Source organism: Actinosynnema sp. NPDC004786 (assembly GCF_053601135.1).
In genome coordinates, this window is the sequence record NZ_JBSGBG010000046.1 from 1 (window position 1) to 55,793 (window position 55,793).

The following is a 55,793-nucleotide window of genomic DNA, read 5'->3' on the forward strand; positions in this document are numbered from 1 at the left end:
GACACGCCAGCTCATTTTGAACTGATCACTTAGGCTGGACGAAGCCGGCAGGCCCGGCGGGACGCTTTACCCCGCTGGGCCTGCCGGCTTTGGCCTGCCCAGGGGTACCCGTAAGGGCCCCATGTCAAATCGAGCCGGACCCGAGCGCTGAACTCACCGTCCCCAACATCCGGCCCCGACTCACAGCAAGACGCTCCCACCAGCCCTCGGCTCCGCCGCCACCGCCGAGTACGCCGCCGCGATCAACGCCGGATCCGGGCCCTCCAGCCGCCCCGGCTTGGCCAACCCGTCGAGCACCACGAACCGCAGCACGCCCGACCGGGTCTTCTTGTCCGTGCGCATGCCCTCCAGGAGCTGGCCGAGCGCGTCCGGGTCGTAACCCGTCGGCAGGCCGAGCGAGGACAGGATCGTCCGGTGGCGGTCGGCGGTCGCGTCGTCCAGCCGGCCGGCGAGGCGGGCCAGCTCGGCGGCGAACACCAGCCCCACGCTGACCGCCGCGCCGTGCCGCCAGCGGTAGCGCTCGCGGCGTTCGATGGCGTGGGCCAGGGTGTGGCCGTAGTTCAGGATCTCCCGCAGGTCCGACTCGCGCAGGTCGGTCGAGACCACGTCGGCCTTGACCTGGATCTTGCGCCGGACCAGCTCCTCGATCACGTCGCCGGACGGGTCCAGCGCCGCCTCCGGGTCGGCCTCGATCAGGTCGAGGATGACCGGGTCGGCGATGAAACCGCCCTTGACCACCTCGGCCATGCCCGCGACCAGCTCGTTGCGCGGCAGCGTCTCCAGCGTGGCCAGGTCGACCAGCACGGCGGTCGGCTCGTAGAACGTGCCGACCAGGTTCTTGCCCGCGTCGGTGTTGATGCCGGTCTTGCCGCCGACCGCGGCGTCCACCATGCCGAGCAGCGTGGTGGGCACGTGCACCAGCTTGACGCCGCGCATCCAGGTGGACGCGACGAACCCGGCCAGGTCGGTCACCGCGCCGCCGCCGAGGCCGACGACCGCGTCCGTGCGGCCCAGGCCGATGCGGCCGAACACGTCCCAGCAGTACCCGGCGACCCGCAGGTCCTTGCCGTCCTCGGCGTCGGGCACCTCGACGCGGTGCGCGTCGATCCCGGCCGCCTCCAGCTCGCCGCGGACCGCCTCGGCGGTCTCGGCCAGCGTGGGCGTGTGGACGATCGCCGCCTTGGCCGTGCCCCTCAGGGTCTCGACCAGGTCGCCCAGCAGGCCCCGGCCCACCACCACGTCGTACGGTCGTTCCGCGGCCACGCGGATCCGCACCGGCTCGCCCATCACCACTCCCCTCGTCCGGTCACCATTCGACCACGTCCGACCCGAGCGCCGCGCCGCCCCACACCCCGGCGAGCACCTCCGCCTGGCGGGCGATCGCGCGCCGCGCCTCGCCCCTCACCTTCGACCAGCCCGTGACCCGGAACGTCACCATCCGGCCGCGGAACTCGTGCCGCCACGCCCCCGTCACCCGACCGTGCAGCACGAGCGCGCCGGGGCCGCCGACGGGCCGCCACACCCGCTTGGCCACGTCGGGGTCGGCGACCAGGTGGCGCGGGCCGAGCAGGTAGGGGTCGCGCGGGAACAGCAGCAGCCCGGCGGGCGGCTCGGGCGCGTCGGCCACGTCCTCGTGCGCCAGCAGCCGCCTGCCGTCGACCCGGACCGGGCGCAGGTCCGGCCAGGAATCCTGCGGGCCCGCGCCGAGCCACTTCTCCGCGTCGGCCTTGGCGAACGGCCCGACGAGCCGCGCGTAGTCGCGCAGGAGGGTCGGCTCGCCGGGGTCCTCGACGTCGGGCCTGGCGGTCGGGCGGCGGAAGACGAGCTGCCTGCCGTGCTGCTCCAGCTCGATGCCGGCGAGCAGGGTGGCGAGGCGGAACACGTTCTCGATGACGTGGTCGACGCCGCAGGTCGGGCAGTGCGGCGTGACGGCGGCGGGCAGCAGCGGGCTGATCGCCGCCGACAGCTCGCCCTTGGTGGCCGTCTCGCCGGGGAACTCGCGGTGCAGGAGGTCGACGACCAGGTCGAGGTGGGCGAGGTCGGGCACGGGGTGCGCGCCGCACCACGCGGCCAGTTGCCGGGGCGTGCGCGGTCGGAGCTGGCGGCGCAGCGCGGGCAGGTCGGCGCGGCGGTGCAGGTGCGGCGCGCCGCGCAGGCTGAGCACGCGGACCAGGTCCTCGGCGCCCTCCCGGCGGCCGCGCACGCCCAGCGCCGCCGCGCCCGTCCCGGGCGGGCTGTCCACCACGCCCAGGGGCAGCACCGCGCCGGGGTCGTCGCCGTGCAGGCCCTGCACCGCGGCGCGGTGCGCCAGGACGCGGGCCACGGTGAGGTCCACGGGCGGTCAGGTCCCCCGCGCCTGCTCCGTCGGGCGGAGCACCGCGTCGACCACCTGCTCCGGGGTGAGGTCGTCGGTGGTCACCTCGATCGTGGCCACCTCCCGGTAGAGCGGCAGCCGGGCGTCCAGCAGGACCTTGAACGTGGCGCGCGGGTTCACGCCGGCCAGCAGCGGCCGTGCGCTGGACATGCCGGTTCGCCGCACGCCCTCCGCCATGCCGACGTTGAGGAAGACCACGGGGTGACCGGCCAGGCGGCCCCGGGTGGCCGCGGAGAGCACCGCGCCGCCGCCCAGCGCCAGCACGCCGTCGTGGGTGGCCAGGGCGTCGGCGACGGCCTGCTCCTCCATCGCGCGGAACGCGGGCTCGCCGTCGTCGGTGAAGATGTCGGAGATCGGCTTGCCCGCCTTGGCCACCACGTCGTCGTCGGTGTCCCGGAAGGGGACGCCGAGCCGTTCGGCGAGCAGCGTGCCGACCGTCGTCTTGCCCGCCCCGGGCGGGCCGAGCACGACGTACCGCGGGCTCACAGACCCTCCCAGCGGGCTTCCAACGCCTCCAGGTAGGCCGCGACGTTGCGCTTGGTCTCGGCGATCGAGTCGCCGCCGAACTTCTCCAGCGCCGCCTCGGCCAGCACCAGCGCCACCACCGACTCCAGCACCACGCCCGCGCGCGGCACCGCGCACACGTCCGAGCGCTGGTGGATCGCGACCGCGGGCTCCCCGGTCCGGACGTCCACGGTCGACAGGGCGCGCGGCACGGTCGAGATCGGCTTCATGGCGACGCGCACGCGCAGCGGCTCGCCGTTGGTGATGCCGCCCTCCAGCCCGCCCGCCCGGTTGGAGCGCCGGGTGACGCCCTTCGGCCCCGAGCCGCGGTCGATCTCGTCGTGCGCCTGGCTGCCCCACCGCTCGGCGGTGGTGAAGCCGTCGCCGATCTCCACGCCCTTCATCGCCTGCACGCCCATCAGCGCGCCGGCCAGCCGCGCGTCGAGCCGGCGGTCCCAGTGGACGTGCGAGCCGAGGCCCGGCGGCAGGCCGTAGGCGATGACCTCGATCACGCCGCCGACCGTGTCACCGGCCTCCTTGACCGCCTCGACCTCGGCCACCATCGCCTCGGTGCCGCGCGGGTCGAAGGCCCGGACCGGGCTCGCGTCGACGGTCGCCAGGTCGTCCGGGCCGGGCACGGGCGCGTCGGCCGGGGTCTTGGCCTTGCCGATGGACACGACGTGGCTGACCACGTCCACGTCGAAGACCTGCTTGAGGAAGTGCCGGGCGACCGTGCCGAGCGCGGTGCGGGCCGCGGTCTCCCGGGCGCTGGCGCGTTCGAGCACGGGGCGGGCCTCGTCGAAGCCGAACTTCTGCATGCCGGGCAGGTCGGCGTGGCCGGGGCGCGGCCTGGTCAGCGCCTCGTTGCGGCCGGTGGGCTTCAGCTCGGACGGGTCGACCGGGTCCGCGGACATCACCTTCTGCCACTTGGGCCACTCGGTGTTGCCGATCCGGACCGCGATCGGGCCGCCCTGGGTGAGCCCGTGGCGGACGCCGCCGAGGATCTCCACCTCGTCGGCCTCGAACCCCATGCGGGGGCTCCGGCCGAACCCGAGGCGGCGGCGCTCCAGTTGAGCGGTCAGGTCGGCAGTGGTGACCTCGACCCCGGCGACCATGCCTTCCAGCACGGCGACGAGGGCCGGTCCATGGGACTCCCCAGCGGTGATCCAGCGCAGCACGCGGCGATCCTTTCACAGTGTGAACCGGGGGCGGAGGCCCAGGTGAGGCCGGGTGGGCGTGTCCCGCCCCGGAGCGACGCGCCCTACCCGGGGTGGGTGACGCCGGTGAGCCGTTCGGACGCCTCGCTCGGTGCGGGGTTGTCCCGCGTGCCGTGAGCGGCGGGCTTGCCGCGCGGTCCGCCGCGAACGGCGGGCTCACCGCGCGGCTCACCGCGAACGGCGGGCTTACCGCGCGGCTCGCCGTGAGCGGCGGGCGTATCGCGCGGCTCGCCGTGAGCGAGGCGGCGTCACGGCGGTTCAGGAACGAATGCCGGTGGCGCTCCGATCGCGGCTTGTTCACCTGCGTGGTCCGCGATCGAATGCGAGGGTCGTTGGGGTGGAGTCGGTCGGTTTGGCGCGCGTACACCGGGAACCGGATCCCGCCATGCCTCCGGGACAAAATCTCAGGACACCGTCCCCACCGCCCGGCGGCGCTGTATCGTCGCGCCATGAGTGACGAGGTCCCGTTACCCGGGCAGGCGCACAACAGCGGTGTCCGCAATAGCCTGTCGGACGTCACCGGTGCCGTTGTCCGGGCCGGGCGCACCGGTCCGGTGACGATCAATGTGCGGCCTGCGGGCGTTGACCAAGCGGGAACGGCCGGTCCGGGCACGCGTCACCCCTCCTTCGGACTCGCGGTCGCCGCGCCGGCGATCACGCCGTCGCCGGCCGCTGTGGTCGGGTTCGACCACAGCGGGTCGGGAATGGCCGTCGCCGGGTCGGCGCGGTCGGAGGCACCCACCCTCCGACCGCGGCCGACTTCGGGCACCGCGAGCGCACCATCGCCGGGCACCGACCGGCTCACGGTCGAGGTGGCGACGCGCAACGACCGGTTCCCGGACCTCGACCGCGTCGAGGACGACGGTCCGGACTGGACGGAGGACTCCGGCGCCGGCGACCTGTCGCCCATCGACAACGGCATTTTCGACCTCTACGCCACCGGTGGCGCGGCGTTGTCGGCCGATCGGGAAAAGGAGCCGCCGCGAATGCGCCGGTCGACTCGGCGCAAACGCCCTCCAGGATGTGAACGCGATTTCCGACGAGCGCGGGTGATTCTGCCTCCGCACCTCGGGAGGTCGGATCTCGGCGGCCGAATTCGAATCGCTCGACCACCGCGGCGGACAACTGCCGGCGTCACGCGTGACGTTGACCGTCGCCGTGTGGAGTGAGTGACGATTTACGGGTTATTCGACCTCCGAAGGGAACTCGTCCGGCGAATCGCCCGGCCGGGTTGTACGGTGCACCGATCATTCATTTTCAGCGTCGGGAAGGCGGGTCCGTCGTGACCGGACGGGGCAGGCAGCGCGCGGACGCGACGCGCAACCGGGCGGCGATCCTGGACGCCGCGCGGACGCTCATCGCGGCGCACGGCCCGGACGTGGGCATGGACCGTATCGCGACCGCGGCCGGGGTCGCGGTCGGCACGCTGTACCGGCACTTCCCCACCAAGCAGGACCTGGTCGGCGCGATCGTGGCCGACCTGGCGGCGACCATCGCCGGAGCCCTGGACTCGGCGTCGGGCAGGGTGCGGGCCGGGCAGAGCACCGCCGTGGCGGAGATCGTCGGGCTGCTGCACCGGGTCGTGGTGACCCTGGGGCAGGAGCGGGTGCTGCGCGACGCCGTGGCGGAGGTGGACGGCGGGGTGTTGCGGCCCGTCCAGGAGCGGGCGGTGCGGTCGCTGGCCGACCTGGTGGCCGCCGCCCACGCCGACCACGCGTTGCGGGAGGACGTGACGGTGGACGACATCTCGCTCCTGTTGGCCACCTCGCCGGGTGTCGAGGTGCCGGAGGACGTCCGGCTGCGGTGGGTGGAGTTGGCCCGGCGGTCGCTCACCCGGTGATCCGGTCAACCCGGACGGAGCGACATCAGCCAGGTCGCGGCGAGCAGGCCCGGTCCGTGCGGGACGGTGCGGCCCGGACGGCGGAGGGCCAGCAGGAGCGTGATCACGCTCGCCAGGACCGCGGCGACGGGTAACGCCTGCCACGACACGGCGGCCAGGACCGCGCCCAGCGACCCGGCGAGCTTCACGTCTCCCCCGCCCATCGAGGACGGGGCGAGCAGGTGGATCAGCAGGTGGAAGCCGCCGAAGAGCAGGCAACCGGCCAGTGCGCGCCCCGGGTCGGCGCCGCACAGCCACAGGGCGAGGCCGATCGCCGGGTACGCGGGCAGGGTGAGCGCGTCGGGCAGGCGGTGGTGGCGCAGGTCGGTCGCCGTCAGCAGCACGCCCAGCCAGGCCAGGAGCAGCGGCACGGGCAGCCACGCGGGTGGGGCCAGCGCCCAGGCGACGAACCACAGGGCGGCGGTCGGCGCGGCGCACCGGAACCAGTGCACGTCCGCGCCGCGGGGGAGGCGGCGGAGCAACCCGGCGCCCAGGGCGCCGGCGAGGAAACCGGAGATGACCATGGGACCAGCGTCGGGCGAAAAGCGTTGGGGCGCAACGACTTGTGCGGGTGAATGGACCATTCACCCGGGATCGCCGAGGGGAGATCGACCGGGCGGGTGACGGAGGTGGGCGGCTCCGGGTCCGGCGGTCGACGGCCCGAGGCGGGAAAGCGACTCGCAGACGGCGACGGCGGGCGGATCGCGGCGTGGCGATCGACGGGCCGGAGGCGGGTGCGGAGGTGGACCGGCCGGGCGCAAGGGCGGGGTACCGCGCGACCGGAGACGGAGCGGGGAACCGCGCGACCGGAAGTGGGACGGACCGCACGGCCGGAGGTGGTGGGCGGGGAGTGCCGGGGGGCGGTGAGGGGCTGACGCCGGCGAAGCGGCGTCAGCCCGACCCGTCACCGTCGCCAGGAGAACAGCGCGTCACCCGAGGCGACCGGGCCGGCCGCCTCGTCCAGCAGCACCTCCGGCGTGGCGTCCAGCGCGATCACCGGGCAGATCGGCGCGAACCCCGCCGCCTCGACCTCCGCCGGGTCCCACGTCACCACGGGCTGACCCGCCCGCACCTCCTCCCCCTTGACCACGTGCAGCGTGAACCCCTCGCCCTTGCGCTTCACCGTGTCGATCCCGAGGTGGACCAACACCGCCGCACCGTCCGCCGTGGCCACGACGAACGCGTGCGGGTGCAGGGTGACCACGGTCCCGTCCACCGGCGACACCACGTCCGCCCGCCCGCGGTCCGGTTCGACCGCGACGCCCGGACCCACCATGGCCTGCGCGAACACCGGGTCCGGCACGTCGGTCAGCGGCACCACGCGGCCGCTCACCGGGCTCGCCACGCGCAGCGTCACAGCAGGTCCTCGATGTCGCTGGCGATCGTGTCGGCCTCGGGCCCCACGACCACCTGCACCACGTTGCCCGACCGCATCACGCCGTGCGCGCCCAGCCCCTTCAACGCCTTCTCGTCCACCAGGGAACCGTCTTCCAGCTCACAGCGCAGGCGCGTGATGCACGGCTCGATCTCCACGATGTTGTCCGCACCGCCGAGCGCGGCGAGGATCCGCTCCGCCTTGTCGTCCGCCACTTCAAGTCCTCTCTCGACACCTGGCCCGAGGGTGCCACCGCTCGGGCACGGTCCCGTAACGGCGGTTGACACCCGGTTGGCGCGCGGAGCATCCTCCCCGCACCAACTGGTCTAGACCGGAAAGTACCAATCCCGGTGTGGACGTGCGAGTGCCGGGGAGGTGTCATGAACCGCGACGAGATCGTCGAGGGGCCGAAGCCGAAGCACGCCCAGCTCCGCGACATCCTGCGGCGCATGGCCGAGCAGGAGCTGCCCCCCGGCTCGCCGATCCCGTCCGAGCGCGACCTCGCCCAGCGGTACGGGGTGTCGCGCATCACGGTCCGCGCGGCCGTCGGGCAGCTCGTCACCGAAGGGCTCCTCACCAGGGCCAAGGGCCGCGGCACGTTCACCGCCCGCCGGCGCATGGACGTGCAGCTCTACCTGGAGTCGTTCACCGACGACATGCGCCGCCGCGGCCTGACGCCCGCCACCGAGGTGCTGACCCGCGCCGTGCAGGCGCCACCGCCGGAGGCCGCCGCCGCGCTGGGCCTGCCGCCCGGCGAACCCGCGTGCCGGCTCGTCCGGCTGCGCCTGGCCGACGGCGTGCCGCTGGCCGTCGAACGGGGCTGGTACAGCCCGCGGGTCGTACCCGGGCTCGAACGGCACGACCTCGACACCTCGCTGTACACGCTCATCGCCGACACCTACGGGGTCCAGCTCGACCACGCGCGCCAGACCGTGTGGGCCGAGGGCGCGGACCCCGCCACGGCGAAGCTGCTGGGCATCCGGCCCGGCGGCTCGCTGCTCGTCTTCCGCCGGGTCTCCAGCTCACAAGGCAGGCCCGTCGAGGACATGACCTCCTGGTACCGGGGCGATCTCTACCAGGTGACCATGCAACTGGACCGGACCGACCCGGGATCCGGACCGCACCACTCCGCCAAGGGAGGTACCCCATGAGCGCCAGCGCCCCACAGGCGACCGGCGGTCGTGAGATCAAGGGCCTGGCCGGGCTCCAGCGCTTCGGTCGCAGCCTCATGCTGCCGATCGCCGTGCTGCCGGCCGCCGCCCTTCTGCTGCGACTCGGCCAACCCGACATGCTGGGCGAGGAGGGCCTGGGCTGGAACAAGGTCGCCGCGGTCATCGGCAACGCGGGTGACGCGCTGTTCGCCAACCTGCCGCTGCTGTTCGCGGTGGGCATCGCGGTCGGCTTCGCCCGCCGCGGCGACGGTTCCACGGGGCTGGCCGCGGTCGTCGGCTACGTCGTGCTGCAGGGCGTGTTCAAGGCGATGTCGCCGCTGGTCCTGGACCAGCCGGAGGACCCGGCGGCCAAGGCCAACCTGATCGACTACCGGGTGCTCGGCGGCATCGTGGTGGGCCTCATCACGGCGGTGCTGTGGCAGCGGTACCACCGCATCAAGCTGCCCCCGTACCTGGCGTTCTTCGGCGGGCGGCGGTTCGTGCCGATCCTGGTGGCGGGCGTCATCACGATCGTCGGCGTGCTGATGGGCCTGGTGTACCCGGTCTTCGCCGCGGGCCTGAACAACGTCGGCGAGGCCATCACCGGCAGCACGATCCTCGGCGCGGGCATCTACGGCGTGGTGAACCGGCTGCTGATCCCGCTCGGCCTGCACCACATCGTCAACAACGTGCTGTGGTTCCAGTTCGGCGAGTTCGAGGGCAAGACCGGCGACATCCCGCGCTTCCTCGCGGGCGACCCGACCGCCGGCACGTTCCAGACCGGCTTCTTCCCGATCTTCATGTTCGCCCTCCCGGCGGCGGCGCTGGCCATCGTGCACACCGCCCGGCCGGGGCAGCGCAAGATCATCGCCGGCATCATGGGCTCGGCGGCGCTGACCGCGTTCATCACGGGCGTGACCGAGCCGCTGGAGTTCGCGTTCATGTTCGTGGCGTGGCCGCTGTACGTGATCCACGCGGTCCTGACCGGCACGTCGCTGGCCATCAGCAACGCGCTGGGCATCCACGACGGGTTCGGGTTCTCCGCCGGTGTCATCGACTACCTGCTCAACTTCAACATCGCGACCAAGCCGCTGCTGATCCTGGTGCTGGGCGTGATCTACGCGGCCGTCTACTACTTCCTGTTCCGCTTCGTGATCACGAAGTGGAACCTGAAGACGCCCGGCCGCGACGCGGACGAGGACCCGGAGGCCGACCAGAGCGTGGTGGACGGCAACGGCAAGCGGGACCGGGCCGCGAAGCGCGACGGGGAAGGCCGGTCGGACGCCACCGCGTCCTGACGGCGAGCCGAGAGCAACGAGAGGACGGGTCATGCCTGAGCGACGGGTCACCGTGGCGAGCAAGGTCGGACTGCACGCACGCCCTGCCGCGCTGCTGGCGAAGGCGGCGGCCGGGCAACCGGTCAAGGTCACCATCCGCAAGGACGACGGCCAACCGGTCGAGGCGGCGAGCGTGCTCGGCCTGATGACGCTCGGCGCGATGCACGGCGACGAGGTCGTCCTGGCCGCCGACGGCGAGGGCGCGGACGCCGCGCTGGAGGCGCTCGCGGAGATCATCGCCACCGACCTCGACGAGGGCTGATCCCTCGCACGCGCTCCACGGCGCGGGCAACTGCGAACAGCAGTGGTCGAGCGCGACCGCCGGGCCCCGTCCGCACCCCAAGGTGCGGGCGGGGCCCGGCGGCGTGTCCGGGTCGGTGTCAGCCCAGCTCGTCCAACGACCGCTCGACCTCCGCGGCCTCCACCGAGCGCCGCTGCCTGCGCAACGCGACCAGCGCCGCCTCCCACGCCCGCCGCGCCTCGCGCCGCGCGCCGCGGGCGAGGTGCAGCGACCCCATCCGGACCAGCGTGTCGGTCTCCTGGTAGTCGCTGCCCAGGTCCTGGAACAGGCTCAGCGCCCGCTGGTAGTGCTCCAGGGCGAGGTCGTGCCGGCCGGCGGCCTGCGCGATGAACCCCAGGCTCTCCAACGCGTTCGCCTGGCCGTTGCGGTCGTCCAGCTCCCGGTACAGCGCCAACGCGCGCTCGCAGTGCCCGGCGGCCTCGTCGAGGCGACCCAGCCGCGACTGGTACCAGCCGATGGCGTTCAACGCGTCCGCCTCGCCCGGCACGAACCCGCCGTCGCGGTACAGCGGCAGCGCCGCCAGGGCGTGCTCCAACGCCTCGGCGTCGTCGCCGCGGCGTTCCAGCACCCAGGCGAACGCGAGGTGGGTGCGCGCCTGCTCGACCCCGTCGCCCAGGTCCTCCAGCAGCCGCAGGGCCTCGCGCAGGTGCTCGACCGCGCGCGGCCCGTAGTCGTGCCGGGCGGCGATGTGCCCGAGGAACCGGTGGCACTTCGCGTCGAGCTTGAGGTCGCCGAGCCGTCGGGCGGCCGCCAGCGCCAGCTCCCAGGTGGCCCGGCTGTCGTCCGGGTCCGGCACGCGCAGCAGCTGGTAGGTCCGCAGCGCCTCGGCGAACCCGCCCACCTCGCGGTCCCAGCCCTGCCGCGCGCCGAGCCGCTGGGCGTCCAGCACCGCCGAGTGCTCCGCGTCGCACCAGGCCAGGGCCGCCTTCTCGGAGTCGAACGACAGCGGCTCGCAGTCCGACGGCGGCGGCCCGAGGCCGTCGAGCGGACGGGCGGGGTCCAGCACCGCCTGCGCGGCCGCGGTCGTGTGCAGGTAGAAGTCGACCATCCGGCGCACGGCGGACACCACCGACCCGGCCGGCTCGTCGTGCCGCGCCCGTTCCTCGGCGTAGAGCCGGACGAGGTCGTGCATCCGGAACCGGTCCGCCTCCTGCTCGTGCAGCAGGTTCCCCTGGCACAGCTCGGCCAGCTCGGCCCGCGCGACCGGCACGGACCGGCCCAGCAGCGCGGCCGCCGCCTCCACGCTGATCTCCGGGGTGCCCGCCGACAGCAGCCGGAACGCCCGCGCGGCCCCGTCCGGCAACGACCGGTAAGAGGACGCGAACACGGCGCGCACGCTGGCCGTGATCTCACCGGCCTCGAACGCGTCCAGCGGCGCCAGGTCGAGTTCCCGGGCCAGCTCGCCGAGCGGCAGGTCGGGCCGCACGGTGGCCCGCGCGCCCAGCACGCTGATCGCCAGCGGCAGCCCGGCCGACCGCTCGGCCAGCGCCCGCACCGCCTCGCGCTCGCGGTCGGCCCGCTCCGCGCCAATGTGGCGCACCAGCAGGTCGCGCGCCTCCGGCGGCGGCAGCACGTCCAGCGGCAGCGGCCGCGCGCCGTGGGTGGTGACCAGGCCGGGCAGGTGCCTGCGGCTGGTCACGACCACCGTGCACGCCGGTCCGCCGGGCACCAGGTCGGTCACCTGCTCGGAGTCGTAAGCGTTGTCCAGCAGCACCAGCAGTCGCCGGTCCGCGGTCAGGCTCCGGTACAGCCCCACCTGCGCCTCGTCGTCGCACGGGATCGCGTCCGGGTCGACCCCGAGCGCCTGGAGGAACGCCCGGATCACCGCGTGGGGCGACAACGGGGTGCCGGACGGGGTGAAACCGCGCAGGTTCGCGTAGAGCTGACCGTCCGGGAACCGGTCCGCGGCGCGGTGCGCCCAGTGCAACGCCAACGACGTCTTGCCGACGCCGCCGGGACCGATGATCGCCACCACGGTCGACCGGTCGCGCCCGGCCGCCGCCCGGTCGAGCCGGTCCAGCTCCGCGGCGCGACCGGTGAACAGCGGCGGTGGCGGCGGCAGTTGCCGCGGCACCGGAGGGCGGACCGCGGCCGGCGGCCCCGCCGGGACGTGCGCGGCCAGCGCCGGGTCGGAGGTCAGGATCCTCTGGTGCAGCCGCCGCAGCGGCGGGCTCGGGTCGGCGCCCAGCTCCTCCGAGAGCTGCCGCTGGACCCGGCGGTAGGCGTCGAGCGCCTCGCCCTGCCGGCCCGACCGGTACAGGGCGAGCATCAGCTGGCCGGCCAGCCGCTCGTCCAGGGGCCGCGCGGCGGCCTGCGCCGTGATGCCCGCCAACGCGGCCGAGTGCTCGCCGCGGCGCAGCATCGCGTCGTTGCGGTCCAGCTCGGCGCGCAGCCGCTCCTCGTCCGCCCGCGCCCGCACGCCCTCGACCCACGAGCCATCCATCCCGGCCGCCACCGGACCGCGCCACAACCCCAGGGCCTCGTCGAACAACGCGAGCGCGCGCTCGTCGTCCGCCGCACGGGCCCGTTCGACCAGCCGGTGGAACCGGTGCAGGTCGGCCGCGTCCTCGTCGGCCTGGAGCACGTACCCGCCGCCCTGCCGGACCAGGTCCACGTCCGGCACGTCGGCCAGCACCGCGCGCAACCGGGACAGGTAGCTGTACAGCGAGTCACGGGCCGTGCGCGGCGGCACGTCCCACAGCCGGCCCACGAGCCGGTCCAGCGACACGGCCCGGTTCAGGTCCACCAGCAGCGCGGCCAGGACGTGCCGCTGCCGCGCGTGGCCGAGGTCGAGCCGACGACCTCCCACGTGCGCTTCGACCGGCCCGAGCAGCCGGAACCACACCCCCATCACGCCCCCGCCCGGCGCACCCGATTCGCCACAAGATAGCCACAAGATCGCCTGCCTAGCATCGAACCACGGCCACGGCACGCGCGCCCACACGGGCGGCGACGGCGGCCGGCCGGCCCGCCCCGGGGGGTGCGGGCCGGGTGCCGCGCCCGACGGCGGCGCGGGCCGGGCACGGCGCGGAACCGATCACAGGAGGGCAGTGGTGATGGCTGTTCACGTGCGCAGGAGCAGACCGGGGCCGGGCACGGCGCCGATGCGGTGCAACACCTCGCGGTGGCCCGCCCCCGCTAGCACGGCAGGGGCAGGATGTCGCCCGTCGCGGCGCGCAACGCCCGGCGCATCGCCTCGCGCGGCGCGGGCAGGCCGGTGAACTGCTCGGCCTGGCCGAACGCCTGGTGCAGGAGCATGTCGAGCCCCGTCGCGGGGGTGCGGCCCCGCCGCAGCACCGCCGACGCCAACGGCGTCGGCCACGGGTGGTAGATCACGTCCAGGACGCACGGCGCCTCCGCCAGCGCCGGCGCGATCGGCTCCGTCGCGTCCGGCGGCACCGTGCTCACCAGCACGTCGCAGGAGTCGGCGAGCGCGGCGAAGTCCGCGGTGTCCCAGGTCACCACGTCCAGCGCCAGCCCCAGGCGGGACGCGCACGACTCCGCCTCGGCGGCCCGGCCCGCCGACCGCACCACCAGGGACACCGCGCGGACGCCGACCGACGCCAACGCCACCAGCGCCGCCGTGGCCGTGCCGCCCGCGCCCAGCAGCACCGCGCGGCTGCCGGACGTGAACCCGCACGACGCCCGCAACGCGCCCAGCACGCCGTCCACGTCGGTGTTGTCGGCCCGCCACCCGCCGTCCGCGGGCACCAGCGTGTTGGCCGCGCCCACCTGGACGGCCCGCGGGGTCGCCGCGCCGGCCACCGCCAGCGCCGCCCGCTTGTTCGGCATGGTCACCGACAGGCCCGCCCACGACGGGTCCAGGCCCCCGACCAGCGCCGCCACCTCGTCGGCGACGCACTCGACCCGGGTGTACGACCAGTCCGACAGCCCCAGCGCCGCGAACGCGGCGTTGTGCAGCACGGGGGACAACGAGTGGGCCACCGGCGAACCGATGACCGCCGCACGGCGCGCCACGGTCAGAAGACGCCTTCCGCACGGGCCTTGTCCGACACCGCCCGGTGCTCGTCGTAGGTGTTCGTGAAGCACGACTTGCCGTCCTTCTGGCACTTCACGAAGTACATCCACGGCCCCTCTTCGGGGCTGATCGCGGCCATGACCGCCTCGCGGCCGGGCGAGCCGATCGGCGTCGGCGGCAGGCCCTGCACCTGGTAGGTGTTGTACGGCCCGGACGCGGCCCGGTCCTCGTCGCTGGTGGTCAGGATCGGCCGGTCGAGCTTGTAGTTGACGGTGGAGTCCAGCTCCAGGCGCTGCGGCTTCGCGAGCCGGCTGTAGATCACCCGCGAGATCTTGCCGAAGTCGTCGGTGATGCCCTCCTTCTCGATGAGGGAGGCGACGACCAGCACCTCGTACGGGCGGAAACCCGTCTTGCCCGTGCCGGAGGGGATGCCGTAGCCCTGCAACCGGCCCAGGGACGTGGCGATCACGCTCTTGAGCAGCTCGACCGCGCTCGCGCCCGGCTTGAGGTGGTACAGGCCCGGCACGATGAGGCCCTCGATCCGGTTCTCCTTCGGCGCGTTCGCCACGTCGGGCGCCGCCCACTCCGGGATGCCCAGGGCGGCCGGGTCCGCGTTCTCCGCCGCGTCCCGCAGCTGCTCGGGCGTCACGCACTGCCGCGCGCCGTCCAGCTCGACGCACGACGCGTCGGACAGCAGCGACAGGATGCCCTTGGTGATCTTGCCGTCGAGGCCCGTGATGTCGTGCAGCACGAAGCCGCCCTTGACCTCCAGCGGCACGACCTTCGCCGCCGGGTCCACCATCCGGGCCACCGCGGCCGCGCCGGACATCTTGGTCTTCATCAGGTAGAACCCGGGCTGGATCGCGGTGACCCGCGCGTCCTCCGCGCCCGCCTCGGTGAACGCCCGCGCGCTGGCCACCACGCCCTGCTCCTTGAGCGTGGTCGCGATGGTGGTGACCAGGTCGCCGTCCTTGACCTCGACCACCACGTCCGCCTCGCCCGCGCCCGCGAAGTCGTCGTACGAGCCGATGCCGCTCAGCGTGCGGTACCCGTAGTACGCGCCGACGCCGCCGCCGGTCAGCACCAGGGCCACGACGACCCACAGGATCGTCCGCTTCCGCCTGCGCTTGGCCCGGCGGGCCGCGGCGTCGGCCTTGCCACGCGCCGCCCGCTCGTCGTGGCGCGTGTCGGGATCGGTGAACAACCCGAGGTCGTCGTTCACGAGCCGTCCTTAGCTCCGGGGGCCCGCTCCGCAGCGGATCGGGCCACTTGTCGCGCCCGCGCGTCCAGCCACGACTGCAGGATCTCGACCGCGGCAGCCTGGTCGACGACGGCGCGTTGCTTCTTGCCTCGCACCCCCCGCTCGGCGAGCACCCGGCTCGCCGTGACGGTGGTCAGCCGCTCGTCGGTGAGCCGCACCGGCACGGGTGCGACGCGCTCGGCCAACGCCGCAGCGTACGCCGCGGCCGTCTCCGCCGCCGGCCCGTGCCGGCCCGCCAGCGTGCGCGGCAGGCCGACCACGACCTCGACGACGTCGTGCTCCGCGACCAGACCGACCAGGTCCGCGAGGTCCCGGTCGGTCTTCACGTCGCGTGCCAGGGTAACGAGCGGCGTGGCGAGGACCGCGCCCGGATCGCTCAACGCCACGCCCACGCGCACCGCGCCGACGTCGACGCCCAGCCTCCGGCCGAGGCCGGGGTCGTCGACGCCGGGTCGGTCAGCGCTGCTCAAGGGCGCGGTCCACCTCGGCGCGCAGGGTGGTGACGGCGTCCTCGATGCCGGCCGGGTTCGTGCCGCCGCCCTGGGCGAGGTCCGGCTTGCCGCCGCCGCGACCGCCCACGGCCGGGGCGAAGGCGGGCACCAGCTTGCCGGCGGCCAGGCCGAGGTCGCGGGCGGCGGCCGTGGTGGCCACCACGAAGCTGACCTTGTCGCCGTCCGGGGCGAACAGCCCGACCACGCCCGGCCGGTCGCCGAGCCGGTTGCGCACCTCGCCCGCGATGGTCCGCACGTCGGCGCCCGACGTGCCCTCCGGCAGCCGCAGCGCCACCAGGGCCACCCCGCGCACGTCCAGGGCCTGCTCGGCCAGCGAACCGGCGTTGGCCACGAGCTGCGCGGCCTTGACCTTCTCCAGCTCCTTCTCGGCCGCCCGCAGCCGCTCGACCAGGGCCTCGACCCGGGCGGGCACCTCGGCGTCCGGCACCTTGAGCAGGGTGGCGACGTTCTGCACCAGGGCCCGCTCCTGGGCCAGGTACTTGAAGGCCTCGATGCCGACGTAGGCCTCGAGCCGGCGCACGCCGGAGCCCACGGACGACTCGCCGATCACCGTGATGGGGCCGATCTGGGACGAGTGCTCGACGTGCGTGCCACCGCACAGCTCCCGCGACCACGGGCCGCCGATCTCGACCACGCGCACGGTCTCGTCGTAGGTCTCGCCGAACAGGGCGACCGCGCCCATCTCCTGGGCGCCGCCCATGTCGGTGTAGACCACGCGCACCGGCAGGTCCTTGCGGACGGCCAGGTTGGAGACCTCCTCGATCTCGCTGCGCGTCTCCTCGGACAGGCCGCCGGTCCAGGCGAAGTCCAGCCGCAGGTAGCCCGGCTTGTTGTACGAGCCGCTCTGCAGGGCCGACGGGCCGAGCACCTGGCGCAGGGCGGCGTGCACGACGTGCGTGCCGGAGTGGCCCTGGCGGGCGCCGACGCGCCACTCCGGGTCCACCCGGGCCTCGACCTGCTCGCCCTCGACGACCTCGCCGCTGACCACGCGCACCTGGTGCACCCACAGCTTGCGGGCCACCTTCTGGACGTCCACGACCTCCAGCTCGGCGTTGGCGGTGACGATCGTGCCGGCGTCGCTCTCCTGGCCGCCGGACTCGGCGTACAGCGGGGTCCGGTCGAGCACGACCTCCACGATGTCGCCCTCGCGGGCCGACCTGACCCGCTTGCCGCCGCTGACGATGCCGCGCAGCGTGGCCTCGCTGGCCAGCTCGGTGTAGCCGGTGAACTCGGTGGCCCCCAGCTCCAGCAGCTCCCGGTACACGGTCTGGTCGCCGTGGCCGGTCTTCTTGCCGGCGGCGTCGGCCTTGGCGCGGGCGCGCTGCTCGGCCATCAGCTTGCGGAACCCGTCCTCGTCCACGGTGAGGCCGGCCTCGGCGGCCATCTCCAGGGTGAGGTCGAGCGGGAAGCCGTAGGTGTCGTGCAGCTGGAACGCCTTGTCGCCGGGCAGGGTGGCGCGGCCGTCGGCCTTGACCTGCTGGGCGGCCGTCTCGAAGATCCGCGACCCGGCGTCCAGGGTGCGCAGGAACGTGTCCTCCTCGGCCTTGAGCACCTGCTCGATCCGGGCGAAGCCGGAGACCAGCTCGGGGTAGGACGGGCCCATGGCGTCGCGCACGACCTCGGCGAACCGGACGAGCACCGGCTCGGTCACGCCGAGCAGGCGGGCGGAGCGCACGATGCGGCGCAGCAGGCGGCGCAGCACGTAGCCGCGGGCCTCGTTGCCGGGCGTCACGCCGTCACCGACCAGCAGCACACCCGAGCGGGCGTGGTCGGCGATGACGCGGAACCGCACGTCGTCGGTCTCGTTCGCGCCGTACCGGCGGCCGGAGAGCTGCTCGGCCTTGGTGATCACGGTGCGGACGAGGTCGGTCTCGTAGACGTTGTCGACGTCCTGGAGCAGCATGGCGACGCGCTCGACGCCCATGCCGGTGTCGATGTTCTTGTCCGGCAGCTCGCCGAGGATCGGGTAGTCCTTCTTGGCGCCGCCCTCGCCGCGGACGTTCTGCATGAAGACGAGGTTCCAGATCTCCAGGTACCGGTCCTCGTCGACGACCGGGCCGCCCTCCCGGCCGTAGGCGGGGCCGCGGTCGTAGTAGATCTCCGAGCACGGGCCGCACGGGCCGGGCACGCCCATCGACCAGTAGTTGTCCTCGATGTCGCGGCGCTGGATGCGCTCGGGCGGCAGCCCGGCGACCTTCTGCCACAGGTCGGCGGCCTCGTCGTCGTCCAGGTAGACGGTCACCCAGATGCGGTCGGGGTCCAGGCCGTAGCCGCCGTCGTCGGTCGACTTGGTGACCAGGTCCCAGGCCAGCCGGATGGCGTCTTCCTTGAAGTAGTCGCCGAACGAGAAGTTGCCGGCCATCTGGAAGAACGTGTTGTGCCGGGTGGTCTTGCCGACCTCGTCGATGTCCGGCGTGCGCACGCACTTCTGGATGCTGGTCATGCGCGGGGCGGGCGGCGGGGCCTCGCCGAGGAAGTACGGCTTGAACGGCACCATGCCGGCGTTGACGAACAGCAGGTTCGGGTCGTCCAGCAGGAGCGAGGCGCTCGGCACGTACTTGTGGCCAGCGTTCTCGAAGTGCTCGCGGAAGCGCTTGATGATCTCGTGGGTCTGCACGGGTCTGTCCTTCTGGGTGGAAGTCACCGCCGGCGCGGCCGACGGGCGGGCAAGGGCGCGGCGAGGCGAACGAACGGCCTACCTGGCGTCGTTCGCCCTGCGCGCTCGCCGACCCGGCGTGAAGCCCGTCTGACGTTCCACGGTCTCTTGCAACTCCTGTTCGCGCTCGGACATTCCGGCGCGCACCTCCGCGCCGAAGGAGCCGATGGCGCCGGCCAGCTCGCGCAGGCCCTGCCCGACGTTCTCGCCGATGCCGGCGGGGGTGGCGGCGTGCGCGGCCTGGCCCGCCTTGCGGGTGGCGAACACGCCCGCGGCGATGCCGAGCCCGAACCAGAACAGCCGCTTCATCGCCTGCCCCTGCGCCGCGTGTGCCTGCTGGGCAGTTCCTTGGCGGCCCGCCGGGCGCGGATGGCCTTGCTCACGCCGTAGGACAGGGCAGCAGCCTTGACCAGCGGCCCGCCCAGGGTGGCGGTGAACAGCGAGGTCAGCGCGGAGACGTTGCCGGTGACCGCGCGGGCGTTCGCGGTGATCCCGTCCACCCGCTCCAACTGCGTGTTCACGTGCGTGATCGTCGTGTTCGCGCCGGTGAAGATCGGGTCGCTGTTCTGGTGCGCCTTGCGGATGGCGATCGTGGCCTCGTCCAGCGTGCGGCCCAGCTTGATCAACGGGATCGCCAGCAGGAGCACAAGCAGCACGAACGCGCCGGCGGCGACCAGCGCGGCGATCTGCCCTGGCGACACGGATCCTCCTGGTGGATTGCGGGTGCCCGGATTGGCGGCACTCCAGCGTGGTGGCCAAGGTTACCGCGCCCCCGCGCGGGGGTCCGCACGAGATCGCGCCAGGCGCGCCCGGCCCGCGTGCCACCAGGTGGGACGGGCGGGCAAGACCCCCCATTTGGCCGTCGATTCGATCGTGGTCGCGGCGGCTAGCGTGGGCACGCGAGTGATCGTCACACCACGGACGGTCACGGAGGACTTGACACCGGGCCGAGTAGATGAGGTAAGCCTAACCTTAGTCGATCGTCGGAGGTGCCGTGTTCGCCGTCAGTCCCTCCGGGCGACCGATCCCGCCGGGCCGGCCCGCCGACGTGCTGGCGCGGGTCCGCCGGGCGCTCGGCGACCTGCCCGAGCACGGCCTCGGCGCGGAGGCCGCGCTGGCCCGCGTCACGACCGTCCTCGCCGACGGCGGCATCGACCTGACCAGCCCGTACGCCGCGGCCCACCTGCAACCGCCGCCGCTGGCCGTGGCCGTCACGGCGGACGCGCTGGCCGGCGCGGGCAACGCCTCGCTGGACACCTACGACTCCGGACCGGCCGCGCTGGCCGTGGAGCGGTGGGTGGTGGCGGCGCTGGCCCGGCTGGCCGGGTTCGGCGCGGACGCCGACGGCGTGTTCACCCCCGGCGGCACGCTGTCCAACCTGACCGCGCTGCTGCTGGCCCGGGACGCGGCGGCGGCCCGGCTCGGCGTCGACGTCCGGTCCGACGGGGTGGCCGCGCTGCCCGACCCGGTGATTCTCTGCTCGGAACTCGCGCACTTCTCGGTCGCGCGGGCGTGCGCGGCGCTCGGCATCGGCGAGCGCGCGGTGCGGACCGTGGCGGTGGACTCGCGGCGGCGGATGCGGCCGGACGCGCTGGCCGCCGTGCTGCGCGCGGGCGGGACGCCGGTGGCCGTGGTGGCGACGGCGGGCACCACCGACTTCGGCTCGGTGGACCCGCTGCCGGAGCTGGCCGCGGTCGCCCGCCGGCACGGCGCGTGGCTGCACGTGGACGCCGCCTACGGCTTCGGCGCGGTGTTCTCGGCGAAGCTCGCGCGGCTGGTGGACGGGCTCGCGCTGGCCGACTCGGTGACCGCGGACCTGCACAAGATCGGCTGGCAGCCGGCGTCGGCGAGCGTGCTGCTGGTGCGCTCGGCGTCGTTGTTCGCGCCGCTGGAGCGGTCGGTGGCCTACCTCAACCCGGAGGACGACCGGGCCGAGGGCTACGACGGCGCGCTCGGCCGGTCGTTGCAGACCACGCGCCGGCCCGACGCGGTGAAGGTGGCCGCGACGCTGCTCGCGCTGGGCCGGGCCGGGCTGGGCGCGCTGGTGGACCGGTGCCACGAGCTGGCCCGGCACGCCGCCGCGCTGATCGCCGCCGACCCGGCGTTCGAGCTGGTCGGCGGCGCCACGCTGACCACGGTGGTGTTCCGCTACCGGCCCGCGGACGCCGCGCTGGCCGACCAGGTGAACGCGAGCCTGCGCCGGGCGCTGCTGCGGGCGGGCTCGGCGTTGATCGGCCGCACCGCGGTGGACAAGGCGACCTGCCTGAAGCTCACGCTGCTCAACCCGAACACCCGGGAGGCGGACCTGGTGGCGCTGCTGGCCCTGGTCCGCGAAGCCGGATCCGCCGCCGAACGACTGCTGGAGGGAGCCGCATGAAGCCGGATCCGCTGGAGGGCGACGCCCGGTCGACCGCGGAGCACGCGCACCTGGAGGCGTTGCTGCGCTGCTGGGTGCGGGAGCGGAACGTGCCGGTGGCCGAGCGGGTGCGCGTCGACGTGCTGGGGCTGCCGCTGGAGGCCGAGGTGCGGTACGCCTCGCCCACCGGGCGGCACCGGTTCGGGCCCGTGACGCTGGCGGGGCGGCCCGCCGACCCCGTGGTGGCCGCCGCGCTGGTGGCGTCCGAGCTGGGCGGCGACGTCGCCGACCTGGTCGAGCGCACGGCCGAGTCGGTGCGCCGGGTGGCCGGGTTCGTGGACCACCGGCGGCGCGCGCCCATCGGGCCCGCGGACCGGTTCCTGGACAGCGAGCAGCGGTTGATGCTCGGCCACCTGCACCACCCCGCGCCCAAGAGCCGCGACGGCCTGTCCGACACCGACAACGCCCGGTACGCGCCGGAGCTGCGCGGGTCGTTCCCGCTGTTCTGGTTCTCGGCGGCGGAGGAGGTCGTGTCGCACGACTCGGCGGCCGGGCCGGACGCGGTCACGCTGATGGCGACGCTGGCCGGGCGCGCCCCGGAGCCCGGCCGGGTGCTGGTGCCCGCGCACCCGTGGCAGGCGCACGACCTGCTGGGCAGACCCCGGATCGCGTCGCTGGTCTCGCGCGGGCTGCTGGAGCCGCTGGGCGAGTTCGGCCCGGCCTGGTCGCCGACGTCCAGCCTGCGCACGGTGTACCGGACCGGCGCGCCGGTGATGCTGAAGCTCTCGCTCGGCCTGCGGATCACCAACTCGCGGCGCGAGTCCACGGCCACCGAGCTGCGCCGGGGTCCGGAGGTGCACCGGCTGCTGGAGTCGGGCTACGCGGCGGGCACGGAGAAGGCGCACCCGGAGTTCAGCGTCGTGCGCGACCCGTCGTGGCTCGCGGTGGACGAGGGCGGCGACGTCACGGGGCTGGACGTGGCCGTGCGGGAGTCCCCGGAGGACCTGCGCGACTCGCGGTGCCTGGCCGGCATGGTCGCGCCGCGGCCGGGCATCGGCCGGTCGCTGCTGGGCGAGCTGGTGCTGCGCCTGAACGCGGCGGAGTGGGTGGCCGACTACACCGACCGGGTGCTGGTGCCGATGCTGCGGCTGTACGCGGAGACCGGCATCGGGCTGGAGGCGCACCAGCAGAACACGCTGGTGCGGCTGGACCCGGCGGGCCGGGTCGTCGGCGGGCGCTACCGGGACAACCAGGGCTACTACCTGGCGGCGTCGCACCTGCCGCGGGTGCTGGAGCGGCTGGGGGTCGAGGAGTCGACGCTGGCCGTGGTGGACGACGCGGTCGTGGACGACCGGCTCACCTACTACCTGCTGCGCAACCAGGCGCTGGCGGTGATCGGGTGCCTCGGCGTGGAGGGGCTGGCCGACGAACGGGACCTGCTCGGCGTGCTGGCGTCGCGGCTGGAGGCGGCGCTGCCGTCGCTGGCCGAGGCGGGTCCGGACGGCGACCGGCTGGCCCGGCGGTGGCTGGAGGCCGACGTGCTGCCGTGCAAGGCGAACCTGCTGACCCGGCTCGCGGGCATCGACGAGGTGCTCGCGCCGGTGGACGCGCAGTCGGTGTACTTCGACGCGCCCAACCCGTTGCGGGAGGCGCGGTGCGCCCGGTGAGCCACCTCGACGCCTACCGGCCGACCGACGACCTGTCCGGGGTGCCCGGTCCGCCGCTGCCCGTGCTGACCGGCGGCTGGCACGCCCGCGCGGTCGACCCGGACACCTCCGACCTGGACCTGGTGCACCGCTGGATGCAGGCGCCGCACGTGGCCGCGTTCTGGCACCAGGCGTGGCCGCGTGCCCGGTGGGAGCAGGAGCTGCGCGCGCAGCGGGCGGGCACGCACTCGCTGCCGGTGCTGGTGAGCCGGGGCGGCGACCCGGTGATCTACCTGGAGGTGTACCGGGCGGCGCGGGACGTGGTCGCGGGCGTCTACCCGGCCCGGCCGCACGACCTGGGGCTGCACGTCGCCGTGGGCGAGCTGGCGATGACCGGGCAGGGGTTGGTGCGCGAGGTGCTGCCGGAGGTGGCGCGGGCCCTGTTCGACGCCGACCCGCGGTGCACGCGGGTGCTGCTGGAGCCGGACGTGCGCAACCGCCGGGCGATCGCCTCGTTCACGGCGGCCGGGTTCGCGCCGGTCGGCGAGGTGCTGCTGCCGGACAAGGTGGCCGTGCTGATGGTCCGGACGCGATGACCGGCCGGGGACCGGTCGACGTGGTGGCGGTCGGGTGCGGTCCGTTCAACCTCGGGCTGGCGGCGCTCGCGTCCACCGTGGCGGACCTGGACGTGGTGGTGCTGGAGTCGAGGCCGGAGCTGCGCTGGCACAGCGGGATGATGTTCCCGGACGCGGTGCTTCAGGTCAGCTTCCTGGCCGACCTGGTGACGTTGGTCGACCCGACGCACCCGCTGTCGTTCCTGGCCTACCTGCGCGACGCGGGCCGGCTGTACCCGTTCTACGTGCGGGAGAGGTTCCACCCGACCCGCCGGGAGTACGAGGACTACCTGCGGTGGGCGGCGTCGCGGCTGCCGGTGCGGTTCTCGCACACCGTGACGTCGGTGCGGTGGGCGGGCGACCGGTTCGAGGTGTCGGGCCCGGGTTTCTCGGTGGACGCGCGGCACCTGGTGCTGGGCGTGGGCACCACGCCGTCGGTGCCGCCGGCGCTGGCCGGGCTCGGCGACCGGCTCGTGCACAGCGCCGACTACCTGCACCGGACGCCGTCCGCGCGGCGGGTGACGGTGGTGGGGTCGGGGCAGTCGGGCGCGGAGGTCGTGCTGGACCTGTTGCGGCGCAACCTCGACGGCGGGCCGGCGGTGGCGTGGCTGACCCGCACGCCGGTGTTCGCGCCGCTGGACTACACGAAGCTGGTGCTGGAGATGACCACGCCGTCGTACGTGCGGCACTTCCACTCGCTGCCGCAGGAGCGGCGGGACGCGGTGCGCGCCGAGCACTGGCGGCACTACCGGGCGATCTCCGCGGAGACCCTGGACGAGCTGCACGACCTGCTGTACCGGCGGGAGTGGGAGCGCGGGCTGGCGCCGGTCGAGCTGCGGCCGGGCGTGGAGGTCGTGTCGTCGTCGGTCGCGTCGGGCGAGGTGGTGCTGACGTGCCGGCACCGCGACACCGGGCGGGAGTTCCGGCACCGCACCGACGTGGTGGTGGCGGCGACCGGGTACGAGCAGGCGCCGACGCCGTTCCTGGAGCCGTTGGAGCCGCACGTGCGGCGGGACCCGCGGGGCCGGTACGTCGTCGCGCTGGACCACTCGATCGAGCTGGACCCGTCCGTCACCGGGCGGGTGTTCGTGGCCAACGCCGACCTGCACAGCCACGGCGTGGCCGCGCCCGACCTGGGCATCGGCGCGGTGCGCAACGCGACCATCGTGAACACCGTGACCGGCCGGGAGGTCTACCCGCTGCCCGAGCGCACCGCGTACACCAGCTTCGACGCGCCGGGGGACGACGGTGGCTGACCTGTGGCGCGAGTGCTCGGCGGCGTTGCTCGCCAAGGCCATCGGCGAGCTGTGCTTCGAGGGGCTGCTCACCCCGGTCGCCGGCGACGGCGGGTACGAGCTGCGGTTCGACGACGCGGTCTACGCGTTCTCCGCGACGCGCACGGCGTTCGGCGGGTGGGCGGTGCGGCCGGGGTCGGTGCGCCGGGCGGCGGCCGGGATCCTCGGGGACGACGTGGTGGAGCCGTGCGACGACGTGCAGCGGTTCGTGGTGGACGCGTTCCGGTTCCTGCGGGTGGACCCGGCCACGACCGCCGGGTTCCTGGCCGAGGTGACCTCGACCCTGGCCGCGGACGTGGCGCTGGCCTCGACCGCGCGGCCCTCGGCGGAGCTGGCGGCGTTGCCGCGGGCGGAGCTGGACGGGCACCTGACCGGGCACCCGTGGCTGATCGCGAACAAGGGCCGGGTCGGGTTCTCGGCGGACGACCTGGCCCGGCACAGCCCCGAGGCGCGCACGCCCGTGCGGCTGCCGTGGCTGGCCGTGCACCGGGGGCTGGCCGAGTTCCGCGGCACGTCCGACCTGTCGGAGGAGGGTGTGCGGGCGCACGAGCTGGACCCGGCGACGGTCGGGCGGTTCACCGGCGCGTTGCGGGAGGCCGGGGTGGACCCGGAGACCTACGTGTGGTTGCCCGTGCACCCGTGGCAGCTTGACCACGTGGTGCGGACGCTGTGGGCGCCGGAGCTGGCCACCGGCCGGATCGTGGAGCTGGGCGAGGCGCCGGACCGCTACCTGCCCACCCAGGCGATCCGCACCCTGTGCCCCGTGGACTCGCCCGAGCGGTACCAGGTGAAGCTGCCGCTGCGGGTGCTCAACACCTCGGTGTACCGGGGCATCCCGCCGCACTGCACGCTCGCCGCGCCGGTGGTCACGCAGTGGCTGCGCGGGTTGTGGCAGGCGGACGGGCTGATCGCGGGGTGGGGCACGGACCTGCTGGGCGAGGTCGCCTCGGTGACCGTCCGGCACCCGCAGCTCTCGCGGGCGGGCGACGTGCCGTACCAGTGGCTGGAGACCATGGGGTGCATCTGGCGCGAGCCCGTGGCGCTGCGTCCGGGCGAGCGGGCCTGGTCGTTGGCCGCCCTGCTGCACGTGGACCGCGCGGGCCGGCCGCTGGTGCTGGAGTACGTCGGGGCGACGGACCCGGAGGTGTGGTTCGCCGCGCTGCTGCGCGCGTTGTTCCGGCCGTTGCTGCACGTGCTCTACACGTACGGGATCACGTTCAACCCGCACGGCGAGAACGTCGTGGTGATCACCGACGCGGACCACGTGCCGGTCCGGGTCGCCCTGCTCGACCTGGTGGACGACGTGAACGTGTCCGTGGAGCGGGTGCCGGCGCGGGGCCCGGAGCCGGACGCGCACGACCCCGTGCTGCCGCGCAAGCCGTGGCCGGTGCTGCGCCAGTACGTCGTGGACGCCCTGCTGGTCGGCGTGTTCCGCCCGCTGTCCGCCCTGCTGCCGCTGCCCGGCGACCGCTTCTGGGGCATGGTGCGCGGCGAGGTCGACGCCTACCGCGCCCGCTTCCCCGCCCTCGCGGACCGGATGGACGAGGGCTCGCTGACGGGCCCGGAGTTCCTCCGCTACCCGCTCAACGGCTACCGGATCACCCTGGGCTACCGCGACCTGGCCGCCCGCCCGCCCGTGCCGAAGACCGACACGCTGCCCAACCCGCTGCACGAGGCGGTGCCGATCCCCCCGGCGGACGGCTGGTGAGGGGTCGGCCGCCCCGTCCGGTATCCCCGGCCGGGCGAGGCGGCCGGAGTCCTAGGGGCGGGCCAGGGTCAGGTAGGCGAAGCCCAGTTCGTCCCGGTAGCCCCTGAGCCAGGCGTCGCGGTGGTCGTCGACGAGCGCCCGGACCCCGGCCGCCTCCGGGTGGTCGGGGTGCTCCAGCAGCCAGTGCTCGCGCGCGGCGCACCAGCGGGACTCGAAGGTGTCCCACTCGTCCCGGGTCGCGGTGGCGAGGGCGAGCAGGCGGTAGCCGCGGGCCAGGGCCAGGTCCACCAGGTCCGCCAGGCCGCCGACCACCTCGTCGCCGAAGACCTCCCGGGACCGGGGGCTCGGCGGGCGTTCCCAGAAGCCGTCGCCGAGCACCAGCGTGCCGCCGGGGCGGACGCGGGCGTGCAGGGCGTCCAGCGCCGCCGCGGTGCCGCCCCACGCGTGGGACGCGCCGATCGAGATCGCCACGTCGGCGGGCGTCGCGGACCACGTGGTGACGTCCGCGAGGTCGAGCGTGACGCGGGACGCCAGGCCCCTGGCCTCGACGTTCGCCCGGCCGCGGGTGATCGCGCGCTCGTCGCTGTCCACGCCCAGGCCCCGCGCGCCCGGCACGTGCTCCACCGCCCTGAGCAGCAGTTCCGCCCAGCCGCAGCCGTAGTCGACCACCGCGTCCCCGGACCGCAGGCGCAGGCCGGCGACCAGGTCGTGCGCCTTGGCGTCGGACAGCGGCGCGTTGAAGTCGAGCAGGGCGTGGCCGTTCAGGGGTGCGTCCGTCACGGGCCACACCGTGTCAGAACCCGGATCGATCGGAAACGGATTTATTCCTCGCCGCGCACCACCCGGCGCAGCTTGGGCAGGCGTTCGGCGATCACCCGCTCCGCGCCCCGGCCGGTCGGCTGGTAGTAGTCGCGGCCGACCAGGTCGTCCGGCGGGTACTGCTGGGTCAGCACGCCCTCCGGCACGTCGTGCGGGTAGCGGTAGCCCCGGGCGTTGCCGAGCTTCGCCGCGCCCGCGTAGTGGCCGTCCCGCAGGTGGGCGGGCACCGAGCCGATCGCGCCCTTGCGGACGTCGGCCATGGCCTCGCCGATCGCGGTCGTCACGGCGTTCGACTTGGGCGCGGTGGCCAGGTGGATGGTGGCCTGCGCGAGGTTCAGCGCGCACTCGGGCAGCCCGATGAGCTGCACGGCCTGCGCGGCGGCCACGCAGGTCTGCAACGCGGTGGGGTCGGCCATGCCCACGTCCTCGCTGGCGTGGATCACCAGCCGCCGCGCGATGAACCTCGGGTCCTCCCCCGCCTCGATCATCCGGGCCAGGTAGTGCAGCGCCGCGTCCACGTCGGAACCGCGGATCGACTTGATGAACGCGCTGGTCACGTCGTAGTGCTGGTCGCCCTGCCGGTCGTAGCGGACGGCCGCCTTGTCGACCGTCGCCTCCAGCGTCGCCAGGTCCAGCGAGCCGCCCTCGCCGACCGCGTCCGCCGCCGCCTCCAGCGCCGTCAGCGCGCGCCGGGCGTCGCCGCCGGCCAGCCGGACCAGGTGGTCCTCGGCGTCGGGCTCGACGGTGATCGCGCCGCCGAGACCCCGTTCGTCGGCCACCGCCCGCCGGACCAGCGCGCGCACCGCCTCGTCGGTCAACGGGCGCAGTTGCAGCACCAGCGACCGGGACAGCAGCGGCGAGACGACGGAGAAGAACGGGTTCTCCGTGGTGGCCGCGACCAGCAGCACGATCCGGTCCTCGACCGCGCCGAGCAGCGCGTCCTGCTGGGTCTTGGAGAAGCGGTGCACCTCGTCGATGAACAGCACGGTCGACTCGCCGGAGCGGACCAGGCGGCGGCGTGCCTCCTCGATGACCGCGCGCACCTCCTTCACGCCCGCCGACAGCGCGGAGAGCGCGGCGAACCGCCGGCCGGTGGCCTGCGAGACGAGCGTGGCCAGCGTGGTCTTGCCCGTGCCCGGCGGGCCGTAGAGCATGACCGAGGCGGGCGACGAGCCCTCCACCAGCCTGCGCAGCGGCGCGCCCGGTCCGAGCAGGTGGTCCTGCCCCACCACCTCGTCCAGGGTGCGCGGGCGCATCCGCACGGCCAGCGGCGCGTGGGCGGCGATGCGCGCCGCCTTCTCCTCCGGGTCGACGCCGAACAAGCCGTCGTCGAACAGGCCCTCGTTCACGTGTTCGACTGTAGCTTCCCCGTGCACAGCCGCTGTCCGAGCGTGCAACGGAGGTTCCGTCGCTGGTCACGGTGGGTGCAGGGTGTGCGGCATGAGCACGTTGAGCCCGGAGCGGATCGCCCGGCACGCCCACGACGCGGGGTTCCGCGGGCAGGACCTGACGATCGCGGTCGCGGTCGCGCTGGCCGAGTCCGGCGGCGACCCCCGCGCGCACAACCCCACCCCGCCGGACAACTCCTACGGCCTCTGGCAGATCAACATGCTGGGCTCGCTGGGGCCGGCGCGGCGGCGCGAGTTCGGGCTGGAGTCGAACCGGGAGCTGTTCGACCCGGCGGAGAACGCGCGTGCGGCGCACCGGATCTCCGGCGAGGGCCGGTCGTGGACGCCGTGGACGACGTACACGAGCGGCGCTTACAAGCGGCACCTGGACGAGGCGCGGCGGGGCGTCGAGGCGATGAAGCGCGGCGGCTCCCGCGGCGGGTCGGGCGGCGGCGGGTCGGGCGGGGGCTCGCGCGGCGGCGGGTTCTCCGTCGACGTGGACGTGCTGCGCGACTACGCCCGGCGGACGCGGAACTCGGCCGACGACCTCACCGCGCTGGGCCGGCGGCACGTGCGCGAGGTGCGGGAGATCGCCGACGACAGCTTCGGGCGGATCGGCAGGCAGTCCGGGTTCGCCGACGCGCTGGACAACTTCGGCGCGGCGCTGCGCAGGCAGGTCAAGGCGGTGGCGCACAACACCGAGGCGCTGGCCACGTCCGCCGGTCGGTCCGCCCGCGCGTACAAGGAGCAGGACGACGACGTCGCCGGCTCGTTCCGCGGCGGCCTCACCGGCGGAGGGGAGGGGTAGTGGACACCCGAGCGATGGCCCGGCACTTCGCCGAGAGCATGATCGGCCACCGGAACTCGTTGGCGGGCAAGGCCGAGGACGCGGTGAAGGTCCAGTACGCGCTGCACCGGACCGCCGCCGGGCTCACCGACCAGCACGACGACCAGCGCAGGGCCGCCAAGGCGGTGCTGGAGCGCTGGAAGGGCGACAACTCCGAGGGGTTCGAGAGGCGGTCGAACCGGCTGGCCCGGCAGGTGCGGGTGACCGCGGACGCCGCGCGGGACGCGGAGAAGATCGTCGCGGGCGTCACCGGCGCGCTGACGACCGGGCACACGCGGGCGCGGCAGGCCGTGGACGAGTACCTCGACAAGGCGACCCGGCTGCTGGACGTCGGCAAGTCCGTCGGCACGCAGGCCGCGCTGCTCAAGGCCGTGGCGCAGGCGGCGGACCTGGAGCCGAGGTACACGAAGGAGACCGCCGAGGCGGTGCGGCACACGCGCGGCGAGCTGGAGGACGCCGCCCGGAGGCTGCGCGCGTTGGAGAAGGAGGTCGAGCACGACGGCGTCGCGGACGGCCGCGCGGAACGCACCCGCGGTCGCACCAGGCCGTCGCGCGCCCGGGCCCGCGGCCGGTCGCGGACGATCATCTCGGCCGCCCGGCGGGAACTGGGCACGCGGGAGAGCCCGCCGGGCAGCAACCGCAACCCGTACGGGCCGACGGCGGCGTGGTGCTCGTCGTTCGCCACGGCGATGTGGCGCAAGGCGGGGGTGGACATCCCGCTGCTGCCGTTCACCGGCGACGTGTTCCGGTGGGGGCAGCGCAACGGCAAGGCGTACACGTCGCTGAGCGCGGTGCGGCCGGGTGACGTGCTGCTGTTCGGGAGCGGGCCGAGCAGCCCGGCGACCAGCACGCACATCGGGATCGTGGAGAAGGTGTCCGGCGGGACCGTGACGCTGATCGAGGGGAACTCGGGCGACGCCGTGCGGCGCAACACGCACCGGCTCAGCTCGGCGACGTTCTACGGAGGGGTGCACCCGTGATCACGGGCAACGCGCACGACCCGGACACCGGGATCGTGGTGGAGGTGGGTCCCGGCGGCGGGTTGCGCGACCTGGCGCTGGACTCGCGGTCGGTGCGGCTGGGGCCGTCGGGGCTCGCGCGGGCGATCCTGGCGCTGGTCGACACGGCGACGGCGCGGGCGAACGCGCGGGTCCGGCACGCGGTCGGCGACGACGTGGCCGCGTTGGGGCTGGACGTGCGGGCGCCGCTGGTCGAGTCGGTGGAGGACACCACTCCCGGGACGTGGCGGGTGTGATGGGCCTCGGCGAGCGGTTGGACGCGGTGCGGGCGGAGGCGTCGGCGTCCGGGGTGGCGGTGGTGGTCGACCTGCACGGGAAGCTGGTGGACCTGTCGTTCACGCGGGAGGCGCTGGCCGTGCGGCCGGACGAGCTGGCCCGCGTCGTGCGGCGCCTGGCCGACGAGGCCGCGGCGGCGGCCGTGGCCGAGGGCATGGCGATCCTGTCCGACGTCGTCCCCCCGGACCTGCTGACATCCTGAACGGTGAACTCGGGGTACCCGAACGTAGGACACGCGCGTTCCGAACGTAGGACACCCGCGAGAGTCCTACGTTCGGGACAGCAGGGTGGTCAGGTGGCGGGTCAGCCACGGGGTGTCGGCGGGCGAGAGGTGGACCCACTCGGTGTCGGCCGTCTCCTCCGTGGTCAGCGCGTAGCGGCCGGCAGCGGTCTCGGTCCAGCTCAGCACGCGGGACCGGCCGGCGGGGCCGGTGACCGCCAGTTGGCCGGTCGACCGGCGCGGCGAGTCCACGAGCGTGGTGATCGACCGGGTGGCGCGGCCGGTGATGCCCGCCCGGGCCAACGCGCGTTCCAGCGCGGGGTGTCCGCCTTGGGCGTAGGCGTCCACCGCGGCGGTGAAGGCGGGGCGCGGCAGCCGCACCTGCTCGCCCGGACCCGCCGGCGCGTCGCCGATGACCCGCGTGACCGCGGACGTCAGGTCGGTCACCGGCTCCAGCGCCACCTCCCGGTCGTTCAGCACCGCCAGCACGCCGTGCCGGCCGCGAGCCGTGGCCAGCACCCGCCACGGGTGCGGCCGGAACACCAGCGCGTCCACCGACACCTCGCCGTGCGCCAGCAGCGTGAACAGGTCCTCCAACTCGGGCGAGACGTCCACGCCGTCGGCCAGGCCCGCCTCGGTCAACGTGCGCAGCACCTCGGCGCCCAGCGCGTCGCGGTCGTCCATCGTCCCGCCGTGCGACGGCACCTCCAGGGGGTAGGGCGGCCGGCCGTCGCCCAGGTCCTCCCACAGCAGGTCGAACTCGAGGTGGGACAGGACGACCGCGGTCGCCGAACGTCGTGCCATGGGGCCAGAAGGTAGCGCCCTTCGGCGGTCCGGGCGGCGACCCCGGTGGCTACGCTGCTCCCCGTGGACGTCCCCGGCGGGTTCCTGACGGTGCGGGCTTCCGGCGCGGCCGCCGCCAAAGCCGCGCTCAGCGGGGGTGCGGCCACCCCGGAGCACATCCAGCTCCTGGTCGGCTGCACGGTCGCCCGCGGCGTGCCCGGCAGCGGCGCCGCGCTTCGGTTTCCCGATTGCGCGCTGCACGTCCTGCCCGACGTGGTCATGCTGACCGTCGCCGAGGCCCGGCTGACCGTCGGCTTCGGCGAGCTGAAACCCCTGATGTTCCAGCAGGTGCCGGTGGACGCCGCGCTGCGCGCCGTGTTCTCCGGCGCGGTGGCGCACGTGCTCGCCGCCGCCCACGCCCTCGACCCGCACGGCCTGTCCCACCACCTGCTCGGCCTGGCCGAACTGGTGCTGCGCAGCGCGTTGCGGGCGGAGCTGGAGCGCGTGGACTCGTTGGTCGCCCGGCGGCGCGAGGCGTTGGAGTACATGCGCGAGCACCTGTCGGACCCGACCCTGAGCGCGGACCGGGTCGCCGAGGCGCTGTTCATCTCCCGCCGCCGCCTCTACCAGCTCTTCGACGACGGACAGGGCGTGTCCGAGCGCATCCGCGGCCTGCGGATCGACCGGGCCAAGGCGTTGCTGGCCGATCCGGCGAAGGCCGCGCGCGGCATCGGGGAGATCGCCAAGGACTGCGGTTTCGTCAGCGCCGCGCACTTCTCCCGGACGTTCCGCCAGGTGGTCGGCCGGACGCCGAGCGAGTTCCGTAACCGCTGACCGGGTCGAACACGACGCCGGACACGAACCGGCCCGCCACGCCCGCCACGTCCAGCCAGCCCCGCCCGGTCGGCGAGTGCAGGGTGAACACCGCGAGCCGCGGGTGGTCCGGGTCGGTCACCACGACCTGGAGCTGCGCGCCCGGCCCGCCGACCGGGATGCGCTCCACGATCACCACCGGGTAGCCGGTCGCCGTCTCGCCCCGGGTCACCTCGCGGATCGCCGGGCCGTCGAGGTGGAAGCCCAGCTCGTCCGGTTCGGTCGGCCGGTCCACGCCGACCACGCCCGCCACCAGCAGCGCCGGGTCGGCGTCGCGGTGCTCGACCACGGCCAGCAGCCCCGCGCCGTGCGCGTGCGCCAGCTCGGCGGCCTGCGTGGCGGACACCTCCAGGCCGGGGTCGCGGGTGCCCTTGAGCCGGCGCAGGACGGCCAGCAGCTCGGCGGCGGTGCGTTCGGGGGTGCTTAAGGCCACCGGGGTCACCCCCGGCACGGGAGCGAGTCTCACCCCAGGCCCGCCCGGAACGCCGCCGCCGCGCCCCTGGTGGACGCCGGTCGAGGTGTGCCGAGCAGCACGGAGGCCAGCTCGGCGGTGAGCGAGGAGAAGTTCGCCAGCGTGTCCGCGACGGCGGTCGACGGTTCCGCGTCGCGCAGCCGTTCGGCGACCCGCCTGGCCTCCGCGCGGTGGTCGCGCTCCAACAGCCGGGCCTCCTCCAGCACGTCGTCCAGTTGCCGGCGCAGCTCGTCGTGCCGCGCCACGGCCCGTTCGTGGGCCTCGCCGTCGGCGGCGGTGAACGCGGCCATCGCGCCGGTGCGGTCCAGCTCGTCGGAGGCTTCGGCGAGCGCGCGTCGCACCGCGAGCGCGCGCCGGTCCAGCTCCTCGGCCCGCCGCTGGTTGCCCAGCAGCGTGGTGGCCCAGCCGTCGAGCACCTCGGCCGCCGCCCGCATCGCGCGCCGCACCGCCGTCAGCTCCGACACCACCGCCTCCAACCGCGTCCTGAACCCGTCCGCCGCCGCACCCGTCCACTCCTCCGGCGGCGCGCCGGGGACCGCGAAGGCGACCGACAGCCGCTCGCTCGCCGCCGCCACCGCGCCCGCGTGGCCGGGCGCGGGGTCGAACCCCAAACCCCGGTAGTCAGTCATGGCGCAGCTCGTCGGCCTGCCGGTAGGTCTCCCCCGCCGCGCGCAACCCGTCCGCCACCGCGTCCAGCTCCACGCCGCGCAACGCGTCCGCCCACTCGGCCACCAACCGCTCGACCGCCTCGGTGACGCCCTCCGGGCCGAGGTCGCCGAGCGGCTGCCCGACCGCGGACGCGGCGGCGCGCAGCTCGTCGGCCGCCTCGTCCAGCCGGGCCGCGAACGCGGTCAGCGCGTCCGGGTCGACCAGGTAGCCGTCGCTCATTCGCCGAGCACCGGCGGGAACGCGGGCGGCAGGTCGTCGAGCAGGTCGAGGCCCTGGTCGTAGCGGTTGCGGTGCTCGCCGTCCTCCTCGCGGTTGCCCGGTGCCGCCCCCGGCGGGTACATGCCGAAGCCCTGCGGGCCGCCCGCGCCGACGACCGGTCCGACGCCGCCCCGGGCCGCCGCGCCGCCCGGCACCGCGCCGAGCACGCCGGACGAGCCCCCGGGGCCGAACGCGCCGGGGCCGCCGCCGGCACCGTAACCGCCGTAGCCGTAACCGCCGCCGTAGCCGTAACCGCCGCCGTGGCCGGGACCGTGGCCACCGGGTCCCTGGCCGAACCCGCCGCCACCGGGGCCGAAGCCCGTCGGCGGGCCGAAGCCGGCCGCGGCCGGGGCGCCGGCCGCGGCGACGGAGGTGGTGCCCTCCGGCCGGACGTCGGGCGGCGGGGACGTCACCGGGGGCGTCTCCCGGGACGGCGGCGGCTCGACCCACGGCGCGGGGACGGGCGTCGGCGTCGGCGCGGCGGGCGCCGGCACGGGCCGGTGGTCGGGTGTCGGCTGCGCGCCGGTCGGGGCGTCGTCGAACACCGGCAGCTGCCGGCCGATCCCGTGGCTGGCCGCCTCGTACTGCTCCATCACCCGGACGGCCCGGTCCATCGCCTCCTGCTGCTCGCGCTTGTCCGGCAGGTGGTCGTCCAGCAGCTGCTTGAGCATGTACGCGCCCTGCGGCCCGTCGAGCGTGGTCACGTCGTAGCCGGCGCGGAACCACCGCTCGGCGTCGGGGTGCACCGGCTCGGGGATCGCGCGGGCCGCCTCCTCCACCGCCGAGGTGTAGCCGTCGAGGCCCGTGCCGACCTGGAACGCGCGGTGCGAGGCGTCCGCGGCCCACTTGGTGAGCCGCGAGGCCGACTCGGCGGCGGCCACCGCCGACGGCCCGCGCCACGACAGCACCAGCGTCTGCACGACCTTCTGCACGTCGGCGGTCGCCTGGTCGATGTCGCCCGCCAGGCGCTGCCACTCGTAGGTGCGGGTGGCCATCTGGGCGGCGTTCGCGGACTTGACCATGTCCCAGAGCTGCCGGTGCGTGTACGCCCGCCAGTTGATCTTGCCGAAGTTCTCCGGCGCGCGGTTCGCCCGGCGCTGCCGGACGCGCTTCGCGTTGCGCCGCCTGGTCGCGGCGGACGCCTCGTGGAAGTCGGAGTAGTACCCGCCCTTGCGCTCGCTCACAGCCGCCCCATCGTCCGCGCCACCTGCTCGTCCTCGGCCTGGTGGGTCGCGCTGACCTGCCGGAGCGCCTCGCGCAGCGCGGTCAGCTCCGCGACGTAGGACCGCAGCGCCGCGCGCACACCGCCACCGGTGTCGCTGCCGCGCAGGCCGAACGCCCGGCGCATGTTCAGCGCGACGGGGCCCTTGCCGTCCCCGAGGGGCTGGTCCATCTCGCGGTCGGTGCGGTCGAGGAGGTCCACCAGCACCGCGTGCAGCCGGTCCAGCTCGCCCACCGCGGTGGTGAAGGAGGCCGGGTCCAGCTCGATGCGGTCACCGCCCTCGGCGACGACCCCGGCGGCGCCCGCCCCGGTCGGGCCGGACACGGCCGGGGTGGCGACGGCGGCCGCCCCCCGTTGCTCCTCGCGCAGCTCATCGCGCATCCGCCGGGCGTCCTCGACGCCGCGCACCCTGACGACCATGCCCACATCGTGGTGTGCCCGCGCGCGGGTGGCCAGCACGGGTGCACAGCGGGAGCAGCGGCGGTGCACGTTCGGACAAGCCGGGGGTGATGTGCGGGGTCGCGCGGGGCGCGGTGGTGGTCGCGGCGGTGGGCCGGGGTGCGGGGCGATCGGGCGGTGGCGGTGAGGGGGCGGAGTGATCCGGATGGCGGGTTGCCGGGGTCCGTCCGGTGTTGTGCGAAAATCGTCCCCCGTGCCGTCACCTGCCGTTCACGCGCGAGCCGTGCTGCTCGCCGGCCCCTCCGGGTCGGGCAAGTCCACCCTCGCCGCCCGCCTCGGCCTGCCCGTCCTGCGGCTGGACGACTTCTACCGCGAAGGTGACGACCCGCTGCTGCCCCGCGACGACGCGGGCCGCCCCGACTGGGACGCCGAAGGCTCCTGGAACACCGCCGACGCCCTCGCCGCCGTCGTCGAACTGGCCACCACCGGCACCGTCGAGGCGCCCGTCTACGCGCTCGGCGAGGACCGGCGGGTCGGCTGCCGCACCGTCACCGCGCCCGGCCTGTTCCTCGCCGAAGGGCTGTTCGCCGACCGGCTGGTCGCGGGCTGCCGCGACGCCGGCGTGCTGGCCGACGCGATCGTGCTCGCGCCCAACGGCCTGGTCACGTTCGCCCGCCGCTTCGCCCGGGACGTGGCCGAGGCGCGCAAGCCGGTCGGCCTGCTCGCCCGCCGCGGCCTGCGGTTGTGGCGGGAGCACTCCGGCGTGGTCCGCCGCTGCGTGGACGCGGGCATGCGCCCGCTGCACCCGGACCAGGTCCGGCACGGCACGATCGGGCGCCCGACGCCCGCGCCGGTGTAATCGCGCCCTGCCGGGGTACTGCTGCCGGCATGGCTGAGTACGAGCACGAGCAGACCGTCCCCGTGGACGCCCGCGTGGTGTTCGACCTCGCGCGGGACGTGACCGCGATGCAGGCGTGGCTGCCGGACGGCCTCCAGGTCGAGCCGAGCGGCCCCGAGCGGGTCACCGGCCGGGTGTCCCTGGGCGACGAGGTGGACGAGGCCGAGGGCTACCTGGCGGCGGACGTGGAGCAGCGCCGGTTGGAGTGGGGCGACCTGGACCGCGGCGGCTACTCGGGGTGGCTCCAGGTGGACGAGGAGGGTCCGGGGCGCAGCCGGGTGGTGCTGCACCTGGACGTCAGCGGCGAGCACCACGCCGCGGTGAGCGGCGAAGCGCACGAGATCACCGACGAGCAGCTCGTCCAGGCGCTGGAACGGCTCGCGTCGCTCGCCACGCAGAGCGTTACGTGAGCGTTTTCACCTGATCACCGGGTTTGAACCGCGAAAACGGCACTTAGGGTGAACGCCGTACGCGAGGGCACGTCCGCACGTCGAGGCCCCGGATCGTCTCGTAGGGGGCTTCGATGTTCCGCGCGTTGCGCGGCCGCAACTACCGCCGCTGGGCGTTCGCCGACCTCGTCTCGGCGACCGGCTCGTGGATGCAGTTGGTCGGCCTGAACTGGGTCGTGCTCGACCGCACCGGCTCGGCCACCTCGGTCGGCCTCTCCGTGCTGCTGGGCACGCTGCCGTCGGTGCTGCTCGGCCCGTGGGCGGGCGCGCTGGCCGACCGGCTGCCGGTGCGCCGGATCATCCTGGTGTGCCAGGTCCTGCACGCGGCGCTGGCCGCGCTGCTGGCGCTCGCGGTGTGGCGGGACGCGCCCATGGCGGCGGTCTACGCGCTGACGTTCGCGGCCGGCCTGGTGACGGTGTTCGACGGCCCGGCGCTGGGCCGGTTCGGCGCGCAGGTGGTGCCCCGGGAGGACCTGGGCAACGCGGTCGCGCTCGGCTCGGTGCTCAGCTCCACGGGCCGCATCCTGGGCATGAGCGGCGCGACGGTGCTGGCCGCCGCGCTCGGCTCGCCGGCGCTGTTCCTGATCAACTCGGTGAGCTTCCTGGCCGTCGTCGTCGCGGTGCTCGCCGTCCGCCGCGACGAGCTGCACCCGCTGGGCGGCAGCCCGGTCGACCGGGTCGGCGTGGCCGCCGGGCTGCGGTACGTGGCGGGCAGCGGGCGGCTGCTCCTGCTGTTCGCGCTCGGGTTCGCGCTGTCCGCCCTGGGCCGCAACTACCAGGTCACGATGGCCGCCATGAGCCCGGACGCGACCACGTACGGCCTGCTGTCCACGGTGTTCGCGATCGGCACCGTGCTGGGCGGGCTCGCCGCGGCGGCGCGCCGGGCGCTGACCGTGCGGCTGCTGCTCGCGGCGGCCTGCGCGACCAGCCTGCTCCAGGTGGCCGGCGGGCTGGCGCCCGGCGTGGCCGGGTTCGCGCTCGTGCTGCTGCCGATCGCGGCGGGCGCGGTCGTCATCGACACGACCATGAGCACCCGGGTCCAGCTCGACACCGCCGACGGCATGCGCGGCCGGCTCCTCGCGGTCAACTCGGCCGTCGGGGCCGCCGCGGGCGCGGTGGGCGCGCCGCTGCTGGGTTGGCTGTGCGAGCGGGTCGGCGCGCCGCAGACCCTGGTCCTCGCGGGCACGCTGACCCTCCTGGCCACGGTCTTCGTCGCGTTCGTGCTGGCCGCGCCACCGCACCGGCGGGCCGTGCTGGCGCACCGCGTGCTGCGCCGGCCTCCGCACCCCGCCCCGCCCGCCGGCCACCCGCACGGAGCAGTCCGCCCCGGGGAACGGCGCACCCGCCGTGCCCGCGTCCGGGTGTAGCGGCACACATCCGCACGGCGGCACGGGTTGCGCCGCTCGGATGCACTGTGTAATCGCCCATTCACAGATCGAGGTGGCCCCGGTTACAGTCATCACGTTCCTGGGAGCGCTCCCAGAACCTCAACGAGGAGGTGAACGACGTGACGGCCCGACGATGGATCGCGCTGGCCTCGGCCGCTGCGGCAGGACTGCTGGTCGCGACGCTCGTGAGCGTGGTCGGCCCCACCACCGCGTCCGCGCACGGCGCGATGATGACGCCGGGCAGCCGGACCTTCCTGTGCTGGAAGGACGGCCTGTCTCCGCAGGGCGACATCCGGCCGCAGAACCCGGCCTGCGCGGCCGCGGTGGCGGCCGGCGGCACGAACGCCCTGTACAACTGGTTCGGTGTGCTGCGGTCCGACGGCGCCGGCCGCACCAGCGGCTTCATCCCGGACGGCAAGCTCTGCAGCGGCGGCAACCCGACGTTCTCCGGGTTCGACATCGCCCGCAACGACTACCCGGTGACCCACCTCACCGCCGGCGCGAACTTCAACTTCACCTACAACAAGTGGGCCGCGCACCCGGGCACCTTCCACCTGTACATCACCAAGGACAGCTGGAGCCCGACCCGGCCGCTGGCGTGGAGCGACCTGGAGAGCACGCCGTTCCACAGCGTGACGAACCCGCCGAACAGCGGCGCGGTGGGCACGGTCGAGGGCAAGTACTACTGGAACGCGACGCTGCCGACGGGCAAGTCCGGTCGCCACATCATCTACTCGGTGTGGACCCGCTCCGACAGCACGGAGACGTTCTACAACTGCTCCGACGTGGTGTTCGACGGTGGCAACGGCCAGGAGACCGGTGTGGGCAACGGTGGCGGCACGACGACGACCACCACGACCACCACGACGACGACCACCACGACCACGAGCAGCACCACGCCCACGACCCCGACGACGCCGACCAACCCGGGTGACGCGAACTGCATGGCGATCTACAAGATCTCCAGCGCCTGGTCCGGCGGCTTCCAGGCCGAGGTCGAGATCATGAACCACAGCAAGAGCGCGTACAACGGCTGGACCGCCAAGTGGACGTGGGGCGGCAACCAGTCGATCACCAGCCTGTGGAGCGGCGTCAACTCCGGCTCCGGTCAACAGGTGGTCGTGAAGAACGCGGCGTGGAACGGCACGGTGGCGCCGGAGGCGTCGGTGAAGTTCGGCTTCACGGCCAACTACTCCGGCACGAACTCGCTGCCGACCGTCACCTGCACCAGCCCCTGATCGACGGCTGATCCGGGGCGCCACCCCGGGGGCATCACTCCAGGCGGAACCCGAACGGGAGCTCCAGCCGGTGCCGGGCCAGCAGCCCGGTGTCGGCCAGGAGCTCCCGCGTCGGTCCGTCGGCCACCACGACGCCGCCGTCCACCAGCACGCTGCGCGGGCAGAGCTGCAACGCGTAGGGCAGGTCGTGGGTGACCATCAGCATGGTGCGGTCCAGACCCAGCAGCACCTCGGCCAGCTCTCGGCGGGCCACCGGTTCCAGGTTCGCCGAGGGCTCGTCGAGCACCAGGATCTCCGGGTCGCACGCCAGCACCGTGGCCAGCGCGACGCGGCGGCGCTGCCCGCCGGACAGGTGCAGCGGCGACCGGTCGGCGAAGTCCGCCATCCCCACCGCGTCCAACGCGCGCCGCACGCGCTCGTCCAGCTCCTCGCCGCGCAACCCGAAGTTCGCCGGCCCGAACGCCACGTCCTGCCGCACGGTGGGCAGGAACAACTGGTCGTCGGGGTCCTGGAAGACCATGCCGACGCGGCGGCGGATCTCCTTGAGGTTGTCCTTGGCCACCGGCAGCCCGGCCACCTCCACCCGGCCGGAACCCCCGCCCAGCACGCCGTTGAGGTGCAGCGCGAGCGTCGTCTTGCCCGCGCCGTTGGGCCCGAGGACCGCGACCCGCTCGCCGCGCTCCACCCGCAGGTCCACGCCGAACAGGGCCTGGTGGCCGTCCGGGTACGCGTACGCCAGGCGCTCCACCACCAGCGCGGGCGCGGTCCGCAGCGGCTCGACCGCCGCGCCGGACCCGCCGCCCGCTCCGTCGGGCATCCGGCCCGTCCAGCCTCGTGACACCATCGCCAGGTGCACCCTCTCGCCGCGTTCGTAGGAGCGGATGAACAGGCTGCCGATGCCGCGCGCGGTGGCGCCGAGCTGCCAGAGGAACCTCGGGTCGTCACCGCGCGAGATCCGCGCCACCCGCATCCGCCGGGCCTCGCCGACGATCACCTCGGCGTAGCGCAGCATCAGCGTCGCGATGGTGACCAGCACGGAGGGCAGCCGCAGCCGTTGCAGGCCGAGCAGCAGGTCCTGCGGCGCGGTGGTGGCGGCGAGCGTCAACGACGTCAGCAGGCCGAGCGTGCCCTTGGCCAGGATGTTCCACCCGGCCAACGCGCCCTCGACCGACACCGACAGGCCCAGCCAGTCCACCCGCTCCCCCGCGCCGGTGAACGGCAGCACCAGCGCCAGGAGCACGAACGGCAGCTCGATCACCGACCGCGCGGCGAACCACCGCACCGGGACGCGGGCCACCGCCCAGACCGCCGCGAGCGCGAGCAGGTAGGCCCCGAACGCCCAGAACGCCTCGCGCGGCGTGGCCACCACGCACAGCACCGCCACCACCGCGGCCACGATCTTGACCTGCGGCGCGAGGCGGTGCACCGGCGAGTCGCCCGGCCGGTGCAGGAAGCCGTGGTGCCCGGCGCTCACCCCACGTCGGTCTTCGCGTCGGTCTTCGCCCCGGGCTCCGCGTCGGTCTCGGCGTCGGTCTTGGCGTCGGAGCGGCGGCGCAGCAGCCGGAACAGCCCGCCCGCGACCGCCAGCGTCAGCACCACGCCGACGACGCCCGCCACGCCGGTGAGCCGGTCGTCGCCCGCCACCGCGTAGTCGGCCAGCGGCCCGGCGCCGAGCGGGTGGTCCTGCGCGTGCTCGGCGATGCCGTGCTGTTCGGTGACGTGGTCCAGCCCGTCCGGGTCCGGGTCGGCGAAGTACGACACGACACCGGCCAGCAGCAGGCTGACCACCGCGAACCCCAGGAAGAAGCGCTTCACGACCTCAACTCCAGCTTCTGCGGCACGCCGCGCAGCAGGTGCACCAGGTCCGGGCGGACCGACGCCACCGCGGTCACAGTGATCGCGGTGATCAGGCCCTCGCCGACGCCGATCAGCACGTGCACGCCGAGCACCGCGGCGGCCACCGTGCCGAACCCGACGCCGCCCTGGCCGCCGATGGCGTACTCCAGCACGAAGCCGAACGACGCGAGCACCGTGTTGACCAGCGCGGACGCGAACGCGACCACGGCCAGGCCGCCCTTGCCGCGGGTGGCGAGCCGGCGCAGCGCCACCGCGACGAGGTAGCCGACCGCGGTGCCGATCAACGCCATGTTGGTGACGTTCGCGCCGAGCGCGGTGACGCCGCCGTCGGCGAAGAACAGGGACTGCACGACCAGCACGATCGTCACGCACAGCGCGCCGACCCACGGTCCGACCAGGATGGCGGCGAGCGCGCCGCCGAGCAGGTGCCCGCTGACGCCGGGCAGCACCGGGAAGTTCAGCATCTGGGTGGCGAACACGAACGCCGCCACCAGACCGGCCATGGGCGCGGTCCTGTCGTCGAGGTCGCCACGGGCCTTGACCAGCGCCACACCCACGCCGGCCACCGCGACCGCGACGAACAGCAGCGAGGTGGGGGCGTTGAGCAGGCCGTCGCTCATGTGCATTGCCACCGGTTCGGACACGGCTCCCACGCTAGTTGCAAGTACTCCGCAATGACCAGCTCAGGGCAACAACGATCCCGATCACACCCGACGTGGAACACCGGCCGTACGGCGAGCGCGCGGCCGGGCGGGTCCGCCGCCGCCCCCGTCCCGACCAGGACGGGCCCAGCGCCCGGTGCCACTATGCTCTGCCTGCGATGACTCTCACCGACCGCCTGCCGGCCACCCCCGACCCCGACGTCCTCTACGACACCTTCGCCGAGTGGGCGGGCGAGCGGGGGCTGTCGCTGTACCCGGCCCAGCAGGAGGCGTTGATAGAGATCGTCTCCGGCTCGAACGTCATCCTCAGCACACCCACCGGCTCCGGGAAGTCCCTGGTCGCCATCGGCGCGCACTTCGCCGCGATGGCGGAGGGCAAGCGGACCTTCTACACCGCGCCGATCAAGGCCCTGGTGTCGGAGAAGTTCTTCGCCCTGATCGAGACGTTCGGCGCGGAGAACGTCGGCATGATGACCGGCGACGCCAGCGTCAACGAGACCGCGCCGATCATCTGCTGCACCGCCGAGATCCTGGCCAACATCGCGCTGCGCGACGGCGCGGCCGCCGACGTCGGCCAGGTCGTGATGGACGAGTTCCACTTCTACTCCGAGCCGGACCGCGGCTGGGCGTGGCAGGTGCCGCTGATCGAGCTGCCGCAGGCCCAGTTCCTGCTGATGTCGGCGACCCTGGGCGACGTCACGTTCTTCGAGAAGGACCTCACCCGCCGCACCGGCCGCGCCACCAGCGTGGTCCGCTCCGCCGAACGCCCGGTGCCGCTGAACTTCCAGTACGTCACCACCCCGCTGCACGAGACGATCGAGGAGCTGCTGCACGGCCGCGAGGCCCCGGTCTACGTGGTGCACTTCACCCAGGCGTCGGCGCTGGAGCGCGCCCAGTCGCTCATGAGCGTGAACGTCGCCACCCGCGCCGAGAAGGACGCCATCGCGGCGACGATCGGCCGGTTCCGATTCACGTCCGGATTTGGCAAGACACTGTCCCGCCTGGTCCGGCACGGTATCGGTGTGCATCACGCGGGCATGTTGCCGAAGTACCGGCGGTTGGTGGAGCAGCTGGCGCAGGCCGGTCTGCTCAAGGTCATCTGCGGCACGGACACCCTCGGCGTCGGCATCAACGTGCCGATCCGCACGGTGGTGTTCACCGCCCTGTCGAAGTACGACGGGCAGCGCACCCGGCACCTCAAGGCACGCGAGTTCCACCAGATCGCGGGCCGGGCGGGCCGGGCGGGCTACGACACCGTCGGCACGGTCGTGGTGCAGGCGCCCGACCACGTGGTGGAGAACGAGAAGGCGCTGGCCAAGGCGGGCGACGACCCGAAGAAGCGGCGCAAGGTGGTGCGCAAGAAGGCCCCCGAGGGTTTCGTGTCGTGGAGCGACCAGACCTTCGAGCGGCTGAAGAACGCCGAGCCGGAGCCGCTGACGTCGAGCTTCCAGGTCAGCCACGCGATGCTGCTCAACGTGATCGGCCGGCCGGGCAACGCGTTCGCCGCGATGCGCCACCTGCTGGAGGACAACCACGAGGACCGGCCCGCGCAGCGCAGGCACATCCTGCGGGCCATCCAGATGTACCGGGGGCTGCTGGCGGCGGGCGTGGTGGAGCGGCAGGACGGCGACATCCGGCTCACCGTGGACCTCCAGGTGAACTTCGCGCTCAACCAGCCGCTGTCGCCGTTCGCGCTGGCCGCGATCGAGCTGCTGGACCGCGAGTCGCCGTCCTACGCGCTGGACGTGCTGTCGGTGGTCGAGTCCACGTTGGACGACCCGCGCCAGGTGCTGTCCGCGCAGGAGCACAAGGCGCGCGGCGAGGCCATCGGCGCGATGAAGTCCGAGGGGATCGAGTACGACCAGCGGATGGAGCTGCTGGAGGAGGTGACCTACCCGAAGCCGCTCGCCGAGCTGCTGGAGGCCGCGTTCACCACCTACCGGCGCGGGCACCCGTGGGTCGCCGACCACCACCTGTCGCCGAAGTCCGTGGTGCGGGACATGTTCGAGCGGGCGATGACGTTCGCCGAGTACGTCTCGTACTACCAGCTCGCCCGGTCGGAGGGCCTGGTGCTGCGCTACCTGGCGGACGCGTACAAGGCGTTGCGCCAGACCGTGCCCGAGGACGCCAAGACCGAGGAGCTCAGCGACCTGCAGGAGTGGCTGGGCGAGCTGGTCCGCCAGGTCGACTCCAGCCTGCTCGACGAGTGGGAGAAGCTGCGCAACCCCGCCGAGGAGGCCGCGGAGACCGCGATGGGCGACACGCCGCCGGCCGTGACCGGCAACGTGCGCGCGTTCCGGGTGCTGGTGCGCAACGCGCTGTTCCGCCGGGTGGAGCTGGCGGCCCGGCGGAACTACTACGAGCTGGGACGGCTCGACGGCGACGCCGGCTGGTCCGCCGAGGACTGGCAGGACGCGCTGGAGCCGTACTTCGAGGAGCACGACGAGATCGGCATGGGCCCCGACGCGCGCGGCCCGGCGTTGCTGGTGATCACCGAGGAACCGGGGCTGTGGCGGGTGCGGCAGATCCTGGACGACCCCGCCGAGGACCACGACTGGGGCATCACCGCCGAGGTCGACCTGGCCGAGTCCGACGAGATCGGCACGGCGGCGGTGCGGATCACCGAGGTCGGCAGGTTCTGACGAGCCCGAGGTAGGTCCGACGGCACGGCCGCGGACCGGGTACGAGCACGTCCACGTCGGGAGGGAGCGGAGGCGGTTGACCCTGTCTCAGGACGAATTCGGCGTGCTGGGGTCCCTCGTGGTCCGGCGGAACGGCCGCTCGGTCCCGGTCACCGCCGCCAAGCACCGCATCGTCCTGGCGGCCCTGCTGCTCGACGCGAACCGCTCGGTGCCGGCGAGCGACCTGATCCGCCGCGTGTGGGGCGAGGCGCCGCCGGACCGCGCGGCGCAGACCCTGCCGGTGTACGTGATGCGGTTGCGCCGCGCGCTCGGCGAGCCGCAGCTCATCCACACCACGCCGACCGGCTACCGGATCGACCTGCCGCCGCGGGCGCTGGACCTGCACCGCTTCGAGGAGGCGGCCGAGCAGGGCGCGAAGCTGGCCGCCGCGGCGGACCTGGCCGCCGCCGCCGAGTCCTACGAGCGGGCGCTGGGCTGCTGGCACGGGCCGCCGCTGGTGGACGTGCCGTCGGAGTCGCTGCACGAGACGGAGGCGCCGAACCTCGCCGAGCAGCGGCTGCGGGTGATCTCCGAGCTGGTGGACGTCAAGCTGCGGCTGGGCCGGTCCGACGAGGTGATCGCCGACCTGCGCCGGCTGACCGCGCAGCACCCGCTGCGGGAGCGGTTCTGGTCGCAGCTCATGGTGGCGCTGTACCGGGTGAACCGGCAGGCCGACGCGCTGGACGCCTACCGGCAGGCGTCCACGGCGCTGGCGCGGGAGCTGGGCGTGGACCCCAGCGACTCGCTGCGCGCGGTGCACCACGCGATCCTGACCGGGGACCCGGCGCTGCACCAGCCGGCCGCGAGCACGTGGTCGCCGGTGTCGCAGCTGCCCGCGCCGGTGGGCAACTTCGTGGGCCGCGGCGCCGAGCTGGCCCGCGTGACCGGCATGCTGACGCGCGGCACGGCGACCGTCGTGGTGTGCGGGCCGCCGGGCGTGGGCAAGACGGCGTTCGCGGTCTCCGTGGCGCACGCGGTGCGCGACCGGTACCCCGACGGCCAGCTGTACGTGAACCTGCGCGGCCACTCCACGTCGCCGCCCCTGCCGACGTCCGCCGTGCTGGCGCGGTTCCTGCGGGCCATGGGCGTGCGGGCCGACCACATCCCGGTCGACGAGGAGGAGCTGGTCCGCGCCTACCGGACCCGGCTGCGCGGCAGGCGGGTGCTGATCACGCTGGACAACGCGGCCTCGGTGGACCAGGTGCGTCCGCTGCTGCCCGGCGACCCCGGCTGCTCGGTGCTCGTCACCAGCCGCAACGAGCTGCGGTTGCGCGGCACGGCGGTGCGGCTGGACGTGCTGCGCGGCGACGAGGCGTGGAAGCTGCTGGCCCGGTCGCTCGGCGCGGACGCGGCGGTGGCGCAGTTCGACGCGCTCGGCGAGCTGGCCCGGCTGTGCGGCTACCTGCCGCTGGCGCTGCGGATCGCACTGGGCAACCTCGTCGGCTCGTCGCACGTGGACGTCACGTCCTACGTGGAGGAGCTGCGCGGCGGCGACCGGCTGGCCGCGCTGGCGGTGGACAACGACGACACGGCCGCGGTGCGGCGCGCGTTCGACCTGTCGTACGCGGCGTTGCCGCCGGACGCGGCGCGGCTGTTCCGGTTGACCGGGCTGCTGCCGGGGCCGGACTTCAGCGTGGCGGGCGCGGCGGCGCTGCTGGACGCGCCGGAGGACGCGGCGCGCGGGCTGCTGGAGGACCTGGCGTCGGCGCACCTGGTGCAGCGGGTCGGGCCGGACCGGTTCGCGCTGCACGACCTGCTGCACGACTACGCGGCGGACCGCGCGGCGGCGGCGGGCGAGGACCTGGAGGCCGCGCGGCGGCGGCTGTTCGACTGGTACCTGCGCACGGCGGTCGAGGTCGGCGACGTGCTGTACCCGGAGCTGGGCGTGTCCGGGCCGCCCCGGATGACGCCCGACGCGGCGCGGGCGTGGCTGGACGCGGAACGGCCCAGCGTGCTGGCGGCCACCGAGCACTGCGCGGCGCACGGCCCGCTGCCGCTCGCGTGGCGGCTGATCGACGCGGTCGGCGGGTACTTCGGCTCGCACGGCCACCACGTCGAGTTCGTGCACGCCATCGACGCGGCGCTGGGCGCCGCCCGGACGGCGGGCGACCACGACGCGGAGACCATGATGCTGGTGTGGCTCGCGGCCGAGCACCGCAACCTGGGCAACCTGCGCACCGCCCAGCGCTACCTGCGGTCGGCACGACCGTCCGGTCCGACCGTGTGGCTGCACGCCGGGCTGGCCGGGGTGGTGCACCTGGAGCTGGGCGAGCTGCCGACCGCGTTCGCGTCGTTCGAGCGGATGATGGCGTTGACCCGCGAGGAGTGGGCCGGGCCGCACGTGCGGATCGGGGCGCTGGCCGGGCTCGGCGCGGTGCGGATGATGCGCGGAGAGTCCGCGGCGGCGAAGACGCTGCTGAGCGAGGGCCTGGAGCTGGCCCGGACCGCCGACGGGGTGAACCTGGAGGCGGCCTGCGCGGCGCTGCTCGGGCGGTGCCACGCGGCGACCGGCGAGTACGAGGGCGCGGTGGAGCTGCTGCGGCACGCGATGGCGGCGTGGTACCGGACCGGGGCGCGGCACGCGCGGGCCGAGGCGACGGCCCACCTGGCGGCGGCGTTGTGCCTGGGCGGTGACCACGCGGAGGCGTTGCGGACGGCGCAGCGGGCGCTGGCGCTGGCGCAGGAGCTGGGCGGCAGCCCGCGCATCGAGTCGGAGGTGCACAACGCGCTCGGCCTGGTGCTGCGGCACCTGGGCAAACCCGGCCGGGCCGTGGCGGCGCACCGGCGCGCGTTGGAGCTGGCCACGGCGGCGGACTACCGCTACGGCATCGCCCGGTCGCACATCCACCTGGTCCGGGCGCTGTCCGCCGACGGCCGCCGGGCCGAAGCCCTGCGCCACGCGCGGGTGGGCCGCGACCTCGCCTCCCGCAGCGGTTTCGGCGAGTTCGCGACCATGGCCGCCGTGGCGTTGGCGGACCTGGCCTGACCCCTCGCAGCGAGGGCTCCCGGCCGTGGTCGGGGTGGTTCGTGGTGCGGCCGGCCCGGAACACCGGGCCGTGCCCGGCCGCACGGAGCCCGGTCACGTGGTCGACCAGGCGGGACCGGACGTGCCGTGCGGCATGTGGGTCTCCACGGCCGACGCGGACCACGTCTTCTTCACCCGGGGCGCGAGCGCGCTGCACCAGCAGAACATCGTGCTGCACGAGCTGGGCCACATGCTGTGCGACCACGGGACCGACGCGGCCGGCGCGCTGTCCCCGCTCCTGGGCGACCTCGACCCGGCCGTGGTGCGCCGGGTGCTGATGCGGACCCGCTACTCGACGCCGCAGGAGGCGGAGGCCGAGCTGGCCGCCGCGCTCATCCTGGAGGAGGCCGGCCGGTCCACGGGCCTGCCGGTGGACCGGACGTTCGGCCGCGTGTCCACCGCCTTCCACCTCGAGGTGCGCCCCCGCCCGTGACCGACCCCGCCCGCTCCCGCCGCCGGGAGGCCGCGACCGGCCGCGTGCCGCACGGCCGGGGCGAACCCGCACCCATCAGCCGCGCGCTCCGCCACGCACACCGTCGGAAGCACGCACACCGTCGGAAGGCCGCGATCCGCCACGCGCTCCGCCGTCACGGGGCACGCGCCCGGCGCTGGACGGCCGCAGTCCGGCTCGGGCACCGCCGCCGTGTCGCGTACCGCCGCCTGACCGGGCTGTGGACCGAGCTGACCGGGGCCGTCCCCGGCGTGGTGCTGCTGCCGCCGCCGCACCGGTTCGTCACGCTGCTCCCGACCCGGTCGATCCACCTCCTCCTCTACCGGCGCACGGTCGAGATCCGGGACGCCCAGCTGGAGCTGACCGGCCGCGTCCCGCACACCCTGGCCGACGCCGTGCAGACCGCTCTGCACGACCGCGGCCGCGACGACGACCTCGCGTTCAACGCCTGCGCGCTGCTGATCGGGCTCCGGCTGCCGCCCGCAACCGAATCCGTGCCGGACGAGCGGTTGTCGCCGTCGTGGTCGACGGCGGGTGACATCGACCACGAAGCGGCCGAACTGGCGACCCTTTCCCGGTTGCTGCGCGATCCCGTGATCCTCGCCGTGGTCGGCGAAGTCCTCGATTCGCGAGCGGGGACGGCCTAGCGTTTCGGTTTACCCCACCAATCGAGACCACTCCTCTGGGTCGTTGACCACGTCGTCGGGGAACGAGAGCATCAAGTTCCGATACTTCGGCGGCTCACCGGTGGGGGATGTCATGGATTCCGATCCGCACGTCGACCTGGCGCGGATCGCGGACCCGGCGCCACGCACGCCCGCCGAATTGGTCTGCGCGTTGACGGAGTTGGCGCGGGTGGCCAACGAGTGGTCGGACGTGGTGCGGGGCCTGAGCGAGCCGACCCGGAGGCTGGTCGGCAGCGCGGCGGCGGCGTCGGTTTCGCTGGCCGCGCGGCGGGCCGAGGAGGCGTTCCTCGAACTGGAGATGACGCTGGGTGACGCCCAGGCCGCGCGGCGGTCATTGCCCTTGGCCACCCCGAAGGGTGAGGATAGGCGTCCGGTGGTCTAATCGCCGACGCTGCCGACCGCACCGCATTGGAACTCCATGACCTCAGGACTCCCCTGCCCCCTCTGCGAGGGCCCGGAGCGCCGGGGGGCGCTCGAGCGCACGCTGCGGGTGCTCGCCGTGGACGACGAGGCCCCCGCGCTCGAAGACCTCGTCTACCTGCTGCGCTCCGACCCGCGCGTCGCCCACGTCGAGGCGGTCACGGACGCGACCAAGGCGCTGCGCACGCTGCACCGCGCCATGGACGCCGGTCAGCCGGTCGACGCCGTGTTCCTCGACATCCGGATGCCGGGCCTCGACGGGCTCGACCTGGCCCGCGTGCTGTCCCGGTTCGCCCAACCGCCGCGCATCGTCTTCGTCACCGCGCACCAGGAACCGGCGGTCGAGGCATTCGAACTGAAAGCGCTCGATTACCTGCTCAAACCCGTCCGGGCGGAGCGGTTGGCCGAGTCGGTGCACCGGATCGTGCACGAAGTGCTCGATTCCAAGGCGGTGGAACCGGCCGCCGCCGCGCCGGCCGAGAAAACGCCCGATGTGGGTGACGAGGTCATTCCGGTCGAACTCGGCGGAATCACCCGGTTCATCCGGCTGGCGGACATCCGGTACGTCGAGGCGCACGGCGATTACGCCCGGCTGCACACCGCGACCGGCAGCGGGCTGGTCCGCGCGGCGTTGAACGGGCTGGAGGAGCGCTGGCGCTCCGCCGGGTTCGTCCGCATCCACCGCAGCCACCTCGTGTCGCTCGGCCACATCGACGAGCTGCGGCTGGAGGACGGGCACCTCAGCGTCAACATCGGCGGCGCGGTGCTGCCGGTCAGCCGGCGGCACGCCCGGCACCTCCGGCAGCTCCTGGTGCGCCGCAACCGGCAGCCGTCGTGACCTCGCCGCAGCGCCCGCCCACCCAGCGGGTCGTGGTGACGAGCCCGCGCACCCGCGCGCCGCGCGCGCCCCGCCCGTACCCGGCGTCGCGGGAGATCGACGAGCAGAGCGAGCTGGGCGCGGTCTACATGCGGTCGCTGATCCGGACCCAGCGGCGGCTCGGGCTGCTGCTGTGCGCGGTGGTGTGCGGCAGCGTGGCGGCCCTGCCGCTGGTGTTCACGCTCGCGCCGCAGGTCGCCGCGCAGCGGTTGCTGGGCCTGCCCCTGCCGTGGCTGCTGCTCGGCTGCCTGGTGTTCCCGGTGTTCGTGCTCGCGGGCTGGTTCTACGTGCGCCAGGCCGAGCGCGGCGAGCGCGAGTTCGCGGAGCTGGTGGAGCGTTCGTGAGCAGCACGTACGGCATCATCGCGGTGCTGGTCGTCGCGGTCGGCACCATGCTGGTGGGCACGTACGGGCTGCGGATCTCGCGCACGACGTCGGACTTCTTCGTCGCCTCGCGGACCGTGTCGCCGTGGTGGAACGCCTCGGCCATCGGCGGCGAGTACCTGTCCGCGGCGTCGTTCGTCGGCATCGCCGGGCTGATCTTCGCGCACGGGCCGGACATGCTGTGGTTCCCGGTCGGCTACACGGCGGGCTACCTGGTGCTGCTCGCGCTGGTCGCCGCGCCCCTGCGCCGCAGCGGCGCGTACACGCTGCCGGACTTCGCCGAGGCCCGGTTCGCCTCGCCCGCGGTGCGCGCCGTGGCGAGCGTGTTCGCGCTGGGCATCGGGTGGCTGTACCTGCTGCCGCAGCTCCAGGGCGCGGGGCTGACCCTGCACACGGTGACGGGCGCGCCCGACTGGGTGGGCGCGCTGGTGGTGGCGGTGGTGGTCACCGCGAACGTGATCTCCGGCGGGATGCGCAGCATCACGTTCGTGCAGGCGTTCCAGTACTGGCTCAAGCTGACCGCGATCGCGGTGCCCGTGGTGTTCCTGGTGCTGGCCTGGCACGCGCACGGCGCGCGTGACCTGACGGGGCCCGCGTTCCCCGAGTTCCCGCAGCGCACCACGGTCACCTTCGACACGGCGACGGTCGTCGAGGCGCCGCGCGCCACGCCGTTCACCGGTGTCGGGCGGGTGGACGGCCGGCCCGTGGACGGCAGCGGCGAGCTGGCCGAGGGCGAGCACACCGTGGCCGCCGGGACGCGGTTCACGTTCCCCGAGGGCGCGGCCGTGCCGCACGTGCGGTCGATCCCGGTGAACACCAACGACGTGTGGGCGCTGCCCATGCGCGGCGGCGAGCGGTTCCCGCTGTACGCGGTGTACTCGCTGATCATCGCCACGTTCCTGGGCACCATGGGCCTGCCGCACGTGATCGTGCGCTTCTACACCAACCCGAACGGCCGCGCGGCGCGGCGCACGACGCTGATCGTGCTGGGCCTGCTCGGCGTGTTCTACCTGATGCCGCCGATCTACGGCGCGCTCGGCCGGCTCTACACGCCCGAGCTGCTGATGACCGGCGACACGGACGCCGTGGTGCTGGTCCTGCCGAGCCGGATGATCGACGGGCTGGGCGGTCAGCTCCTCGGCGCGCTGGTGGCGGGCGGCGCGTTCGCCGCGTTCCTGTCCACGTCGTCCGGGCTGATGGTGTCGCTGGCGGGCGTGCTGAGCCGGGACGTGCTGCGGTTGCGCGGCGTGCGCGGGTTCCGGATGTCCACGGTGCTGGCCGTGCTGGTGCCGCTGGGCATGACCTGGCTGGTGGGCAAGGTGCCGGTGGCCGACATGGTGGGCCTGGCGTTCGCGGTGGCCGCGTCGTCGCTGTGCCCGCTGCTCGTGCTGGGCATCTGGAGCACGCGCATCACCACGGTCGGCGCGGTCGCCGGGATGGTCGCGGGCGGCCTGCCCGCGCTGGTGGCCGGTCTGGTGACGATCAGCGCCGGGGGCGGCGGCGCGTGGTACCACGTGTTCCTGGCCCGGCCCGCCGCGTGGACCGTGCCGTTGGGCTTCGTCGTGATGTACGTGGTGTCGCTGCTGACACCGCGGAAGGTGCCACCGGGGGTGAACCACGTCATGGTGCGCTTGCACGCGCCGGAGAACCTGGGCCTGCGCAGTCAGGACCGGTTGTGAGCGGGCTGTGGACGGCGGGCGCGATCCTGGTCGTCGGCCTCGCCGTGGTGATCACGCTGGGCTGGACCTCCCGTACCCGCAACGACTTCCTCACCCACGAGCAGCGCATCACGTTCGAGACGCTGCACACCGCGTGGTCCGCCGCTCCCCCGCTGCGCGCCGGGCTCGTGCCCGAGGCGGCGAAGAAGTCGGCCAAGCACCTGCGGACGCTGCTGGGCACGCCCGCGCTCGCGCTGACCGACGAGACCGAGGTCGTGGCGTGGGAGGGCGACGGCGAGCACCACGCGGCCGAGGCGATGGGCCTGGCCGCCGACGTGTTCGACACCGGCCGCACCCGGGCGTTCGACATCACCTGCTCCGCGCCCGACTGCCCCGTGCACACGGCCGTCCTCGCGCCGCTCACCGTGGAGGGCCGGGTGGTCGGCGTGCTGGCGGCGTACAGCCGGGAGGCGTCGGCGGGCCTCGTGCGGGCGACGAACGAGGTGGCGCGGTGGGCGTCGGGACAGCTGGAGCTGGCCGAGCTGGACCGGTCGCGGACCCGGTTGGTGGAGGCGGAGGTCCGCGCGCTGCGGGCGCAGATCTCGCCGCACTTCATCTACAACTCGTTGTCCGCCATCGCGTCCTACGTGCGCACGGACCCGGAGCGCGCTCGCACGCTGTTGCTGGACTTCGCCGACTTCACCCGGTACTCGTTCCGGCGGGCGGGTGACTTCACCACGTTGTCGGAGGAGCTGAAGTCGATCGACCAGTACCTGGCGCTGGAGCGGGCCCGGTTCGGCGAACGGCTCAAGGTGACGTTGCAGATAGCGCCCGAGGTGCTGCCGGTGACCGTGCCGTTCCTGTGCCTGCAACCGCTGGTGGAGAACGCGGTGCGGCACGGGATGGAGGGCAAGGTCGGGCCGGGGCACATCTCGATCCTGGCGGCGGACGCGGGCGCGGAGGCGCACATCACCATCGAGGACGACGGGATCGGCATGGACCCGGACGCGCTGCGCCGCACGCTGGCGGGGCAGGTGGGCGAGACCGCCGGGATAGGGCTCGGCAACATCGACGAGCGGCTCCGGCGCTGCTACGGCGACGACTACGGCCTGGTCGTGGAAACGGCGCAGGGGCTGGGCACGAAGATCAGTGTGCGGGTGCCGAAGTACCAGGCAGGCGTGCACGCCTGAGCCGATCACGGGGGGTGGGGCGATGACCGAGCCGGACGACTGCGCGGTGCACCACACCATCGTCGCCGTCGTCGCCCCCCGCATCGACCGCCAGGCGTGGCGGCCACCTCGGCGCTGACCGACCCGGTGCCGGACTCGTTCCGGGAAGCGGCCTGGTCCCGGCCGATCTCGACACCCCGAGCCTCGGCGACGGGGTGCCCAAGGCGGTCGTGGCGCGCGACTGGTCCGCCGCTCGCCCGCGGGCTCCGGGACGGGCGGTTCGACCACGAGGTGAGCCCGCACGTGGCGATGCACGCGGGCGAAGTGCACCGCGACCGCCACGGCTCGTTCGGCGAGGCGGTGAACGACGCGTTCCGGCTCCTCGACTCGGCGGTCCTGGTCGGGCCGAGCCTGTTCCACGCGACGCCCGCGCTCAACCGCTTCCAGGGCGTGCCCGCGACGTCCACGCTCGACGAGCTGCCGCCGCCCGAGGCCGAACGGGTGCTCGCCGACCTCGCCGCCAGGCTCGCGCGGCTGTGAGCGCGGCGGTCACGCCGCGTCGGCCCGCGCCCACGACGCGGCGAGCGCGGCGTTGACCTCGGCCGCCCGCTGGACGTGCGGGTAGTAGCCGGGCACGGTGAGCAGGTCCGCCCCGATCCGGTCGGCGATCACCGCGGCGGCGTCCTGGAGTGGCACGCCCGCGAGCCTGCGGTACGCCTCGGGCGCGCCCTCCCAGTCGCCGCGGACCACGAGCGCGGGCCACGGCGCGTCGGACAGCGGCCCGAGGGGCACGTCGGCGTCCCAGCACGGGCGTTCGCGCATCGTCGTGCGGGCGGCCCGCAGCCGGGCGGGCGTCGGCTCGGGCGCGGGCAGGCCGACGGACCCGGCGGACAGCCTCAGGTACTCCTCCGCCGTCAGGTCGGGCGGCAGCTCCGCGACCGCGGCACGCGCGCGGGCCGGGGCCTCGGCGACGACCGGGTGGTCCGCCGCGGGGCGCAGCGCGCCCGGCTGGACCAGGCACAGCGAGCGCACCAGGTCCGGCCGCGCGGCGGCGGCGAGCATCGCGGCCACCGCGCCGTAGGAGTGGCCGACCAGGTGCGCGCCGTCGCCCGGCAGCCCGACGGCGTCCCGGGCGTCCACCTCGTAGTCGGTGCCGTGCGGGCCGTCGAGGTCGGGGCTCTTCCCGAAACCGCGCCGGTCCACCAGCAGCAACCGCCGGTGGGCGGCGAGCGGGCGTTGCGCGCCGAAGCCGTGGTCGTCGTCCGCGCCCCAGCTCAGCACCCCGTGCAGGAACACGGCCGGCGGCACGTCGGCGGGGCCTTCGACGACGGTCGCGTGGACGGGAGTCATGCCCCGGTCAACCGGCCCTCAGGCCGCGACGAACGCCAGGTCCAGCGCCGCCGCGCCCGCGGCGGTGAGGCGGGCCGGCGCGCGGTGGCCGGGCGCGACCGGGGTCGCCGCCTCGATCAGGCCCGCGTGCACGAGCGCCCGCGCCGCGGTCGGGTCGCAGAACGGCAACCCGTCCACCCGCACGTCCGGCTCCGCGCTGCCGGTCAGGTCGACCCGGTCCGCGGCGGTCGCCCGGAGCAGGGCCACCTCGCGTCTCGACAGCTCCATCGGGACACACCTCCATCGGGAACCGCGGGCACGCGGTCCCCGTTCGTTCACCCCGCGGCGCGCGCGCCGCGCCTTTCCGCTGCTTCGAGCACCAGCCGCAGCCACTCGGCGTCCTCCGCCAGACCTTCCACCGCGACCCGCCGCAGCCGCGGCCACAGCCCGGCCTCGGTCCACTCCTGGAACCGCCGGTGCACGGTCGGCACCGTCACGCCGAACGTCGGCGGCAGGTGCCGCCAGGCGCAACCGCTGGTCAGGACGAACACGATCGCGGTGAAGATGGCGCGGTCCGACACCCGGCCCCGGCCACCGCCCTGCCGGCGGACCTTCGCCGGCGGGAGCAGCGGCTCGACCACGGCCCACAGCGACGGCGGCACCAGGCGCACGGCCAGCTGCTCGATCACCTCGGCGTGCGGCGGTCGGGGAGGCGCTTCCGGGGCCCGGCGCACCCACGGCTCCTGCCGCTGGGCGTCCCCGCGCTGGCGGGCGCGGAGCAACATGGCCAGGGCGGCGTCGTCGGTGCGCCGGGGAGCGACCGCGGGGTGCGCGTGCTGCTGCACCTGCCGGGCGATCTCCGCGCCCACCGTCCGACCGAACGGCTGCGCTGGTCGTACGTAGTTGGTCATCAGGTCCTCCGCCCAGGACTGTCGTGATGCCCATCACGCTAGGAACACCGACGCCCCCTGGTAAGGGAACGCGCGCCGAACGGGAGTGGTCCAGCGTCACGCGGCCCCCCGCGCTCCGCCGAACGGCCACGCCAGAGCGACGAGCGGATGAGCGGTCACTCCCCGGAGCGCGCCGTGCACGGATACGCTCGAAAGCGTGACCACTCCGCCGCGACTCCTCGCCACCAGCGACCTGCACGTGACCTACCAGCAGAACCGCGACTTCGTCGACGCGATCCGCCCGCGCTCACCCGGCGACTGG

General features: G+C 74.4%; 57 protein-coding genes and 2 pseudogenes (1 of these 59 running past the window's edge). 30 read left to right on the top strand and 29 right to left on the bottom strand.

The window, feature by feature from the left end; translation table 11 throughout:
• Positions 1-180 precede the first annotated feature (180 nt).
• Genes aroB through aroC form a run of 4 tightly spaced genes read right to left on the bottom strand, consistent with a single transcriptional unit; the run spans position 181 to position 4,056 of the window.
• Complete coding sequence (gene aroB / locus ACWEFJ_RS31370) at positions 181-1,287, bottom strand: 3-dehydroquinate synthase (protein WP_378087587.1); 1,107 nt, start codon at positions 1,285-1,287, stop codon at positions 181-183.
• Positions 1,288-1,306: 19 nt separating this feature from the next.
• The gene (locus ACWEFJ_RS31375; RefSeq protein WP_449715957.1) at positions 1,307-2,335 is read right to left on the bottom strand and encodes a DNA glycosylase AlkZ-like family protein; all 1,029 of its coding nucleotides are present in this window, start codon (positions 2,333-2,335) and stop codon (positions 1,307-1,309) included.
• Positions 2,336-2,341: 6 nt separating this feature from the next.
• A complete protein-coding gene (locus tag ACWEFJ_RS31380) occupies positions 2,342-2,860 on the bottom strand; it encodes a shikimate kinase (RefSeq protein ID WP_449715958.1) in 519 nt (172 codons plus the stop codon).
• Positions 2,857-4,056, bottom strand: coding sequence for a chorismate synthase (aroC, locus tag ACWEFJ_RS31385; RefSeq protein ID WP_378087593.1), 1,200 nt, complete (start codon positions 4,054-4,056; stop codon positions 2,857-2,859). Before aroC ends, ACWEFJ_RS31380 begins: the two co-directional genes overlap by 4 nt.
• 488 nt (positions 4,057-4,544) lie before the next feature.
• On the opposite strand from aroC, the gene ACWEFJ_RS31390 reads away from it, so the two are divergent.
• Both ACWEFJ_RS31390 and ACWEFJ_RS31395 read left to right on the top strand, forming a co-directional pair.
• Positions 4,545-5,264: a hypothetical protein gene (locus ACWEFJ_RS31390; RefSeq protein WP_449715959.1), complete on the top strand. Its 720-nt coding sequence runs from the start codon at positions 4,545-4,547 to the stop codon at positions 5,262-5,264.
• Positions 5,265-5,377: 113 nt separating this feature from the next.
• On the top strand, positions 5,378-5,935 hold the full coding sequence (locus tag ACWEFJ_RS31395; RefSeq protein ID WP_378087597.1) for a TetR/AcrR family transcriptional regulator: 558 nt from the start codon (positions 5,378-5,380) through the stop codon (positions 5,933-5,935).
• Positions 5,936-5,940: 5 nt separating this feature from the next.
• On the opposite strand, the gene ACWEFJ_RS31400 is transcribed toward ACWEFJ_RS31395, so the two are convergent.
• From ACWEFJ_RS31400 to ACWEFJ_RS31410, 3 genes are all read right to left on the bottom strand, one after another.
• Positions 5,941-6,498, bottom strand: a complete 558-nt coding sequence (locus ACWEFJ_RS31400; protein ID WP_449715960.1) for a prepilin peptidase — start codon at positions 6,496-6,498, stop codon at positions 5,941-5,943.
• 380 nt (positions 6,499-6,878) lie between these two features.
• On the bottom strand, positions 6,879-7,331 hold the full coding sequence (locus ACWEFJ_RS31405; RefSeq protein ID WP_378087601.1) for a PTS sugar transporter subunit IIA: 453 nt from the start codon (positions 7,329-7,331) through the stop codon (positions 6,879-6,881).
• Positions 7,328-7,564: a glucose PTS transporter subunit EIIB gene (locus tag ACWEFJ_RS31410; RefSeq protein WP_053721653.1), complete on the bottom strand. Its 237-nt coding sequence runs from the start codon at positions 7,562-7,564 to the stop codon at positions 7,328-7,330. The genes ACWEFJ_RS31405 and ACWEFJ_RS31410 overlap by 4 nt, the downstream gene beginning before the upstream one ends.
• A 165-nt stretch (positions 7,565-7,729) precedes the next feature.
• Here ACWEFJ_RS31410 and ACWEFJ_RS31415 point away from each other — a divergent pair, with 165 nt between their 5' ends.
• The 3 genes from ACWEFJ_RS31415 to ACWEFJ_RS31425 are packed head-to-tail and all read left to right on the top strand — an operon-like array spanning position 7,730 to position 10,099.
• The gene (locus tag ACWEFJ_RS31415) at positions 7,730-8,500 is read left to right on the top strand and encodes a GntR family transcriptional regulator (protein ID WP_449715961.1); all 771 of its coding nucleotides are present in this window, start codon (positions 7,730-7,732) and stop codon (positions 8,498-8,500) included.
• Entirely contained in the window at positions 8,497-9,798 is a 1,302-nt protein-coding gene (locus ACWEFJ_RS31420) for a PTS transporter subunit EIIC (RefSeq protein WP_378087605.1), read from the top strand. The genes ACWEFJ_RS31415 and ACWEFJ_RS31420 overlap by 4 nt, the downstream gene beginning before the upstream one ends.
• Before the next feature lie 31 nt (positions 9,799-9,829).
• Positions 9,830-10,099 carry an HPr family phosphocarrier protein gene (locus tag ACWEFJ_RS31425; protein ID WP_378087607.1) on the top strand — a complete coding sequence of 90 codons (270 nt, stop codon included), beginning with the start codon at positions 9,830-9,832 and terminating at the stop codon, positions 10,097-10,099.
• 118 nt (positions 10,100-10,217) lie between these two features.
• Here ACWEFJ_RS31425 and ACWEFJ_RS31430 read toward each other — a convergent pair whose 3' ends face one another.
• From ACWEFJ_RS31430 to ACWEFJ_RS31460, 7 genes are all read right to left on the bottom strand, one after another.
• Positions 10,218-12,989 carry a BTAD domain-containing putative transcriptional regulator gene (locus tag ACWEFJ_RS31430; protein ID WP_449715962.1) on the bottom strand — a complete coding sequence of 924 codons (2,772 nt, stop codon included), beginning with the start codon at positions 12,987-12,989 and terminating at the stop codon, positions 10,218-10,220.
• 287 nt (positions 12,990-13,276) lie between these two features.
• Entirely contained in the window at positions 13,277-14,122 is an 846-nt protein-coding gene (locus ACWEFJ_RS31435) for a shikimate dehydrogenase (RefSeq protein ID WP_449715989.1), read from the bottom strand.
• The gene (gene mltG / locus ACWEFJ_RS31440; protein WP_378087614.1) at positions 14,119-15,339 is read right to left on the bottom strand and encodes an endolytic transglycosylase MltG; all 1,221 of its coding nucleotides are present in this window, start codon (positions 15,337-15,339) and stop codon (positions 14,119-14,121) included. Before mltG ends, ACWEFJ_RS31435 begins: the two co-directional genes overlap by 4 nt.
• Entirely contained in the window at positions 15,336-15,848 is a 513-nt protein-coding gene (ruvX, locus tag ACWEFJ_RS31445; RefSeq protein WP_378087616.1) for a Holliday junction resolvase RuvX, read from the bottom strand. Before ruvX ends, mltG begins: the two co-directional genes overlap by 4 nt.
• On the bottom strand, positions 15,835-18,507 hold the full coding sequence (gene alaS / locus ACWEFJ_RS31450) for an alanine--tRNA ligase (protein ID WP_449715963.1): 2,673 nt from the start codon (positions 18,505-18,507) through the stop codon (positions 15,835-15,837). Before alaS ends, ruvX begins: the two co-directional genes overlap by 14 nt.
• A 78-nt stretch (positions 18,508-18,585) precedes the next feature.
• Positions 18,586-18,855 (bottom strand): hypothetical protein, encoded by a 270-nt coding sequence (locus ACWEFJ_RS31455; protein WP_378087620.1) that lies wholly within the window; start codon positions 18,853-18,855, stop codon positions 18,586-18,588.
• Complete coding sequence (locus tag ACWEFJ_RS31460; protein ID WP_378087622.1) at positions 18,852-19,247, bottom strand: DUF948 domain-containing protein; 396 nt, start codon at positions 19,245-19,247, stop codon at positions 18,852-18,854. Before ACWEFJ_RS31460 ends, ACWEFJ_RS31455 begins: the two co-directional genes overlap by 4 nt.
• Positions 19,248-19,540: 293 nt before the next feature.
• On the opposite strand from ACWEFJ_RS31460, the gene ACWEFJ_RS31465 reads away from it, so the two are divergent.
• The 5 genes from ACWEFJ_RS31465 to ACWEFJ_RS31485 are packed head-to-tail and all read left to right on the top strand — an operon-like array spanning position 19,541 to position 26,165.
• The gene (locus ACWEFJ_RS31465) at positions 19,541-20,923 is read left to right on the top strand and encodes a pyridoxal phosphate-dependent decarboxylase family protein (protein WP_449715964.1); all 1,383 of its coding nucleotides are present in this window, start codon (positions 19,541-19,543) and stop codon (positions 20,921-20,923) included.
• Positions 20,920-22,569 carry an IucA/IucC family protein gene (locus ACWEFJ_RS31470; RefSeq protein WP_378087626.1) on the top strand — a complete coding sequence of 550 codons (1,650 nt, stop codon included), beginning with the start codon at positions 20,920-20,922 and terminating at the stop codon, positions 22,567-22,569. The genes ACWEFJ_RS31465 and ACWEFJ_RS31470 overlap by 4 nt, the downstream gene beginning before the upstream one ends.
• Positions 22,566-23,144 (top strand): GNAT family N-acetyltransferase, encoded by a 579-nt coding sequence (locus tag ACWEFJ_RS31475; protein WP_449715965.1) that lies wholly within the window; start codon positions 22,566-22,568, stop codon positions 23,142-23,144. The genes ACWEFJ_RS31470 and ACWEFJ_RS31475 overlap by 4 nt, the downstream gene beginning before the upstream one ends.
• The gene (locus ACWEFJ_RS31480) at positions 23,141-24,418 is read left to right on the top strand and encodes a lysine N(6)-hydroxylase/L-ornithine N(5)-oxygenase family protein (RefSeq protein ID WP_449715966.1); all 1,278 of its coding nucleotides are present in this window, start codon (positions 23,141-23,143) and stop codon (positions 24,416-24,418) included. The genes ACWEFJ_RS31475 and ACWEFJ_RS31480 overlap by 4 nt, the downstream gene beginning before the upstream one ends.
• A complete protein-coding gene (locus tag ACWEFJ_RS31485; RefSeq protein ID WP_449715967.1) occupies positions 24,411-26,165 on the top strand; it encodes an IucA/IucC family protein in 1,755 nt (584 codons plus the stop codon). The genes ACWEFJ_RS31480 and ACWEFJ_RS31485 overlap by 8 nt, the downstream gene beginning before the upstream one ends.
• A 51-nt stretch (positions 26,166-26,216) precedes the next feature.
• Here ACWEFJ_RS31485 and ACWEFJ_RS31490 read toward each other — a convergent pair whose 3' ends face one another.
• Together ACWEFJ_RS31490 and ACWEFJ_RS31495 are read right to left on the bottom strand one after the other, a co-directional pair.
• Positions 26,217-26,945, bottom strand: coding sequence for an SAM-dependent methyltransferase (locus ACWEFJ_RS31490; protein ID WP_449715968.1), 729 nt, complete (start codon positions 26,943-26,945; stop codon positions 26,217-26,219).
• Positions 26,946-26,986: 41 nt separating this feature from the next.
• On the bottom strand, positions 26,987-28,333 hold the full coding sequence (locus tag ACWEFJ_RS31495) for a replication-associated recombination protein A (protein WP_378087636.1): 1,347 nt from the start codon (positions 28,331-28,333) through the stop codon (positions 26,987-26,989).
• A 91-nt stretch (positions 28,334-28,424) separates the two neighbouring features.
• Between ACWEFJ_RS31495 and ACWEFJ_RS31500 the strand changes: the two genes are divergently transcribed.
• From ACWEFJ_RS31500 to ACWEFJ_RS31515, 4 genes are read left to right on the top strand one after another with little or no spacing between them, the layout of a single operon-like run.
• The gene (locus ACWEFJ_RS31500) at positions 28,425-29,180 is read left to right on the top strand and encodes a type VII secretion target (RefSeq protein ID WP_449715969.1); all 756 of its coding nucleotides are present in this window, start codon (positions 28,425-28,427) and stop codon (positions 29,178-29,180) included.
• Entirely contained in the window at positions 29,180-30,199 is a 1,020-nt protein-coding gene (locus tag ACWEFJ_RS31505; protein WP_449715970.1) for a CHAP domain-containing protein, read from the top strand. The genes ACWEFJ_RS31500 and ACWEFJ_RS31505 overlap by 1 nt, the downstream gene beginning before the upstream one ends.
• Complete coding sequence (locus ACWEFJ_RS31510; protein WP_449715971.1) at positions 30,196-30,474, top strand: hypothetical protein; 279 nt, start codon at positions 30,196-30,198, stop codon at positions 30,472-30,474. The genes ACWEFJ_RS31505 and ACWEFJ_RS31510 overlap by 4 nt, the downstream gene beginning before the upstream one ends.
• Entirely contained in the window at positions 30,462-30,716 is a 255-nt protein-coding gene (locus tag ACWEFJ_RS31515) for a hypothetical protein (RefSeq protein ID WP_378087645.1), read from the top strand. Before ACWEFJ_RS31510 ends, ACWEFJ_RS31515 begins: the two co-directional genes overlap by 13 nt.
• A 66-nt stretch (positions 30,717-30,782) precedes the next feature.
• On the opposite strand, the gene ACWEFJ_RS31520 is transcribed toward ACWEFJ_RS31515, so the two are convergent.
• Positions 30,783-31,538 (bottom strand): ESX secretion-associated protein EspG, encoded by a 756-nt coding sequence (locus ACWEFJ_RS31520; RefSeq protein WP_378087647.1) that lies wholly within the window; start codon positions 31,536-31,538, stop codon positions 30,783-30,785.
• 63 nt (positions 31,539-31,601) lie between these two features.
• Between ACWEFJ_RS31520 and ACWEFJ_RS31525 the strand changes: the two genes are divergently transcribed.
• The gene (locus ACWEFJ_RS31525; protein ID WP_378087649.1) at positions 31,602-32,351 is read left to right on the top strand and encodes a helix-turn-helix transcriptional regulator; all 750 of its coding nucleotides are present in this window, start codon (positions 31,602-31,604) and stop codon (positions 32,349-32,351) included.
• Here the strand turns inward: ACWEFJ_RS31525 and ACWEFJ_RS31530 are convergent.
• The 5 genes from ACWEFJ_RS31530 to ACWEFJ_RS31550 are packed head-to-tail and all read right to left on the bottom strand — an operon-like array spanning position 32,278 to position 35,431.
• Entirely contained in the window at positions 32,278-32,823 is a 546-nt protein-coding gene (locus ACWEFJ_RS31530; protein WP_378087651.1) for a hypothetical protein, read from the bottom strand. The two genes, ACWEFJ_RS31525 and ACWEFJ_RS31530, sit on opposite strands and share 74 nt — an antisense overlap.
• Positions 32,824-32,852: 29 nt before the next feature.
• A complete protein-coding gene (locus ACWEFJ_RS31535) occupies positions 32,853-33,491 on the bottom strand; it encodes a hypothetical protein (RefSeq protein WP_449715972.1) in 639 nt (212 codons plus the stop codon).
• Entirely contained in the window at positions 33,484-33,750 is a 267-nt protein-coding gene (locus ACWEFJ_RS31540; protein WP_378087655.1) for a WXG100 family type VII secretion target, read from the bottom strand. Before ACWEFJ_RS31540 ends, ACWEFJ_RS31535 begins: the two co-directional genes overlap by 8 nt.
• A complete protein-coding gene (locus ACWEFJ_RS31545; protein WP_449715973.1) occupies positions 33,747-34,973 on the bottom strand; it encodes a PPE domain-containing protein in 1,227 nt (408 codons plus the stop codon). The genes ACWEFJ_RS31540 and ACWEFJ_RS31545 overlap by 4 nt, the downstream gene beginning before the upstream one ends.
• On the bottom strand, positions 34,970-35,431 hold the full coding sequence (locus tag ACWEFJ_RS31550) for a hypothetical protein (protein ID WP_449715974.1): 462 nt from the start codon (positions 35,429-35,431) through the stop codon (positions 34,970-34,972). The genes ACWEFJ_RS31545 and ACWEFJ_RS31550 overlap by 4 nt, the downstream gene beginning before the upstream one ends.
• A 262-nt stretch (positions 35,432-35,693) precedes the next feature.
• Here ACWEFJ_RS31550 and ACWEFJ_RS31555 point away from each other — a divergent pair, with 262 nt between their 5' ends.
• From ACWEFJ_RS31555 to ACWEFJ_RS31570, 4 genes are all read left to right on the top strand, one after another.
• A complete protein-coding gene (locus ACWEFJ_RS31555) occupies positions 35,694-36,269 on the top strand; it encodes a uridine kinase family protein (RefSeq protein WP_449715975.1) in 576 nt (191 codons plus the stop codon).
• 29 nt (positions 36,270-36,298) lie between these two features.
• Positions 36,299-36,718 (top strand): SRPBCC family protein, encoded by a 420-nt coding sequence (locus tag ACWEFJ_RS31560; RefSeq protein WP_378087663.1) that lies wholly within the window; start codon positions 36,299-36,301, stop codon positions 36,716-36,718.
• Between the two features lie 113 nt (positions 36,719-36,831).
• A complete protein-coding gene (locus ACWEFJ_RS31565; protein ID WP_378087665.1) occupies positions 36,832-38,124 on the top strand; it encodes an MFS transporter in 1,293 nt (430 codons plus the stop codon).
• 140 nt (positions 38,125-38,264) lie between these two features.
• Positions 38,265-39,383, top strand: a complete 1,119-nt coding sequence (locus ACWEFJ_RS31570) for a lytic polysaccharide monooxygenase (protein WP_449715976.1) — start codon at positions 38,265-38,267, stop codon at positions 39,381-39,383.
• Positions 39,384-39,417: 34 nt separating this feature from the next.
• Here ACWEFJ_RS31570 and ACWEFJ_RS31575 read toward each other — a convergent pair whose 3' ends face one another.
• The 4 genes and pseudogenes from ACWEFJ_RS31575 to ACWEFJ_RS31590 all read right to left on the bottom strand — a co-directional run bounded on the left by ACWEFJ_RS31575 (position 39,418) and on the right by ACWEFJ_RS31590 (position 41,884).
• Positions 39,418-40,200, bottom strand: a complete 783-nt coding sequence (locus tag ACWEFJ_RS31575) for an energy-coupling factor ABC transporter ATP-binding protein (RefSeq protein WP_378087705.1) — start codon at positions 40,198-40,200, stop codon at positions 39,418-39,420.
• Between the two features lie 15 nt (positions 40,201-40,215).
• Positions 40,216-40,857: pseudogene (cbiQ, locus tag ACWEFJ_RS31580) on the bottom strand (cobalt ECF transporter T component CbiQ); the annotation flags it as partial.
• Positions 40,854-41,198, bottom strand: coding sequence for a PDGLE domain-containing protein (locus ACWEFJ_RS31585; RefSeq protein WP_449715977.1), 345 nt, complete (start codon positions 41,196-41,198; stop codon positions 40,854-40,856). The gene ACWEFJ_RS31585 and the pseudogene cbiQ, both read right to left, overlap by 4 nt.
• Positions 41,195-41,884: an energy-coupling factor ABC transporter permease gene (locus tag ACWEFJ_RS31590; RefSeq protein ID WP_378087671.1), complete on the bottom strand. Its 690-nt coding sequence runs from the start codon at positions 41,882-41,884 to the stop codon at positions 41,195-41,197. Before ACWEFJ_RS31590 ends, ACWEFJ_RS31585 begins: the two co-directional genes overlap by 4 nt.
• Before the next feature lie 176 nt (positions 41,885-42,060).
• On the opposite strand from ACWEFJ_RS31590, the gene ACWEFJ_RS31595 reads away from it, so the two are divergent.
• The 10 genes from ACWEFJ_RS31595 to ACWEFJ_RS31640 all read left to right on the top strand — a co-directional run bounded on the left by ACWEFJ_RS31595 (position 42,061) and on the right by ACWEFJ_RS31640 (position 53,792).
• Positions 42,061-44,544, top strand: a complete 2,484-nt coding sequence (locus ACWEFJ_RS31595) for a DEAD/DEAH box helicase (RefSeq protein ID WP_378087673.1) — start codon at positions 42,061-42,063, stop codon at positions 44,542-44,544.
• Between the two features lie 76 nt (positions 44,545-44,620).
• The gene (locus ACWEFJ_RS31600) at positions 44,621-47,569 is read left to right on the top strand and encodes an AfsR/SARP family transcriptional regulator (protein ID WP_378087675.1); all 2,949 of its coding nucleotides are present in this window, start codon (positions 44,621-44,623) and stop codon (positions 47,567-47,569) included.
• A gap of 70 nt (positions 47,570-47,639) precedes the next feature.
• Positions 47,640-48,041: a hypothetical protein gene (locus tag ACWEFJ_RS31605; protein WP_449715978.1), complete on the top strand. Its 402-nt coding sequence runs from the start codon at positions 47,640-47,642 to the stop codon at positions 48,039-48,041.
• The gene (locus ACWEFJ_RS31610; protein ID WP_449715979.1) at positions 48,038-48,706 is read left to right on the top strand and encodes a DUF6545 domain-containing protein; all 669 of its coding nucleotides are present in this window, start codon (positions 48,038-48,040) and stop codon (positions 48,704-48,706) included. The genes ACWEFJ_RS31605 and ACWEFJ_RS31610 overlap by 4 nt, the downstream gene beginning before the upstream one ends.
• Before the next feature lie 112 nt (positions 48,707-48,818).
• Complete coding sequence (locus ACWEFJ_RS31615; protein ID WP_378087681.1) at positions 48,819-49,127, top strand: hypothetical protein; 309 nt, start codon at positions 48,819-48,821, stop codon at positions 49,125-49,127.
• Between the two features lie 36 nt (positions 49,128-49,163).
• Positions 49,164-50,003, top strand: a complete 840-nt coding sequence (locus tag ACWEFJ_RS31620) for a LytR/AlgR family response regulator transcription factor (RefSeq protein ID WP_449715980.1) — start codon at positions 49,164-49,166, stop codon at positions 50,001-50,003.
• Positions 50,000-50,386 (top strand): DUF485 domain-containing protein, encoded by a 387-nt coding sequence (locus tag ACWEFJ_RS31625; protein WP_378087685.1) that lies wholly within the window; start codon positions 50,000-50,002, stop codon positions 50,384-50,386. The genes ACWEFJ_RS31620 and ACWEFJ_RS31625 overlap by 4 nt, the downstream gene beginning before the upstream one ends.
• Positions 50,383-52,104 carry a sodium/solute symporter gene (locus tag ACWEFJ_RS31630; protein WP_378087687.1) on the top strand — a complete coding sequence of 574 codons (1,722 nt, stop codon included), beginning with the start codon at positions 50,383-50,385 and terminating at the stop codon, positions 52,102-52,104. The genes ACWEFJ_RS31625 and ACWEFJ_RS31630 overlap by 4 nt, the downstream gene beginning before the upstream one ends.
• Complete coding sequence (locus ACWEFJ_RS31635; RefSeq protein ID WP_378087689.1) at positions 52,101-53,273, top strand: histidine kinase; 1,173 nt, start codon at positions 52,101-52,103, stop codon at positions 53,271-53,273. Before ACWEFJ_RS31630 ends, ACWEFJ_RS31635 begins: the two co-directional genes overlap by 4 nt.
• Before the next feature lie 282 nt (positions 53,274-53,555).
• Entirely contained in the window at positions 53,556-53,792 is a 237-nt protein-coding gene (locus ACWEFJ_RS31640) for a hypothetical protein (protein ID WP_449715981.1), read from the top strand.
• Positions 53,793-53,801: 9 nt separating this feature from the next.
• Here the strand turns inward: ACWEFJ_RS31640 and ACWEFJ_RS31645 are convergent, their stop codons facing one another.
• The 3 genes and pseudogenes from ACWEFJ_RS31645 to ACWEFJ_RS31655 all read right to left on the bottom strand — a co-directional run.
• Entirely contained in the window at positions 53,802-54,602 is an 801-nt protein-coding gene (locus ACWEFJ_RS31645) for an alpha/beta fold hydrolase (RefSeq protein ID WP_449715982.1), read from the bottom strand.
• A gap of 18 nt (positions 54,603-54,620) precedes the next feature.
• Positions 54,621-54,869, bottom strand: coding sequence for a hypothetical protein (locus ACWEFJ_RS31650; protein WP_378087693.1), 249 nt, complete (start codon positions 54,867-54,869; stop codon positions 54,621-54,623).
• A gap of 59 nt (positions 54,870-54,928) precedes the next feature.
• Positions 54,929-55,270: pseudogene (locus tag ACWEFJ_RS31655) on the bottom strand (transposase); the annotation flags it as partial.
• Between the two features lie 418 nt (positions 55,271-55,688).
• Between ACWEFJ_RS31655 and ACWEFJ_RS31660 the strand changes: the two are divergent.
• Positions 55,689-55,793: the beginning of a metallophosphoesterase family protein gene (locus tag ACWEFJ_RS31660; protein ID WP_378087695.1), read on the top strand. 741 nt of this gene lie beyond the right edge of the window; 105 of the gene's 846 nt are visible here — the first part of the coding sequence; the start codon lies at positions 55,689-55,691; its stop codon lies off the right edge, out of view.

Coding starts and splice junctions, on each gene's coding strand:
- ACWEFJ_RS31500 (WP_449715969.1), top strand. CDS start 28,425: ATGAGCACGTTGAGCCCGGAGCGGATCGCCCGGCACGCCCACGACGCG.
- ACWEFJ_RS31650 (WP_378087693.1), bottom strand. CDS start 54,869: ATGGAGCTGTCGAGACGCGAGGTGGCCCTGCTCCGGGCGACCGCCGCG.
- aroB (WP_378087587.1), bottom strand. CDS start 1,287: ATGGGCGAGCCGGTGCGGATCCGCGTGGCCGCGGAACGACCGTACGAC.
- ACWEFJ_RS31535 (WP_449715972.1), bottom strand. CDS start 33,491: ATGACTGACTACCGGGGTTTGGGGTTCGACCCCGCGCCCGGCCACGCG.
- ACWEFJ_RS31550 (WP_449715974.1), bottom strand. CDS start 35,431: ATGGTCGTCAGGGTGCGCGGCGTCGAGGACGCCCGGCGGATGCGCGAT.
- ACWEFJ_RS31455 (WP_378087620.1), bottom strand. CDS start 18,855: ATGAAGCGGCTGTTCTGGTTCGGGCTCGGCATCGCCGCGGGCGTGTTC.
- ACWEFJ_RS31420 (WP_378087605.1), top strand. CDS start 8,497: ATGAGCGCCAGCGCCCCACAGGCGACCGGCGGTCGTGAGATCAAGGGC.
- ACWEFJ_RS31520 (WP_378087647.1), bottom strand. CDS start 31,538: ATGGCACGACGTTCGGCGACCGCGGTCGTCCTGTCCCACCTCGAGTTC.
- ACWEFJ_RS31390 (WP_449715959.1), top strand. CDS start 4,545: ATGAGTGACGAGGTCCCGTTACCCGGGCAGGCGCACAACAGCGGTGTC.
- ACWEFJ_RS31540 (WP_378087655.1), bottom strand. CDS start 33,750: ATGAGCGACGGCTACCTGGTCGACCCGGACGCGCTGACCGCGTTCGCG.
- ACWEFJ_RS31430 (WP_449715962.1), bottom strand. CDS start 12,989: ATGGGGGTGTGGTTCCGGCTGCTCGGGCCGGTCGAAGCGCACGTGGGA.
- ACWEFJ_RS31565 (WP_378087665.1), top strand. CDS start 36,832: ATGTTCCGCGCGTTGCGCGGCCGCAACTACCGCCGCTGGGCGTTCGCC.
- ACWEFJ_RS31415 (WP_449715961.1), top strand. CDS start 7,730: ATGAACCGCGACGAGATCGTCGAGGGGCCGAAGCCGAAGCACGCCCAG.
- ACWEFJ_RS31560 (WP_378087663.1), top strand. CDS start 36,299: ATGGCTGAGTACGAGCACGAGCAGACCGTCCCCGTGGACGCCCGCGTG.
- ACWEFJ_RS31595 (WP_378087673.1), top strand. CDS start 42,061: ATGACTCTCACCGACCGCCTGCCGGCCACCCCCGACCCCGACGTCCTC.
- ACWEFJ_RS31645 (WP_449715982.1), bottom strand. CDS start 54,602: ATGACTCCCGTCCACGCGACCGTCGTCGAAGGCCCCGCCGACGTGCCG.
- ACWEFJ_RS31575 (WP_378087705.1), bottom strand. CDS start 40,200: ATGCCCGACGGAGCGGGCGGCGGGTCCGGCGCGGCGGTCGAGCCGCTG.
- ACWEFJ_RS31400 (WP_449715960.1), bottom strand. CDS start 6,498: ATGGTCATCTCCGGTTTCCTCGCCGGCGCCCTGGGCGCCGGGTTGCTC.
- ACWEFJ_RS31425 (WP_378087607.1), top strand. CDS start 9,830: ATGCCTGAGCGACGGGTCACCGTGGCGAGCAAGGTCGGACTGCACGCA.
- ACWEFJ_RS31620 (WP_449715980.1), top strand. CDS start 49,164: ATGACCTCAGGACTCCCCTGCCCCCTCTGCGAGGGCCCGGAGCGCCGG.
- ACWEFJ_RS31470 (WP_378087626.1), top strand. CDS start 20,920: ATGAAGCCGGATCCGCTGGAGGGCGACGCCCGGTCGACCGCGGAGCAC.
- ACWEFJ_RS31615 (WP_378087681.1), top strand. CDS start 48,819: ATGGATTCCGATCCGCACGTCGACCTGGCGCGGATCGCGGACCCGGCG.
- ACWEFJ_RS31480 (WP_449715966.1), top strand. CDS start 23,141: ATGACCGGCCGGGGACCGGTCGACGTGGTGGCGGTCGGGTGCGGTCCG.